This is a genomic window from Aliidongia sp., assembly GCF_035943795.1.
GTDB lineage: Bacteria > Pseudomonadota > Alphaproteobacteria > ATCC43930 > CGMCC-115725 > Aliidongia.
Map to the genome: position 1 here is coordinate 1 of NZ_DASZBY010000008.1, position 54468 is coordinate 54468.

A 54468-nucleotide genomic window follows, 5' to 3' on the forward strand; every position below is an offset into this window, starting at 1 on the left:
ACCGACGCTACGACGCGCTCGCGAAGATCACTCGAATAGGGACAAGCCATGACTGCTGGCCTCCGTCTCCAGCAGTCATGTTGAATCAGATTTTCGAGCCGGGGGGAATCCCGATTCAGCTAAGAACGAACGCGCTCTAGAGGATCGCCCATGGCGGTTTGGGGCCGAAAGAGGCAACGAGGAAGTCGATCATGACCCTGACTTTCGCCGGTGGCGCTCGGTCGGGCGAGTAGACGATGTGAATTCCCCCGAGATCGGCCGTGGGAAAATCGAGCGAGACGGGTTCGAGATCCCCCCGGCGAATGGTATCCGCGACGATGAACTCGGGCTCGTAGAGAACACCCAGTCCAGCGACGGCAGCAGCCACGAGGGCATCGCCGTTATTGGCGCGCATGCTGCCCTTCACCGGCACCCGGTTGTCCCGATTGCGTCCAAATGACCATTCGTCGGGGTGTGCGATGTCGGAGATCGAAAATCCCATGCAATTGTGGTTGCTCAACTCCACCGTCCGCCTGGGCCGTCCGCACTGGTCCCAATAACGCGGGGCCGCGCAGACGACCATCTCGCTGTCGGCAAGCTTGCGCGACACGAGGCGGCTGTCCCTGAGCCGGCCGACCCGGATCGTCAAATCCCATCCCTCGTCCATCAGATCGACGATGCGATCATTGAGGCCGAGATCCACAGTGACGTTCGGATGCATTTTGGCGAAGGCCGGGATGAGCGGTGCCAGATAGCGAACGCCGAAAGACAGAGGCGCATTGAGCCGAAGAAGGCCCGTTGCTTCGACACGTTGGGAGGCGATCATCGCCTCGGCTTCGTCCAATTCTGGAAGGAGCCGTGCCAACGCCTCGAGATATTGCTGACCGGGGCCGGTCAGATTGAGCTTGCGGGTGCTCCGCTGGAACAGCCGCACGCCGAGACGCCCTTCCAGGGCATCCAGGTGTTTCGTCGCCATGCCAGGAGACAGGCCGAGTTGCCGAGCGGCTGCAGAAAGGCTCCCTGCCTGCGCGGCGCGAGAGAAAACCTGCATTCCGGTGATGCGATCAAGCACGGCGATTTCCAACTGGCAGTAGGAACTGAATTCAGTTCTAGCCAGATTATCGACTCGTGAGGCAAGCCTTAAATAGTGAGCGGCTCCTCTTTGCACTGGCCGGACGCCGAAGATCGCCAAACTCTCCGCCCAACGCGCGACGACGCTACGCGCCGTGCAGCTTTCCCTCGGCGTGGTTCAAGGAAAACATCGATGCAGATCAAACCGGCCATCTTGATAATGGGCTATTTCCTGGCCGTCAGTCCGGCCATCGCCGTCGAGCCCGTGCGTATCGGCGTGACCACTATCCTGAGCGGCTCCAATGCGGCTTTTGGGCAGAGCGAGCAATATGGTATCGCACTCGCCCTCGAACGGATCAACGAGGCCGGTGGCGTGCTCGGCCGGCCGGTCGAGGCGTTCTATGGCGACAATGCCGCCGATCCTGCGGCCGGTGTCGCCGCAGTCAAGCGGCTGATCGAACAGCAGCACGTGTCGGTGCTGCTGGGCGCGCTCGCGACGCCTGTCACCCGCGCGATCATGCCGATCGCGAACGAGGCGAAGGTGCCGCTCGTCATCGATATTTCGGCGGGTCAGGAATTTGTCGATGCATCTGGTGTCGGCGGTAACGACTATTCGTTCAAGACGAGCCCCTCCGACGGCGATGTCGCCGGCGGCATGATGGGGTGGTTGAAGAAGCAGGGAGTCGCCAGCGTAGCAATCCTCGCCGATGACAATGATTTCAACCGCGCTAACGCAACGGCCATGGAGAAGGCGGCCTCCGTTGTCGGAATCAAGATTCTCGCCAATGAGCTCGCCGCCAAAGGGACAGCGGATTTCGCGCCGACTGTCCTGCGCTTCAAGGCATTGCAGCCCGATCGGGTCGTTATCCTCCTCAGTACCTCGACCGCCATGTTCTTTCGCGCCTATGAACAAGATGGAGGGGGCATTCCGCTGGCTGGTCGAATTGATTTCGCTGCGGCGGTCGGCGCCGTCTCTCCACAATTCGTCTCATCTGGCGGTCTCGATAAAGCTTTGAGCATATCCGTATTCATGCCCGCCGATGACACGCCCGACGTTCAAGATTTCGTTCAAGCGTATAGCTCTCACTATGGTCTGGTGCCGACACAACGGTCTCTCTTCGCCTATGAGGCGACCCGTCTGGTTGTCGACGCGACCCGCCGTGCGAATTCGGACAAGCCCGCGGATATTCAGCGAGCGCTTAAATCTTCTCAAATGCCGACACGGCTAGGGGGAACCTACGCGATGGATGCTCACAATCACTCACATACCCCAATGCAGATCGTCGGCTTGCGCGGCGGCAAAGTCGTCGTGATCGGCAAGGTAGGCACCTGACAAGACGCCCCCAATCACCCGTCCTTCACGAAGATCATTTAGTTCGAGGTCATCACCACGCCGGTTGCCGGATTGAGCACCAGCGGCCTGGTGTTGGGCGCATCGACGAAATCGAACAGACCGCCGAGCGAACCTGCGATACGGTCGAACGAGGCCTGGCCGGCCGGCGGGGCGGTCGGGCCGTCGATATAGTCCAGGCCGAAGTTGGTCTCGATGAAGCGCAGGACCGAGGTCTGGTCCGTGAGCGCGCTGTCGACATAGTTGCGCTTGGCAAAAGGCGAGATCACCAGCAGCGGCAGGCGCGGGCCATAGCCGCAGCGGTCGTTGTAGGCCGTGGCGGCGAGCGGGCCGGCGCATTGATGATCGTAGGCGGGATCGAGCGACTCGTTCACGACCGGCGCCAGCGCATGGTCGTACCAGCCGTCCGAATCGTCGTAGGTGATGAAGATCGCCATGTCCTTCCAGAACGGGCTCGCCTGCAACTCGTTGATGGTCCAGACCAGGAATTCCTGTTCCGACAGCGGATCCGACTTTTGCGGATGGCCCGTCTGGGTCGAAGGTGCCTTGATGAAGACGACCGACGGCAACGTGCCGCCGTTCAGCGCGGCGGTCAGCGAGCCCAGGCCGTACTGATGGTTCGCCTGGTCGCCGCTGGTGCCGATCGCCGCGATCGAGCTGGGCGGCAGATGATGCGGGTTGGCGGTCGACGCGTAATATTGGAACGGGTCGTAGTGGTTGTTGTAGGCGCTGGGGCACGTCCCGCCCTTGGTCGTGGGCGCGGTCGGGAAATCGCCGTAGAACCAACCCCAAGTCACGTTCTGCTGATTGAGCAGATCGCCGACGTTCTTGCTGGTCATGGTCACCGTAGGCTCGTTCTTGGACGGGCAATCCTCCAGTGCGCTGCTGACGTTGGCGATGACCGAGCCGTTCTGGACGAAGCCGGTGACCGGCTTCGGATCGTTGGCTGGGTTGCCGGTGACGTTGACGTGGGTCTGGCCCGACAGCAGGTTCAGATGGCCCATCACCGTGGTGCCGAATTCGGTGCCGTAGAAATTGTCGCTCATCGCGTAGTGCTGCGCATAGTTCCACAGCGCGGTCACCGTGTTGCCGTCGTAGTACGCCATCGCCAGATTGGCATCGCACGGCTTCTGGGTCGCGGTGTTCGTAGCGGTCGGCTGCGCGCTGGTCGCCTGCGGGTACTGATCCTGCAGCCCCTTGTCGGCGGCGAGTTGCTCGGCATCGTACGCATTGTCGTTGTCGCAGGTGACGGCATCGGCCGGGCTCAGGCGATAGGCCTGCGCCGAATTCGGATTGTGGGTCAGCAGTGTCGTGTTGGAACCGGCGGGTCCCAGGCCGTTGACCGACGGCGTGTTCGGCAGGGCCGTGAATTGCGGCGTGCCGGCCGGATCGCTCGGCGTATTCAGCGCCTGCGGGTATGTCGCGAAATAGTGATCGAAGGAGACGTTCTCCTGAAAGATCACGACCACGTGCTTGATTGGCGTGGCCTGCGCCTTCGCCTCTCCGGAGGCTGCGAGGCCCGACAGGATCAGGACGGATGCCGTCCAGAGCAGCGTCACCCGATTTTTCGCGAAAAACAACATTCTGCCCGCCCCTTGCCCTGTCCCATGGCTTCAGATCGGGCAGGGTAAAGGCCGGCAATGACGGCCAGATGACCGATTTCTTATGGGTTGCGTTTCCTTGTGGCCGACGCGCTGCCATCCAGGACCGGTTCAGCGGCACGCGCCACCGCGCCGGCCGTACGGATCTAGTGGTCCTCCGCCCGCAAGATCTCCGATCGGCCAAAGAATCGGACGGGAGGCTCTTCGTCAAAGGGAAGGCGATGCCAGCGTGATCACCAGGCAATTGCCGCCAGCCCGCGGCCGATAGATCGCGGTGACGCTCAGGCCCAGGACCATCTTGATGCCGGCCTGCCCCTCGGGCCGCTGGTCGGGCGTCTCCATGGCCTCGGCCGGTTTCCACAGCGTCGGATCGAACGGCGCCGCGTCGTCTTCGTAGGTGAGCGTCAGGACCGGCGCCATCTCCAGGCGCAGCCGGACGGGGTAATCGCACTCCCGCCCGTAGCCATATTTGATCGTGTTCGAGAACAGCTCCTCGACGATGATCCGAAGGCGCCCGATCTGGTCAGGGCCGAGGTTCCACGCGAGACCGGAATGTTCTATCGTCTCCAGCGCGGCAACCATGCCGCTCGTCGTGGCGGGGAAACTCACTTCAAGATCGGTCGGCATCGCCACCCTCTCTCCCTTGGGAACGTTCCAATGCGCAGTATGACATCCGGACGCGTCATCGCCCTCCTCCTGGTCATGATGCCCTTCGCCGCCTGGGCTGACGATCCGATCGGACAGATCAAGACCGAAACCGGCGCCGTGACGGTGGAGCGTGGCGGCAAGGCCCAGGCGATCGCGATCGGCGATCACGTCTTCCAGGCCGACACGATCGTGACGGCGCCAGACGGGACCGTCGGCATCACCTTCGCCGATAACAGCATGATGTCGCTGGGCCCGGATAGCCGCTTGGCGCTCGACCAGTTCCGCTTCGACACGACGACCGAGGATGGCGTGTTCAACTCGTCGCTCCAGAAGGGCACGCTCGCCGTCAAATCCGGTCAGATCGTGCATCAGACGCCCGAGGCGATGCATATCCGGACGCCGGCCGCCCTGCTGGGCGTGCGCGGCACCGAGTTCGTGGTTCGTGCCGACGGGAATAGCTGATGATCCTGTTCCTTCGTCGCCTGGCGCCGGCGCTGGGCTTCACGTTGCTGGCCGCCTGCGCCAGCAACGATCTGGTCGTTGTCCTGCCCGCGGCCGACGGCCATATCGGCGGCGTCGTGGTGCAGCATGGCGACAGCAAGATCCTGCTCGACAAGGCCTATGCCGCAGCGGGCGACGATGCCAAGCCCGTGACGGTCGATCCCAAGGAAATCGACCAGATCTTCGGCAAGACCCTGGCCGCGCGCCCGATCCCACCGAAGGATTACACGCTCTATTTCATGGCCGACAGCAACGAACTGGTGCCCGACTCGCGCGCCGCGTTCGAGGATGTCTTCGCCGAGATCGCGCGGCGCAAGGCATCGGAAATCGTGGTCACCGGCCATACCGACACGATGGGTGCGCCCGATTATAACGACAAGCTGTCGCTGGCCCGGGCCAAATCGGTTTCCAAGCTGTTCGTCGACCGGGGCCTGAAGCCGGACTCGGTGATCGCGGTCGGGCGTGGGCAGCGCGAGCTGCTGGTTCCGACCAAGGATCAGGTCGCCGAGCCGCGCAACCGGCGCGTCGAAATCACGGTGCGCTAGAGCCAGTCCACCGGATCGTCAGGATGGTCAGGTCGTCCGACGCCTCGGCACCATCGACGAAGGTGGCGACCGCCGCCTGAAGCTGTTCGATCACGGTCTTGGCGCTGGCGTGCGGCACGATTCCGGCCAGCAGCGCCTCAACCCGGTTCCGGCCCATGAGTGCGCCCTGCCCGGTCATCGCCTCGGTCACGCCGTCGGTCATCAGGCACAGGAGATCGCCGGGCTGCAGCTGGCAGGTCTCGGTCGCATAAGGAAAATCCTCGAGCACGCAGAGCGGCGGCCCGCCCTCCGCCTCGATCGTTTGCGGGGCCGTCCCCGCGCGGACCAGCAGCGGCGCGTCGTGTCCGGCGTTGCAAAAGCGCAACTCGCCGGTCGCGACGTTCAGGATGCCGGCGAACAGGGTGATGAACAGCATCTCGGGATTGTCACGCGAGATCTCGGCGTTGGCCCGGTTGACGATGGCGCCGATATCGGTCTCGCCGCGCAATGCGCAGCTTTTGCACAGCGACTTGCCGAGCGCCATGAACAGGCTGGCCGGCACGCCCTTGCCGCTGACGTCGCCGACCGCGAGGAACAGGTGGTCTTCGTCGATCTTGAAGAAGTCGTAGAGGTCGCCGCCGATCTCCCGGGCCGGGACCATCAGCGCGTCCAGGTCGAACCGGCGATCGTCGACCACGCTGGCGGCGGTCGGCAGGATGCCCATCTGGATCCGGCGGCCGGCCGCCAGTTCGCCATCGGCCTTCGCCGCGGCCAGCCGGCGCACCTCCAGCTCGTGGCGTAGCCGGCGGCGCTGGGCATCGGCCTCGGCCAGGCTACCGCCCAACAATGCCGCCAGGACGAGAACCTGGCCGATCATCGGGGTCGCCACGTCGAGCAGCAGCAACGCCTGGTGCCAGAGTCCGAAGCCGAGGATGGCGAGAAGCGCCATGGGCAGGATTGCCGCCAGGGCCTGCCAGCGCTGCCGTATGGCCGGCAGTGCCACGATCAGGAACAGGCCCAGGACGACGGTCAGCAGCGGTTCCGCCGCCGCAGCCCAGGGCGTGCGGCGCGCAAAGGCTCCGTCGATGATGTTCTCCAGCAGCTGGGCATGGATCTCGGTGCCGGGCATGGGGCCAAGCGGCGTCATGCGCTGGTCGGTCAGCCCCAGACCGGTGACGCCGATCAGGACCAGCCGCTGGTCGAACGTATCGGCCGGGACCCGGCCGGACAGGACGTCCGCGGCCGAGACGAAGCGCCGCGCGTCATGGGGGGAGAAATCGATCCAGACGCTGCCGTCCGGCTCGGTCGGGATGGTCACCGGTCCGACGGTTGCTTCCAGGACCGCGTGATCGCCCAGGCGCAGATCGATCCAAGGCGCTTGGGCGGCGAGCCGCAGCATCTCCAGGCCGAGCGACGGCGCCAGGCGGCCGGAGATCACGGAAATCAACGGCAGATGACGGAATGCGCCGTCCGAATCCGCATCGACCGACAGCACGCCATGGCCGGCGGCTGCGCGATCGAGCTCGGGAATGCTCCGCAGGGCCTCGGGAAAGCTCGGCAGGATCGTCGACGGATCGAAGTCTTTGCCGAGCAGACGGATCGGCGCGAGCTTTCCGCTGTCCTTCTGGCCACCGCCGCGATCGACCCCGCCCAGCCCGACCATGACCGGCCCGGCGGCGAGTGCGGTCTGCAGCAAGGCGTCGTGGCTCGGCAACTCCCGTAGGGCCGCATCGATGGCGGGCGGCAATGGACCGGCCTGCTGGATCCACTGCTCGGGCGACTGCTTGTCGGGCTCGGGCCAGATCAGATCGATGCCGAGGGCGGCCGGATGACCGGCCAGGATCTTCGTGATCAGGTTGGCGTCGATCTGGCGGGGCCATGGCCATTGTCCGACGGTCGCCAGGCTGGCGTCGTCGATCGCGACGATGACGACCGGAGTCGAGTCCAGGCGCCGCGGCATGGCGCGTTGATAGAGATCGAACAGCGCACGGCGCGGTCCGTCGAAGGTCGATCCGGCAAAGACTTGCAGGACGAGGAACAGCAACAGGACCAGGCCCGCGGCATGACGGCCCCAGCCCCGGATCAGCCCGCCGAAGGATCGGGCGATTGCGCCCACACCGGCGGTCAGAGGTCGATCACCAGGCCGTCGTAGGCCGCGTCGATCTGCACGGGCTCGCCCGACCGGGTGATTTCCTCGAAGCGGATGGTCTCAGCCAAGATGCTGTCGATCCGCTCGTCGTCGTAGACCGGCTCGTGATGGAACAGGCACAGCCGCTTGGCGCCGGCCATCTGGCACAGTTCCACGCCCAGCACGTTGCTGGAATGGCCCCAGTCTTCCTTCATCGTGATGGAATCGGCGAGGGAGTACATCGCGTCGAACACGACGAGATCGGCGGCCTGGAAGAAGGCGGCCGTGCTCTCCATTTCGGCCATGTCTTCCGGCTTGTGCTCGGCGTCGGTCGAATAGACGAAAATCCTGCCGCCCTGTTCGATGCGATAGCCGTAGGAATCATTGCCGTGCAACTGCAGCCGTCCGGTCACGGTGGCGCCGCAGATCTCGTACGGCCTGCCGGGCTCGAGTGCCACGAATTCGATACTCGATGGCAGCGCGCTGAACTCGACCGGGAAACACGGCTCGTGGCTCTGCGCTCGAATGGCCTGCTCGAGCTTCGGATGGCAGCTATAGAGGCGGATGCGATTGCCCGGGATGAAGGCCGGGATGAAGAACGGGAACCCCATGATATGGTCCCAATGCACGTGGGACATCAGCACGTGATAGGTCTGCGGCTTGCCCGGACCATGCTTCGCCAGCATGGACAAGGCGAATTCCCGGGCGCCCGAGCCGAGGTCGCACAGCAGATAATCCGGACCGCCCAGGTCGACCTGGACGCAGGACGAGTTGCCGCCATAGGTCCCGGCCTCGGCGAAGCTCAGTTCCTCGGCACAGAACGCCTCGGCCTTTTCTGCGGTGTCGAGCCCGCGGCCGGCGCCCTTGACCAGGGCGTTGACCAGCTTGCGGCGCACCGCCCGGCCGGTGAGCGGGGTCGGCAGCGAGCCGCGAGTGCCCCAGAAGGTGACTTGCATCGGCGGCCTCGATTCAATGGGCGTCGAATTCCGGGAGCGCGTCCGGGACCAGCTTCTCGATCGCCTCGCGGACCTTGCCGAACAGCGGGAAAACCAGGTTGAACCGGCTGATCGTGAAGATCTCGAGCACCAGCGGCTGTAACCCCGCGATGGCGAACGCCTTGCCCTGCCCCTTGCCGGCCTTGAACACGATCATGAGCGAGCGCAACCCGGCGCTGCTGATGTAATCGACCCCGGCAAGGTCGATGACGAGCGCGGACTTGGCCGTGGCCAGCGCCGCGGACAGCGCATCCTTGAAGGCTTCGGCGTTGGACAGGTCGATCCGGCCCGCCGCCGTCATCAGCACGGCATCGCCAAGGTTCGTTACGCTGCACTTCATCGACCGGCCGCTCCCACGACGTACGACTGACCATCCTTGCGACCAACCCTATCGCAATTTTCGCGGAATAGGGATTCCCCTCTGGAACGGCCGTGACCTGCTGCGCGCCCCCGATCGAGTCCCAGAGGACGTTCTCAAGTTCAGAATCTATTAATGAAGTTTTTCGAGCGCAACTTAACCGTTATTTCACGGATCTTCACTTATATTGCATTTAATGTTATTTTTCATGCGAAAGCAGCGCGCCATGAAGTTTGGACAAATACTCGCTCTTGCTGGCACATTCCTAGCCTTCATTGGCAGCGCCAATGCTGATCCCATCAATTTCTCGACGACCGGTTACTCGATTACCGGTATCGGCGCGGAATTTCAGACGGACTACGACAGCTTCACCGTCACCGGACTGTCGGGAATCGTCAATACCAACGCCGCCACGCCGGTCGAGATCGGGACCTATTCATTCACGGTCGGCCCGAATTGCTATGCTTGTACTCAGGCGCCATCGGGTTTCACGAGCAGCTTCACCGCGACGATCGGCACCCAGACAAAGAGCATCCTGCTGCCCTGGTCCTGGTCCAGCACCGGGCCGGTCGACTCACTGGTCGTCGGCAGCGCCGCTCCGGTGAATTTCAATCTCGGCACCGAGACCCTGGCCGTGACCGGCTTGAGCCTCGGCGATCTCAGTTCGGCCGGCGGCACGGTCTCCGGGAACATCTTCGCGAACTTCGACTTCCGGCCCCTCACCGCTGCCTTTGCCGCCAACAACGTCGCGGAGCCGGTTTCGATCGCCGTGTTCGGCGTCGGCCTGGTGGGATTTGGCGTGATGGCGATCCGCCGTCGACGCAAGTCCGCCACGCCCGTCTGATCGCAGGGCGCCGATGCCGGTCGATACGGTCGCCATCATCGATGGATTGAAGCTGCCGCTCGAACGGGCCTCCGAGGCGAAGTTCGGCGAGGTGGCGCTCCTGCTCGAGGAAATCCGCGACCTGCCCGGAATCCAGCAAGTGCTGGATCACGTCCGCCCGCGCCTGGTCAAGGCGCGACCGCGACGCAAGCCGAACCTGCAAAGGCTGTTCTACCTTCCGCTCGAAGACCTGATGGTCGATGGACAGGCCTCTCCCGGCAACGGCTTGTTACCCCGCCATCTGCCCGCGGCGCTTTGGCGCCATGTCGTCCAGTCCGCCAATAACGAGACGCGCAGGCAGCTCGAAACGACGCTGCGGCGGGTCAAGGCCGACGACCGTGCCGGACAGCGGGCCGTCGCCCGAAGGCTCTGGCCGTGGGTTGCCGGCGTGCTGACCGAACTCGCGGCCGGCCCGGCCAAGGCCGCACGCGCCCTCGGTCCCGATGCCGCCCTCCACGCCGAACTGATCGAGATCGCCACGCTGTGCCAGGTCGCCGATGCGATCGAAATCCTGAAGGAGGAGTTGCCGGCCCGGCCGATCTCTCCCCTGGGCGACGAGCAGATGGGGCTGGTCCGGCGCGTCATCGCCCGCCACGCGGCCGGCGATCCGGAGCGGACCTACGTACTGGTGCTTGCGGTGATGGTGCGGATGGCGAAGCCCATCGATTTTCTCAAGAGCTTCATGGGCCTGACCCTGGGCCTGCCGGCGTCCGACCGGGCACAGGTCTTCGATCGCCTCGCGCGCCTGATCGTGAGCGACGTGGGTTGCGCGGCGCGTCGGTTGGAAACCGTGCACCGTGGCGATCCGATCGCCGTGGCCGACGGGGCTCGCGCCCTGGTCGCCGGCTTTACCGCGATCGAAAAAACACTCAGGAACGACCCGGGAATGCGCCGGCAGATCGGCGACGCGCGCAAGATCGCCAAAGCCGCAGTGACGCAATTGCTGGACGATGTGCAGGGCAAGGTGGCGGCGGCGGTCGAGATCGGCGCCGAAGCACCGTACGAGATCCTGGTCGAGACCGAGAACGGCATCCTCGCCCTGCGCAAATGCCAGAGTTTCGCGGCACAGATCGGGCTCGACAGGGCGGTCGCCAGTCTGCTCGGCAGGATCGTGGCGGAGGTTCGCCGTAAGGTCGACACGCTGTTCGAAACGATTGCCGGACGTGCCGGCAGGATGCGCGACCGCGGCACCGCGATGCTGGAACTCTATTGGGCCGTACGCATGACGGAATTGGCCAGCAACCCGGACGATGCCGACAAGCTGCGACGCGAAGGCCTCGGTCTGATCGGTTGACTTTGTGTCGGAGCGGTTCGGTACCATCTATAGTGGGACCGCGACACCCATCCTCGTCCAAGGCGTCTTCCCATGACCATCGCAAGTTTCTTCGACTCCGTCGGCACGCGGTATGCCGACTGGCGACGGGAACGCTCGTTCTTCGGCAAGGCCGGCTGGGTCGCGGCCGGCGTCCTGGTGATCTTCGCACCGTTCCTGATCGTCTATCTGGCGGAATACCAGATCGCCGACGACCCCGACCTCAAGCCCAATCCCGCGTTCGAGGTCCAGGGCGGCAGCCGGGCGGTCGCCATGGCGGCGACCCTGATGGATGCGGAGATCCACGACGGCACCTGGGCGCCGAGCCGCCTCTGGTACCATCCGCTCGCCTACAGTTCGAACATGAAGAACTTCCAGATGGGCGAGCAATATGCCGTCTCGCGCTTCGCCGGCGAGATGGCGGATCTGCTGGGCCGCGACCGTGGTGCGGGCGACACCGACCCGGACCTGCGCAAGGCCAAGGGCGCCTTGAGCTTCGATCCGGCGATCTGGTCGCTGGTCACCTCGAACGGCTCAGTGCCGCAGTACGAGCACGGCGTCGAATTCCTGAATTCCTACAATCGCCGCCTGGGCGCGGGGCAAGCCCGCTTCGACAAGATCCCGGCGAACCTGTCGCTGTTCCTCGACCGCATCAACAAGGACCTGCAGAGCCAGAGCGCCATCATCGGCCTGACGGTACTGGAGCCGACCGACTATACGCCGGCCCAGATGCAGCACATGACCGACGCCGAACGCTCCATGGTCAGCACGAACGGCGGCTACTTCGACAGCCGCGCCTCGCAAGTGTTCTACGCGACCAAGGGCCGCCTCTACGCCTATTACGTGATCCTCGACGCCATCGGCACGGATTTCCACGACGTGATCGAGGCGAAGCGGGTCGGCGACCAGTGGCAGGACATGATCGGGACGCTCAGGGTCGCCGCGACCTACAAGAAATATTGGCCGGCGAATGGCGAGCGGGGCGACAGCATGGTGCCGAACGACCTCGTCTGGCAGGGCTATCTGCTGGGCCGCGCCGACGCGCTCTTGAGCGTGCTGACCGACACGATCAGCAAATAGCGCGTCAGACGAGTTCCGGCAGCAGGTGGCAGCGCCACAGCGTGTCTTCGAAGTCCCGACGAAAGAAGCCGAAATGGCCAATGCGCCGGGCACCGACCTCGGCGGGCGCCAGGCGTTTCATGCGGCGCGGCGCGCCCGAATAGCTGCCGTGAAGCGCTTCGGTGTTGCGCGCCGACATGAATTCGTCATCGGTGAAGGAGAGCGAGACGATCGGCAGCGCCAGTGCTGCGTAGGCTTGGCGTGCGTCCGGCCCCTCGGCACCCGCCGCATAGTCCGGATCCAGGCACCAACGGCGCCATTGCCACATGACGCCGGCCGGCAAGTCGCCGACCTTGCGCAGGCGCCGGCCGGGGAAATAGCCGCAGATCGTCGTCGCCACCGGCGCCGCGACGTACCAGAGCCACCATGCCATTCGCCGGAGCCGAGGCGCGTTCTCGCGCCAGTAGCCGCTGCCGGTCGCGATCGTCACCATCTTGGCGACACGGTCATTGCCCGGAACGAAGGGCAGGATCTGGCCGCCCAGGCTATGGCCGATCCAATAGAGCGGCCGACCGTCGATCTGCTCGTCCATCGCCGCGATGGCGGCGGCACAATCATGCCGGGCCCAGGCGAGAATGTCGGTGTCCAGGTCTCGAAGTCCGCCGCGGCGCGACAGGCCGATGCCGCGATAATCGAATGTCGCGACCAGGAAGCCTTGGGCGGCGAGCCAGCCGGCGAACGCGGCGTAGAAGGTCTGGGACACGCCCATCGCGGCCGCGATCAGCACGCCGGCCTTGATCCGGCCCGGCGGCGCGAACAGCCGCATCTGAATGGCCTGCCCGTCTCCGACGGCGATCTGCCGCTGCGTGAATTCCATGACGTCCTCCCCGGCCGATGCTAGCGCATCATCCCGCTCACAGGGATGACTAGGATGCGGCGACGCGCTTCAGGTCCGGTTGATCGTACGAGGTCCAGTCGCGACGCTCGTCGAACAGCAGGGTCGCGGTTTCCAGATTGACCGGACGGGAGAAATAATACCCCTGGCCGATATCGCAGCCGAGCGACTGCAGAATCTTCGCCTGCTCCGCCGTCTCGACGCCCTCCGCCACCAGTTCGAGGCCGAGGTCCTGGCCCAGTTCGATGATGGTCTGGACCAGCCGCAGCGCATCCGGATTGTCGACGATCTCGATCACGAACGACCGGTCGATCTTCAGCACGTCGAACGGAAAGCGATGCAGGTAGCTGAGCGACGAGAAGCCGGTGCCGAAATCGTCGAGCGACAATTCGACGCCGCGGCCTTTGAAATCGCGCAGCAATTGGACCATGCCGGCCGGATCGTCGAGCAGGACGCCTTCGGTGACCTCGAGCTTCAGTAGATGGGCCGCGGCCGGATCGCGGTCGAGATAATGCAGGATCTCGCGGGCGTTGGTCGGATCGGCGATCTGTCTCGGCGACAGGTTGACGGCGACCGTGAAGCGCTGGTCCAGCGTCCGGTTCGAGACCCAGTTCTTCGCCTGGTTCGCCGCCGCGTCGAGCACATATTTGCCGAGGTCGAGGATCGCCCGGCTCTCCTCGGCGATCGGAATGAACCGGCCCGGTGGAATTTGGCCGAGTTGAGGATGCATCCACCGCGCGAGCGCCTCGAACCCGCTCAGCCGGCCGCTCTTCAGATCGATCAGCGGCTGATAATGCAGTTGGATGTCGCGATTGCGAATCGCGTCCGGCAAGTCCGACTCGATCAGCAGCCTGCTGCGGCTTTCCTCGCGCAGGGTCGCATCGAAGAATTTGATACGGCCGCCGCCGGCTCGCTTCGCCTGTTCATGGGCCGCACGGGCCGAGGTCAGCAGGTCCTGGGCGGCACTGCCCTCGGGCTCGCTCGTCGCAAAGCCGACGCTGACGTCGATCGTTATGGTCCGCTCTTCGATCGACAACACCATGGGAAAGGCGGCGGCCAGACGATCGGTCAGCCGGGCCGCGCGAGCGGGATCGGTCGCGTCGAGCAGCATGGCGAACTCGTCGGCGCCGATGCGTGCGCAATTCTCGTCGGGGCCGACCAGGGTCCGAAGGAAATGGGCGATTTCGATCAGCACCCTGTCGGCGATGCGCGAACCATACGCGTTGTTGACGCGACGGAAGCGATCGATGTTGACCACGACGACCGCGTGAGGCGCCGTTGTCGGCAGGCCATCCAGAAGCTGCAGGAAGTAGTTCCGGTTGTTGACGCCGGTCAGCGGATCTTCATAGGCGGTCGCCTCGAGCTTTCGCTCGTAATTCTTCTGCAGCGTGATGTCGCTCCAGATCAGGAAGGCATTGCCATCGACCGTTTCTTCCCGGCTGATCTTGAGCCACCGCCCATCCGCCAGCTGCAATTCGCCCGGCACGCAAAGCCGGGCCGCCCGGGCGGCGTCGCCGCCGGCGACGGTATCGACGAACCGGTCACCGTCCTTCACCCCGTGCCCGGCGTGCCCCAGCAATTCCTCGACCCGGCTGTTGCAGACCAGGATGATGCCTTCCCGGTCGAGCAGCATCATGGCTTCGGTCGAGGATTCCAACGCCTCGACGAGACGGCCTTCGGCGAAGCGCCGCTGCGTTTTCTCCTTCGCCACCATCTGGCTGATGCGCTGTTGCATCACGGTCATCGAGCCGAGCAGCGCGCCGGCCTCGTCGGTGCCGCCTGGCGGAATGGCGGCGTCGAGTTCGCCGGAAGCGATGCGATCGGCCACGGCCGCAGCCGACGACAGCGGGCGCACGATCCGCCGGGATAGGAAGAACGCCAATACCAGCGAAACCAGAATCGCCGCGATCGTCAGGGCGCCGCTCGTGCGGTTTGCCCGACCGGTCACCGCCGTCGTCTGCTGCCGGTTGGCGAAGCCATCGGCCGCCATCTTCTCGATCAATCGATCGAAGCCGGCGCGCAATTCGTTCGACAGGCGCAGGGCATCCCCGCCGTTGCGGTCGCCCGAAGTGTTCTTCTGGCTGAGCCACGCCTGGGCCAGGGTCCGCACGTGACGAACTTCGGCCGCCGCCTCGGGCGAGGATGCCCGGGCTTCGGCCACATCCAGGTCCTCGAAAAAGCTCTCCTCGGGATCATCGGCGTCGGGCGCGCTCACCTTGCCGTCGAGCATCGGATTGCCCATCTGCTCGAACATCGTGTTCGCCGCCCGGGCATAGTTGATCGCCATCAGCGGGCGATCGTAGGTCTCGATGCCGAGTTGGCCGACCTCGCGAATCTCGATCGTGCCCCACACGCCCAGCGCCCCGGTGATGGCGCTCATCCCGAGGAAGGCCAGAAGCATCCTGCTCCGGATCGATCGAGACAGGCCAAACCGATACAAGAGCTTTTCCCCTGTTCTTTCGATGGGCGAAGAGCGGGCGGGTGACGTCATTGGACGGTGACGTGGAGCTTCATCTTCGGGTGGATATGGCAAAAGACGTCGAAACTTCCAGATGTCGTGAACCTGATATCGACGCTGGTGCCCGGGTCGGTTTCCGCGGATTCGAACTTGAAGCCGGCATTGTCGACGAAAACCTGATGGGTGAACTGGTCGTCGTTCGCGATGTGAAGCGTATCGCCTTTGTGAATTTCGATTTCGCTTGGATTGAACGTGCGCTTTTTCTGCGAGATGACCAAGGTTTCCGCCGCAAAGGCGTCGAACGCCAGCAGGACGATGGCGCAGCTTACGCCCAGCAGGACCTTGGTACGCGTGCTCACGGCTTCACCATCTGGCGTTCCATCGGGGCGAGAATGGCCAGGAACTTCGCCTGGGTACTCCAGGGCAGGCTCCGCCGATCCATCGCCGCCTCGAGATCCTCGACCAGGGCGTTGAAATCGGCCTCGTGCAGGTTGAGCCCCGCGTGCGTGTCGTGCATCGAGCGCCGCTTGTACTCGCAGCCGCCGCCGGTCAGCATGCAGAATTGCTCGTAGATCAGTCCTTTCAGCCGAGGAATGTTGACATCCTCGAAGATCATCTTGATGCGGTCGTCGGCGAGCGCGTTGTCGATCATGTCGCCGGCGAGGGCCGTCACGCCGGCCTGACCGCCCATGTCGTCATAGAGGGTCGTTTCGGCGAGACCGGGGCGTGCGACGGCAAGGAGCGCCAGTCCCGCGAGAACGGGAGCGAAGCGGGTGATCGACGTTGGCATCTTTCCTCTGCCCATCGTTAGAAGCCCAGCTGCAGGGAGGCGTAGACGCCGTCCTGGTCTTTCCGGGTCGCAATGCTTCCAAGATCGACGTAGGCCAGGGTCAGCGACGCATGCTTGTCGAGAAAATAGGCCGCGAACAGGTCGTAGGCGTTCTGTTCGGCAAAGCCGAGATTGTTCGGCTTGGTCCGATAGTCTGCGCCGATCGCAAAACGCTTCGAGATCAGATAGGCGGCCGAGCCTTCGAACTCCGGCTGGTAGCTGTCATCCTTGGCGCTGCCGAAGCCCAGGATGCCGAACTGGTTGGCCTTGGTCATGCGCAACGTGCCGGAGACCAGTACGCTTTCCGACAGCAGCAGCTTGGTCGCCGCCGCATAGAAGTCGACGCCATCGGTATCCTTGGCGCCGACCGCCTTCAGGATGTCGCCCCGATCGTTCGACTTGTACTGCAGGCCGATCGCCGTCTGCGGCAACCAGGACTGGTCGTATACGAGCTGGCCGAACAGGCGAAGCTTCGCGCCGACGACGTTCTCGTCGAAAGTGAAGCCCTTGCCGAGCCCGAGCGCCGCGCCGGTCGCGCGCGTATCGAACGACTGGTGGGCATACGACAGCTCCACCCGGTCATAGAGCCCGACGGCCACGCCGGCCGAATTCAGGTTGAAGCTGCGCAGCCCGACGAAGGTTTCATGCGCGGTGATGCCGATGCCGTCGGCCGTGCCGTAGCCGCCGATGACGGCCCAGGTCGCTAAACCGCCGCCGCCCGCTCCCTCGACCTGGCTGACGCCGCCGGTCGCCAGCAGCTTGCCCTCGTCGAACAGCGGACGTACGCGTTCCGGCTCGTCGGCGGAAGGATCCGCGGCGTCCTGGGTGGCGGCCATCGCCGGAATCACCAGCATGGATAGCGCGAAACAAGATAGGATGTGTCGAACGTGCATGGGCACCATTCATGGCGCCCAGGGATCAAAATAGAGTTAACGTCCGTGCGCACACGACATTGTTGCGGCGGAAATCTTTAACAATCAGCCCGGTCCCGTGCCATCGTGCGGTAGCCGAATATCCCCATGATCGAAGCGGGACGAAAACCCAGCCGGTCCCCGTTCCTCTCCGAAAGGATTTAAGGCCGATGGCCTCGAAGTTCCGCCTTGGCACCATCGCCTATACGAGCGATGGCCGCCGCTATTTCGTCGACGAGGTCGACAACGGCATCGTTTATTGTTCATCCCAGAGCGGTGCGGAGACAGAGTTTCCCGAGGGTCAGCTCTTTACCGAAGCCGAATGGAAGCTGCGTTCCGACAGCAAGCGAACAGATCTCTATCCCCGTCTCAAGCAGTCGGCTCCCTATACCAATGCGCCGCGGGTCGATCGGTCGGCGGCCGAGCAGATGCTGCTCAAGGTCGGTCGCCTGGCGCCCGGCATCCTCGATTTCGTGGCCCATGGCGTTGCCGCACGCATTCTGATCGAGCATGGCGACAAGGAACTCGCGGCCGGCCTGTCGATCGTCAAATGCCGGGGCGTGTTCGACTCGGTCGAGCCGGCGGTGCGGGCCGGCATCCTGGCGGAAACGCTGGGTGTGGCACCGGACGTTCTCGTCGGTGCGGCTCGGCTCGGCGACAATCTGATGCGCGCCATGCTGGAAAAGGGCCTCGCCGCCCACGGCGATGCGTTCGAGGCCTTTCAAAGCCGCCCACGTCAATAGATGGACAATTTCTCGGAACCCGATGGGCTCTTACGGGTTGGGTTGAAGATTTCGAAGCGCACTAGCGCGTCCCAACCTGGAGAGAACGAATGAATAAGATTCTTTTGGCCGGCGCCGCTCTCGTCATGAGTTCCGGCATGGCCCTGGCTCAAGACTATAACAGCTCGACCAGCACGACGACCACGACGCAGGCCCCTGTCGTCGTCGCCCCGCCGCCGGTGAGCACGACCACGCGGACCGAGCATTCGGTGTCCGACCAGAACGGCGTCATGACCGAAGAGACCAAGCGCGCCAAGGTCACGACCCCGTCGGTCGTGGCGCCGTCGGTCACCCAGACGACCCATACGGAAAAGACCACGACGTCGGGCAGCGACGACTGATCTTCGACGCAAGATCGCCTAGCCGATCAGCCGGCGCGGTCCCGAACGGGGCCGCGCCGGCTTGCTGTCCGGGGTCAGCGCTTCTCGAACAGGAACCGCGCACGCAAGGTGCCGGGGATGGCACGCAGCGCGTCCAGCACCTCGCCGGTGTCGAAATCGCCTTCCGCGTCGATCACCGAATAGCCGATTTCACCCTGGGTCTGCAGATATTGACCCGTGATGTTGGCGTTTCTCGTCGAGAATACCTCGACCGTGCGGGCCAGCAGGCCCGGTACGTTCTGGTGGATGTGCAGGTAACGCGTGCCGGCCGGGCGGATCGGCAACTGGGCCTGGGGAAAGTTGACGGCACCCAGGCTGGACCCGACGTCGCTGTAGTCGGCCAGCTTGCGCGCGACCTCGACGCCGATCCGCTCCTGCGCTTCGGCCGTGCTGCCGCCGATATGCGGGGTCAGGATCACGTTCGACAGCCCGCGCAACGGCGAGACGAATTCTTCCTCGACACCGGCCGGCTCGACCGGAAACACGTCGAACGCACCCCCCAGCAGATGCCCGCTCCGGAACGCCGCCGCGGCGGCGTCCAGATCGACGACCGTGCCGCGCGAAGCATTGATCAGGAACGCGCCCTTGCGCATGGCCTGGATCTCGGCCGCGCCGATCATGCCCGCCGTCTCCGAAGTCTCGGGCACGTGGAGCGAAATCGCATCGGAATCGGCCAGCAGCGCCTTGAGGCTCTTGGCCGCTCGGGCATTGCCGAGCGGCAGCTTGTCGGTGTGATCATGGTACAGCACGCGCATGCCGAAGGATTCGGCGACAATGCCCAGCTGCGCGCCGATGTTGCCGTAACCGACGATGCCGAGCGTCTTGCCGCGGACTTCCCAGCTATTGGCCGCGGACTTGATCCACTGGCCGCGATGGGCCGCGTCGCTCTTGGGCAGAATGCCGCGCATCAGCATGACGATCTCGCCCATCACCAGCTCGGCGACGCTGCGGGTGTTGGAAAAGGGTGCGTTGAACACGGGAATGCCGCGCCGGCGCGCGGCGGCCAGGTCGACCTGGTTGGTGCCGATGCAGAAACAGCCGAGCGTCACCAGCCGATCCGCCGCGTCCAGCACCCGGTCGGTGATCTGGGTGCGCGAGCGGATACCCAGCAGATGGACGCCCTGGACCCTTTGGATCAGGTCCTCTTCGTCAAGCGCCTTCGGCAGCCGTTCCACATTGGTGTAACCGCTCGAGGCCAGCGCCTGCACGGCCGAATCGTGCACTCCCTCCAGCAGCAGCACGCGGATCTTGTCCTTGGCGAGCGACAGTTTGGTCATGGAACGTCCCGAATCGAGGAAAGGCCTGGAGGCTGGTGCACCGTGGGCAGCGAGTATCCATCCTCGCAGCGGCAACTCAAATGAAACCGACGCAGGGCTCCGCTGCACTGCAGGATGGGTTGGCGCTTGTGCGCGCCCGGCCACCGGGGGCAAGCTCCAGGCAAATCCGCGCGCCCGAGCGCTGCACGAAGGACCGCCTCCCCAATGCCGTTCCCAGACGACCGTCCGGCCTCCCCACCCCTCGCCCTCGATGGCACCGACAAGAAATCCGATGCCGCCACGCCGGATGCGGCCAAGTCGGATACGGCCAAGTCCGACAAGGAGCCGGTCGCCCCGCCCAAGCGCTTCGTCACGCAGCACGAGGGCATCTTCCACGGCACCAGGCTCAGCTACGGCGTGACATCCGGCGAGACCCAGGTCGTCGACGTCGATGGCAAGCCGCGCGCCAGCCTGTTCACGTTCGCCTACATCCGCGACGGCGCCACCGACCCGGCGAAACGTCCCGTCACCTTCCTGTTCAACGGCGGGCCGGGCTCGGCATCGCTCTGGCTGCATATGGGGGCGTTCGGGCCGCGGCGGATCGTCGTGCCGGGCGACGGCACCGGCGCCGGCGCCGGCCCCTACGAGGTCGTGGACAATCCGCTCTGCCCGCTCGACCAGACCGATCTGGTATTCATCGACCCGGTCGGCACCGGCTACAGCAAGGTGCTGGGCGAGACGAAGGTCGAGGAGGCCTGGGGCCTCGACGGCGATGCCGGCATCATCGCCGATTTCATCAAGAGATGGCTGACCCTGAACAAGCGCTGGGCCTCGCCGCGCTATCTCTGTGGCGAAAGCTACGGCACGACGCGCGCGGTGGCGGTCGCGGGCAAGCTGCAGGGCGGCCTGTCCGGTGTCGCATTCAACGGCTTGGCGCTGATCTCGGTCATCCTGGATTTCCATACCGCGCGCTTCGAGAAGGGCAATACCCTGCCCGACGTCAGCTATCTGCCGACCTACGCCGCGACCGCCCATCACTACGGCCTGGTCGCCCCGGTGCCGAAGGACCGCGCGAGCTTCCTCGACGAAGTCCGAACCTTCGCCATCGAGGAATATGCGCCGGCGCTCCTGGCCGGCAGCCGGCTGGATCCGGCCCGGCGCAAACGGGTGCTGCGCAAGCTTTCCCGCTATTCCGGCCTCGGCGAGGCCTGGCTCGACCGATCGAACCTGCGCATCGATCCGGCACGCTTCCGCAAGGAACTGCTGCGCGATCGCGGGATCGTGCTCGGCCGGTTCGACACGCGCTACCAGGGACGCGACTATGACCAGGTCGGCGAATGGCCGGACAACGACCCGTCCGCCTATGCGATCGACAGCGCTTATGTCTCGGCGATGAACGACTACCTCGGCCGGACGCTGGCGGTGGAGATGGACCGGCCCTATGTCGTGTTCAATCGCACGGCGCTGACCAAATGGGATTGGCACGGCCCCAGGAACGAGAACCAGACGAGTTGGCCCGGCTACGTCAACGTCGCGCCGGAGCTGGGCCGCATCCAGCGCGAAAACGCCGGGGTCCGCATCCTGATGGCCAACGGTCTCTATGACCTGGCGACGCCGTTCTTCGCGGTCGAGAACACCGTCGCCGGCAACGGCATCGATGCCGGCCGCGTGACGATGCGCTACTACGATGCCGGTCACATGATGTATGTGCACGAGCCGTCATTCGACGCGCTCATGACCGATTTCCGCGCCCTGGTCGCGGGCACCTGATCGTTTTCCTTGAGGGAGCGGAGCCGTGCCCGTGACGCGGGCGAGGGTCCCGGCAATGGTCAGCGCCAAGCCGCATCCCCAAATGCTATAGGACCGGCCGTTTAGACGAGGACGAAGCTCATGAATCCGACCGACATCGCCCGCGTGCAGGACTATCTGCGGCGCACCTTCGACAACAAGCGCATCTGCATCGATCCTCCCGCCAAGCGTAACGCTCCGGTCGAAGTGCGCATCGGCGACGAGTTCCTCGGCGTGCTGCATCGCGACGAGGATGACGGCGAGGTCTCGTGGGCACTGCACATGACGATCCTGGAAGAGGATCTGCCGCCGGCACCGGTCGCCCCGCCGCGGCGCTGATCGCCTCTACACCAGCACGCGTTCCGGCGGCAGCAGGACAGTCACTACCGTTCCCCGTCCCGGTGCGCTGTCAATGGTGAGCGCGCCGCCGTGCAGCTCGATCAGGCGTTGGGCGAGCGGCAATCCCAGGCCGGTGCCTTCGTAGCGACGGGACAGCGCGTTGTCGACCTGCCGGAACGGCTGCAGCGCCACGGCGACCTCTTCCGCGCTCATGCCGATCCCGGTGTCGGCGATGCTGAGCGCGGTGCCGCCTGCCGCCGAGCGCGCGGCCGAAATGACGATCGTGCCGCCCGGCTCGGTGAACTTGGTTGCGTTGGATAGCAGATTGAGCAGCACCTGGCGCATGCGCACGGGATCGAGGTTCATGGCCGGCAGGCTTTCGGGAACCTCGACACTCAACGTCAGCTCGCCGGTGGCGACTTTCTCGCGCACGAACGGCAGGCAATCCTCGACCAGTGCCTCGATCGTCGACGAGCGCTCGTCGAGTTCCATCTGGCCCGCCTCGATCTTGGCAACGTCGAGCAACGCGTTGATGATCGCCAGCAGGTGCTGGCCGCTGTTGTGCATGTCGCGGGCATAGTCGACGTAGCGCGCCTGTCCCAGCGGGCCGAACAGCTCCGACTGCATGATCTCGGAAAAGCCGATGATGGCATTGAGCGGCGTCCGCAGCTCATGACTCATGTTGGCGAGGAACTCAGTCTTGGCGCGGCTCGCCTGCTGCGCCTGCTCCATGGTCCGCGACAATTCCTCCTCGCGGCTCTTCAACAGGGTGACGTCGACCAGCACGCCATCCCAAAGGATCGAGCCGTCCAACTGCAGAGTCGGCACGAAGCCGCCGCGCAACCAGGCGATGGCCCCGCTTTCGGCATGGACGACCCGGAACGAGCACCGCCAAGGCTCCGCCGTTTTGCTGGCCTCGAGCGAGGTCAGGGTCACACCGGGCCGGTCGGCGGCATGGATCCTGCGGAACAGCTGCAAGGGATCGCCGATCACGGCCTCGGGCGACAAGCCGTAGAGATCGCGGACATGGTCGCTGATGAACGGCACCATGATGGTGCCGTCATCGTGGGTCCGCAATTGCAGCACCAGGCCGGGGATATTGCTGCAGAGATGGCGCAGCTGCGCCTCCCGGCATGCCAGGGCGTCGTTCAATTCCTGCAATTGCGCTTCGCGATGCTTCAGATCGGTGATGTCGACGCGGATGCTGGCGCAACCGCCCTCGGCCGTCCGGCGCTCCTCGACCAGCAACCAACGGCCGTCGGCCCGCAATTGCTCGTGCGACGCCTTCGGCGAGCGATGTTTTGTCAGGCGGTCCGCCCGCCATTCCTCCCAGGTCGACGTGTTGCTGAACAGGCCGGCATCCCAGATGCCGCGCCAGAGTTCGAGCAAGGGCGTGCCTGGGACCAGCAGATGCTCCGCTCCCTGCACCATCGCCCGATAGGCCTCGTTGCAGATGACGAAGCGGTCGTCGGCGTCGAACAACAGGAAACCGCCCGGAATGGTCTCGATCGCATCGCGCAGCCGCGCCTCGCTCCGGATCGCCTTGCGTTCGGAGGCTTCGGCCTTGCGCAGCGCCGCCGCCAGCCGGGCCTCGCGTTCGATCTCGCGAAAATACCAGACCCACCCGCAGACGCCTTCGGGCGAGCCGTCCAAGCTGCGGCCGCCGATTTGCAAGGTGCGGCCATCGGTCAGGCGGACGTGACGCGCCTCCAGCTCGCCTGGGCTGCTGCAATATCGTTCCGGGTCGCGCAGCGAGGCCACGATGCCGGACGGGTCGACGACTCTGTTGCCGAAGCCCGCAAGCAGCGACAGGAAAGCGTCTTCGCCGGCCTCTTGGTCCGACAGGTGCCACATGTCGAGGAACCGGCGATTGCGCGACAGGATCCGTCGATCCGCGCCGACGACCAGAACACCGCCAGAGGATGCATCCTCATAGGCCTTCAGGATCAGCGCCGGGAGCGCCGTCTCCGAGACATCGTCAGCCGAGCGCTGAGTTGATTCGCGTCCAAGATGCATATTGGGTTCCAGCGGGTCGCGGATCGTGACAGTTGAGCGACAGGGTAGAGCCCCGCTATGAAGCCAATCTTAAGGACGGATCGGAAAGGCCGCGTTCAGCCGGTCTTCGCATCCGTTTCGGCTTGCTTCAGCTTACGGCGAACCTCCGCCTCCAACTGCCGCAACTGGCGATCGAAGCTCTCGATCCGCTCGAAACGCGCGCGCCGCTGCTTGGCGCTGCCCCGGCCCCAGAGCCGGCGAATGCTGAAATCGCCGGCGACGAACAGCAGGATCGTGCCCGAACCCAGCATGACGAGGGCCGCGATCCAGCCCCGGCTGCCGTCGAGCGCCATGACGCCGCCCCAGAACCCGATAGTGACCAGGGTGGACGACGCGACGAGCAGCAGCCGGCGCACGCTGACGTCCTTGCGGATCTCCGCCTTGCGCTGCTCGATCTCGGTGAACGAATTGATGAACTCCGCCTTGGCCATGGCTTGCCAGGTCCGGAACGACACGCCGCGCACGGTGCGGCCATCCCGGATGAATTGCTCGAGCTTGCGGATGAGATAGTCGGCCCGGTCTTGTGGCGTCGGATCGCTCATCTTCGAAGCCTAGCGGATTTATGGCTAACGAAAGGTTTCGATCGCTCCGTCGCCTATCTGTTGCTCAAGGCGATCAGCGCCGCATGCGTTATCGCCAGTTGGCTTTCCAGGCCGCGGATGACGGTGACCATCTCTGCGAATTCCTTCTCGCGCAGCATGTCGAGCTTCTGGTGCAGCAGCTCGATCTCCAGCTCCGATTTGATGTTGATGTCATAGTCGTGCTGGGCCGATTCCCGGTCGATCGTGCCTTGGCGATTCTGGCTCATCATGATCACCGGCGCCGTATAGGCGGCCTGGAAAGACAGAACCAGGTTGAGCAGGATGAAGGGGTACGGATCCCATTGCTCGACATAGGCCGTCACGTTCAGGAACATCCAGATCACCAGGATCACGCTCTGGATGATGATGAATTTCCAAGATCCGACCGTGGCCGCCACCCCGTCCGAAACCCGTTGGCCGAGCGTCAATCCGTCGCTTGGCGCGGCCGCCCGATGCCGCCGACGCGCCTCCCTCAGGCGCAGCAGCATGCGCATTTCTTCGACCTGCAGGGGATGGATCAACTGATCGAGCATCTCGTTCTCTCCGACGTTTGCATTCTCGCCGGAAGCTTAGCGAAATCGGCGAGCGACACACGTAATCGTTTCATGGCGGGCGGTGATTGACCGCGCGGCCGGTCGGACCGAGAATGGCGCCCATGGGAACGATATTCGTCGCGCGCAGCGCGAGCCTCAGCGACTGGGCCTCAGACGTCGGCCTGTCCAAGCATGTCTTCAAACTTGGCGTCACCGAGGACGACCCGAAGGGTCTAGTCGCGACCGGCTGGGCCGGCTTTCCGACCTGGGTCCTGCTGAAGCAGGCTCCAGCCAGCGAACTGACTGAAGACGCCGCGATCGAAAAACTGGCGGCCAAAGTCAAGATGGTCGATCCGACGCTCTATCCCAAGATCAAGGGCGTGCGCGGCATCTTCAAGGTGACACAGGCGCAGGTCGAGAACCACATCGTCGTCGCCCGGGCGCTGGAAGGCTCGACCGAGTTGCTGGCGCCGAAGCTGAAGCCGATCGACTACGCCGCCTTCATGATCCACAACGCCCTGCGCTGAGGTCGCGCGCGAACAGCTTGAGCGGCGGCTTGTCGGGTGCGGTCCGGACCATTCGCTCGAACGCGAGGCCGAGCCGCTCGAGCAGCCGGATCGAGCGAGCATTGTCCGGGTCCACGATCGCGAGGACGCGGGTCAGGCCGAGGTCGCCGGCGGCATGGGAGAGCGTTGCCTGTGCCGCTTCCATCGCATAACCCTGCCCGCGATAGACCGGGGAAAAGGCGAAGCCGATGTCGACATGATCGAGCGTGTCCCGTTTGATCAGGCCACAGAGTCCGATCGGTGTGCCGCCGTCCTTCAGCTCGACCAGCCACAGCCCGAATCCCAACCGCTGGTACATGGCGATCGGGCCGTCCAGAATGTAGGACCGCGCATCGTCGAACGTCCGCACATTCCGGTCGCCGATGAAGCGCAGCCAGGACGGGTCGTTGACCAGCGCATGAATGAAGGGGGCGTCCTCGACGACGAGTTCGCGCAGGATGAGTCGGTCGGTTTCGAAAGGTGGCATCAACACTCTTCTTGGGATTCTCAAGCCATTACCGCCCGTATTTGTGGCCGACCAGCCAGTTGGCCCCGGCGGTCAGCAGCAGGGTGATCAGGATCAGGACGAAGCCGAGGCTGGCGCCGAACGGCCAGTTGGCGCGTTGCAGCACTTGATCGGCGACGACCGGCGCCATCATTTGGAAGCTGGGACCGCCCAGCAGGACCGGGGTCGCATAGGCGTTCATCGACAGGATGAAGGACAGGACGCCGGCCGCCAGCAGGCCGGGCAAGGCCAGCGGCAGGGTGACCAGGCGCCAGGTCTCGAACGGTGTGGCGCCGAGGCTGAGCGCCGCCTCCTCCGCCCGGCGATCGATGCCCTCGATCACGCTGGACAGAGTGAGCACGACATAGGACAGGTTGACCGACACGATGCCGATGATGACGGCGGTCGGGGTGAACATGATGTCGAGCGGCGCATCGATCAGGCCCAGCGCACCCAACAGCCCGTTGATGAGCCCCTGGCGGCTGAAAGCCACCATCCAGCCGGCGGCCCGCACAGCATTGCCTGCGAACAGCGGCAGTACGACGGCCAGCAGCAGCAGGCCCTTATGTCGGCTTTGGGTCCGCGCCAGGAACTGCGCCACCGGCCAGCCGACGATCAGGGTCAAGATCGTCACGCTGATCGACACGGTGAGGGTCAGGCCCAGCACATGGCGGTAGTACGGGTCGGTCGCGAGCGTCACGTAATTATCGGCCGTGAACGCCTCGACCATGAATTTTCCCGGCACGAAGCTGTTGAAGCTGTAGCGCAGCATCAGCAGCATCGGCAGGGCCAGGAAGACGAGCACGAGCAGGCTCGCGGGGGCCATCGCCCCCACGCGCCGCCATGCCGTCGCGCGGGCTGCGAGCGAGCTCAGGCCTTGAACTCCTTGTCCCACCAATCCTTGAGGGCGCCGTCGTTCTTGGCGAGATAGTCCTGGTCCTGGTTGATGTAGGTGACGTCCGCCGGGAAATCGATGCGGGCCTTGAGGTCGGCGGGAATGTCGACGTTGTTGACCGTCGGATTATAGCCCATGCCGCGGGCGAACTGGACCTGGGCCGATGGCTCCAGCAGCCCGTTCAGCCAGGCATAGGCGCCGTCCTTGTTGCGCGCGTTCTTGGCCATCACCTGGTCGGAGACGTAGAGCACGATGCCTTCCTTGGGGTTGGCCATCTCGATCGGAATGCCGGCGTTCTGCCACATGACCCCACGAGCCTTCCACATGATGCACATCCAGACCTCTTCGGTCTTGAGTGCCGACGCCATCGCCTCGTTGGTCGGGTAGATCTTGACGCCGGCCTTCTTCAGCTCCAGCAGCTTCGCCTTGCCAGGCTCGTAGTTCGACATGGTACCGCCGGAGATCATCGCGGCCGACTCGATGGTCGTCTGGTACTGGATGTCGATCACGCCGACCTTGCCGGCATAGGCCGGGTTCCACAGGTCGGCGTAGCTGGTGGGCTTGTCCTTCACGAACTTCGGGTTATAGAGGATGACCCGGCCGGTATAGATGTGCGGCACGGAATAGGGCGTGCGCAGCTTGTCGATCACATGGCTGAAATTCGGCATCTTCTTCAGGTCGAGCTCGGCCAGCGTATCGTTCTTCCACATTTCGTAGCTGCCGGAATGGGTCAGCGCCACCACGTCCATCGAGCCGCGCGGCAGCGGATGCTCGGCCAGCAGCTTGGTCTTGCGCGCAGTATCGAGGCCGCTGTCGAACACGATCTGATAGCCGATCGGCGCCATGATCGGCTGGGCGATATATTGATCCATCAGGTTCTGGTAGTCGCCGCCCCAGGTGCCGACGACGACCGGTCCGCCGGCCGCCTGGGCCTTGCCGACGAGGGCCGGTCCCAGCCCCGCGAGGGTTGCCCCCGCCCCCATGCCTTGGACGAAACGACGCCGTGTGATGCTTGCCGCCATGTTCAGCACTCCCGTTGGTTCTTGGGCTCAGGCCCCCGCCACACCCTCCGCACCGAGGCCGACGACGGCCTCCGGCGGAATTCCGACCCCGATTTCCCGACCCGGCTCGACCCCATCGAGCCAGCCGCCGCTCGCCTGTTCGACCACCAGCCGATCGCCGCCGGCCAGTTCGAGCGCCACCTCGGCGATCGGTCCCAGATAGGTCACCAGCGCCACACGGGCCGGCACCATGGCCGCGCCGGCCGTCGGCGCCAGGGTGATCGACTCCGGCCGGATCAGCACGGTCGCGGCCCGGTCGAGCGGCCGCGCTGCCGCCAGGGTCCAGCCGTTGCGGGTGGTGAAACTGTGGCCGGTGCCGGTGCCTTCCAGGAAATTGCCGCGGCCGATGAAGCTCGCGACGAAGCGGCTCGCGGGCTCGCGATAGAGCTGCTGGGGCGAGCCGATCTGTTCGACCCGGCCGGCATGCATCACCACCAGCCGGTCGCCCAGGCTCATCGCCTCGTCCTGGTCGTGGGTCACCAGAATGGTCGTGATGCCCAGCAGGCGCTGCAGTGCCTTCAGTTCCTGCCGCACTTCCAGGCGCAGTTTGGCGTCGAGCGCCGACAGCGGCTCGTCGAGCAGCAGGATGTCCGGCTCGATCACCAGGGCGCGCGCGATCGCGACGCGCTGCTGTTGCCCGCCGGACAGCTGTTTCGACGACCGGTCGGCAAACCCGTCGAGCCGGACCAGGCCCAGGGCGCGGGCGACCCGGGTCCTGATCTCCGCCTCCGGACGCTTGCGGCGCCGCAGGCCGAACGCGACGTTCTCGAACACCGAGAGGTGCGGAAACAGCGCGTAATTCTGGAAGACGACGCCGATGTTGCGCCGGTGCGGCGGATCGCGCGTGATGTCGCGGCCACTCAGCGAGACGCTGCCCTGGCTCGCCTCGACGAAGCCCGCGATCATGCGCAGCGTCGTGGTCTTGCCGCAGCCGGATGGGCCGAGCAGCACCAGGAACTCGCCCTGGGCCACGGTCAGCGACAGGGCGTCGACCGCGGCATGGTCGCCGTAGAGCTTGGTCAGTCGATCGAGGACGAGAGCGGTCATCGCCTCAGATCACCCGCGCCAGGCCGACGATCCGGTCGGTCGCGACCAGCCCGGCCCCGATCAACAGCACCTGCAGGGTCGAGACCGCGGCGATGGTCGGATCGGCTTTCCATTCGAGGTACTGCAGGATCGCGATCGGCAAGGTCGTTTCTCCAGGGGCTACCAGGAACAATGAGATTTCGAGATTGCCGAAGCTGACTACGAAGGCGAACAGCGCCGCCGCGATCAAGCCGGGCCAGATCAGCGGCAAGGTGACCCGCAGGATGACCACCCAGGCGCGCGCGCCGAGGCTGGCCGCCGCCTCCTCGATCGCCGGATCGAGCCCGACCAGGTTGGCGGTCAGCAGCCGGATGCACCACGGGATGGTCAGCAGCACGTGGGCGCCGACCAGTCCCGGCGCGGAACCGGACAAGGGCACGTCGGTCGCGATTTCGATCTGGATGAAGAAGATGTAGAGCGCGGCCCCGATCACGATCGCCGGCACGATGAGCGGCGCCATCAGGAAATTCAGCAGCGCCTCGCGGCCGGGAAACCGTCCCCGCACCAGCACCAGGCTCGCCGGCAGGCTGACCGCGAGTCCGACGGCGGTCGCGAGCACGGCGACCTCCAGGCTGAGGCCGAAACCGTCGACGAATTCCCGCTTGGCGACGAGAGACGTGTACCAGCGCAGCGAATAGCCATCGGGCGGCAGCGACAGGATCTCGTTCGAAAAGAAGCTGAGCCACAGCACGAGCAGGATCGGCAGCAGCAGAAAGCCGAACCCGGCCCAGACGGCGGCGCCATAGGCAAGCCGTCCGAGCCGTTCGTGAAGCTGCGTGCCCCGGACCATGAGCGATCGGCCTTAGGCGGCGAGCCGGTTCTTGTAGAACCGTCCGCCCTTCATGATCGCCGACAGATGGGCGCCCTGGTCCTGGAACAGGCCCAGGTCTTTGGTCGGGTCGCCATCGACCACCAGCAGATCGGCATAGGCACCCGGCACCAACTCGCCCAATTCGCCCTCGCGCTGCAGCAGCTTCGCATTCACGATCGTCGCCGACTGGATGATCTCGAACGCCGGCATCACTTCGCTGCGGATCAGAAACTCGCGCGACTGGTCGTCCTGCAACTGGCCCAGCAGGTCGCTGCCGTAGCAGATCGGCACGCCGGTCTTGCGACACATGTCGAGCGAGCGCAGGCCCGCCTCCAGCACCACGTCGTTCTTTGCGAGGCTATAGTCGGTCAGGCCGAAATCCCGTCCGCGCCGCTTCATGGCGTCATAGGCTACGAGAGTCGGCACCAGAAAGGCGCCCTTCTCCTTCATCAGGTCGACCGCTTCCTGGTCCATCAGGTTGCCGTGTTCGATCGAACGTACGCCCTGGCCGACCGCGCGCTTCACCGCTTCGGCCGAATAGGCGTGGGCGCAGACGTAGGAGCCCCAATGCTGCGCTTCCTCGACGGCCGCCGCGATTTCGTCCAGGCGGAACTGCAGGCTGTCGAGCGGGTCGGCCTGGGAGGCGACACCGCCGGACACCATGATCTTGATCTGGTTGGCGCCCTTGCGCAGTTCGTCGCGCACCGCCTTGATCATGTCCGGCACGCCGTCGACGATACGGGTCGTGTAGCTGAGGCCCGAACAGCAGGCGCATTCGATCTCGGTCTGGGTCCGCTGGCGGAAATCGCCGTGGCCGCCGGTCTGGCTGATCGCCATGCCCGAGATGAACAGGCGCGGGCCATCGACCAGCCCGGTGTCGGACGCAACCTGCATGCCCCAGTCGCCGCCGGCCGTGTCGCGGACCGAGGTGAAGCCGCGCATCAGCATGTCGCGCATCAACACGCCCGCCTTGGCCGCGAGCAGGGTCAGCGGCACGCCAGCCAGATGCTGGATGTTCACTTCCGACAGGAAGATATGGATATGGGCGTCGATCAGGCCCGGCATCAGCACCTTGCCATCCAGGTCGACCCGCTGGGCCGAGGCCGATTTGATCGGCGTGTCGCTGACCTCCTTGATCCGGTCGCCTTCGACCAGCAATTCGATCCCGTCCTTGATCACGCCCGAGCGCACGTCGAGAAACCGACCGCCGGTGAACAGAAAACTACCCATGCCCCAAGCCCCTCGCCCATCGTGAATTCGGTCAGCCCCGTCCGTCACCCCGGACGATGCTGCCGCAGGAACGCCAGCAGATCCTCGCCGGCACTGTGCACGTGCCGACGCAGCAGATCGCCCGCTTCCTGGGCATTGCCGAGCCGGCATAGCTTCATCAATTGAGCATGTTCGGTCCGCGCCCGCTCGACGCCGCTGGTCAGCACCAGCTGCAGCCGCGTGTAGCGATCGGTGTTCCCAAGCAAACTTTGGACCAGACTGAGCGAGCGGCTGCGTCCGGACGGCCGATACAGCGTCAGGTGGAATGTGGAGTTCATCTCGCCCCAGGCATGGACGTCGGGACCGTTCAGCGCATGCTCGTAACTGAGCAGGATACGATCGGCGGCGGCCAGGTCGGCCTCGGTCATCCTCGGAATGGCGCGCGCCAGCAGATCTGGTTCCAGCAGCGCGCGCAGATCGAACAGCTCCGCGATCTCGTCCAGCGACAGGGACGAAACGACGGCGCCGCGGTGAGCATGCAGCGTCACCAGCCCCTCGGCCTCCAGCTGCCGGAACGCCTCGCGAATCGGAATGCGGCTGATGCCCAGTTCGGCGGCCAGCGCGTCCTGGCGCAGATTCTCGCCCTCGGCATAGTCGCCGGCCAGGATGCGTTCGCGGATCGCGTCGGCCGCGGCCTCGGTCACCGTCTGGCGCTTCAGGAGCCCGCCTCGCTCGCGCGGTACCGTCGCCGTCACTGCCACGCCCGTCGCCTCCGGTCATCGGTGATCCTGAGCAGGACCATAACAGGTCGATCGTCATTTTGTAAGATTGGATAAAATATGCCAATTGCAGGATTGGATAAAATATGCGATACGCAGTCATCCTTTCCATTCAACCATCACGGCGGGCGACAGATCATGGTGAAGCAGGTTACTTGGGCGGGCGTATTCCCGGCGGTCACCACGCAGTTCCACGCGGACGACAGCATCGATTTCCCGGCGACCCAGAAGGTCGTGCGTGCGCTGATCGACGATGGCGTCGACGGCCTGATCGCCTGCGGATCGGTCGGTGAGAATTCGGCCCTGAGCGCCGGCGAGAAGCGGGAAGTCGTCGCCGCCATCAAGGAAGCGGCGGGAGGCCGGGTACCGGTCATCACCGGCGTCGCCGAGAATTCCACGCGCCTCGCCGAGGTCTATGCCCGCGATGTCGAGAATCTCGGCGCCGACGGGCTGATGCTGATGCCCCCGATGGTCTATTCGGCCAGCCCGCGCGAGATCGTGTCGTTCTTCAAGACCGTAGCGGCCGCCTCCGACCTGCCGATCATGATCTACAACAATCCGCCGGCCTACCGGAACGACGTGACCCCGGCCATGGTCCGGGAACTGAGCGACGTCGATACGATCGTCGCCATCAAGGAATCCTCGGGCGACACGCGCCGCTTCGTCGACCTGCAGAACCTCAACGGCGACCGGTTCCAGCTGTTCTGCGGCCTGGACGACGTGATCCTGGAGACCGGCACGCTGGGCGCGGTCGGCTGGATCTCCGGCCTGTCCAACGTGTTCCCTCGGGAATGCCACCAGCTGTTTACCCTGGTGCGCGCCGGCCGGGCCCAGGAAGCCATGCCGCTCTATCGTTGGCTGATGCCGCTGCTGCATCTCGATGCGCGTGCCGATCTCGTGCAATGCATCAAGCTGTGCGAGCAGATCATGGGCCGCGGTTCGGAGCGCACGCGCGCCCCGCGCCTGATGCTGGAAGGCGCCGAGCGCGCTTTCGTCGAGGGCCTGATGAAGACCGCGCTGGCGACCCGGCACCAGGTGGCGGAGGCGGCCTGATGCCGGCGTTCGGCGGCGTGCCGGAGGGTCGGCACACCTTCTCCTGCCTCGACGGCCATACCTGCGGCAACCCGGTCCGCCTGGTCACGGGCGGCGGGCCGCATCTCAGGGGCGCCACCATGAGCGAGCGGCGCCAGGATTTCCTGGCGCGCTTCGACTGGGTGCGGCGCGCCCTGATGTTCGAGCCGCGCGGCCATGACGTGATGTCCGGCTCTATCCTCTACCCGCCGACCCGGGACGATTGCGACATCGCGATCCTGTTCATCGAAGTGTCCGGCTGCCTGCCGATGTGCGGCCACGGCACCATCGGCACGGTCACCATGGCGCTCGAAAACGGCCTGGTCACGCCGGAGACCGAGGGCACGGTGCGGCTCGATGCGCCGGCCGGCCCGGTGACTGCGACCTATGTGCGCAACGGCGCCCATGTCGACAGCGTACGGATCCGCAACGTGCCGTCGTTCCTCGCGTTCTCGGACGTGACGATCGAGGTCGAGGGCCTGGGCGAGTTGGTCGTCGACGTCGCCTATGGCGGTAATTTCTACGCGATCATCGAGCCGCAGAAGAACTATGCCGGCATCGACGCGCTGGGTGCCGACGGCATCCTGGGCCTGAGCCCGAAAGTCCGGGTCGCGATCAACCAGGCGGTCGATGCGGTCCATCCGCTGGATCCGACCATTCGCGGCATCGGCCACGTGCAATGGACCGACAAGCCGCGCGATGGCCGCGCCCATGGCCGCAACGCGGTCTATTATGGCGACAAGGCGATCGACCGCTCGCCCTGCGGCACCGGCACCTCGGCGCGTATGGCCCAGCTTGCTGCCCGCGGACGGCTGTCGGTCGGTCAGGATTTCGTCCATGAAAGCATCATCGGCACCCTGTTCGAGGGCCGGGTCGAGGCCGCCGAGCGGGTCGGCACGCTGGATGCGATCGTGCCCAGCATTTCCGGCTGGGCGCGCCAGCACGGCATCAACACGATCTTCGTCGATAGCCGGGATCCCCTTGCCGGCGGCTTCCAGCTCAGCTGAAATAGCCCGATGAACCAACAGATCGCGATCGTCGGCGCCGGGATCATCGGCATGAGCGCCGCCCGTGCCCTGCAACGGGCCGGCACGGCCGTTACCGTCTACGACCCCGAGGAGCCGGGCGCGGTCTGTTCGTTCGGCAATGCCGGCAACATCGCGATCGACCATGTCCGGCCGCTTGCGCGGCTCGACGTGCTCGCGACGGTGCCGCGCATGCTGGCCGACCCGCTGGCGCCGCTCTGTCTCAAATTTGCCGGCCTGCCGCACGCCTGGCCATGGCTATGGCGCGCCGCCGTCGCCGCCCGGCCGGCCCAGGAGCGACGTGGGACGCGCGCATTGGGAGCGTTGCTGGGTGCGGCGCGCGCCGCCTGGGACGACGAGATCAAGCTGTCCGGGTTGGAAAGCCTGTTCCACACGGAAGGCGCGCTGGTCGTCTATGAAAAAGCGGGGAGTCTTGCGGCCACTGCCGCGGATGCCGCGATCCTGCGCGAGCACGGCGTCCGGGTCGACATGCTGTCGGCCGACGAAATCAACCAGCGGGTCCCGGGCCTGGCCCAACAGGCGGCCGGCGGACGCTTTTATCCCGATGCGGCCCACACGGTCGATCCCCGCGGAATCGTGACCCATCTGGCCGAACGCTTCGTGGCCGAGGGCGGCACGATCCGGCGCGAGAAGGTCACCGGCTTCCTGCTGGCCGAGGGCCGGGTCGCCGGCGTCCAGACGGCGCAGCGCGCCGAGACGGTGGACGCCGTCGTGCTCGCGACCGGCCTCGCCTCGCGTCCGCTGGCCGAGCAACTGGGCGCCCGCACGCCGATCAGCGGCGAGCGCGGCTACCATGTCGTGCTGGAGAACGGTCCGCCGCTCGACCTGTCGGTCACGTTTGCCGAGCGCGGCTTCATCGCAACGCCCATGAACATGGGCGTGCGCCTGGCCGGGACGGTCGAGCTGGGCGCCGGCACGGCACCCGACTGGCGCCGTGCCGAGGCGTTGCTGCATCACATGCGGGCACTCTACGGTCGGTCGGACCTGCGCGAGGCCAGCCGATGGACCGGCGACAGGCCGACGCTGCCCGACTATCTGCCGATGCTGGGGGCCAGCCCGCTCGCCCGCAACGCGGTCTTCGCGTTCGGCCATCAGCATATCGGCCTGACGCTCGCGGCCATCACCGGCCGCCTGGTGCGCGACCTGGTGCTGGAACGGCCGGTCGAGATCGACCTCCGGGCCTGCCGCACCGACCGCTTCGGCCGGGTCTGATGCCGCGGCGCTAGCGACGATTCAGGAACAGGCCGAACACCAGTCCGACGGCACCGGCGGCCAGGAGAGCGGCAAGCGAGCGGCTGCCGATCAGGTCCCGGGCGCTGTCCGTCGCTTCGCCATAGCGCTGCTGCACCGTGCCGCCGAACTCGCGGACCTTGCCGCGCACTTCGGTCCTGGTATCACCCGCCAGCGCTCCGACCGAGCTTTCCACGCGTCCCGCAACCCGCTTGGCTGCACCGATGACCGTATTGTCTTCCATGTCGGTTCTCCCTTGGTTGAGCCATCCCAACCGCCGAGGCGCCGGACGGTTCCGACCGTCGGCCTCACAGGAAGCTCGCGACCGCCTCCAGGTGATGAGCCTCGCAGCCCAGCTTTTCGACGATGCGGGCACGATGGCAATGATGCCAGTCGGCCTCGTAGCACAGCAGGCAGCATCGTTCCGCCGAGGCCCGGGCGGCGACCTCCTCGAGCGCCTCGCCGGCCGCTTCGGTCGCCAGTTGCTCGTCGACGATGCGCCAAAACGTCGCCTGGTCGCCGGCGTGGTGGGCGGTCCTGCCCTCCTTCGGCGTGCCGAGCGGCTTCAGGTGAACGTAGCCGATGCCGGCCGCCAGCAGCGAAGCCGCAAGGCTGCTCTTGGAAAAGCCGGCGCGGCGCGACTGCGGCCGGTCGCGCACATCGAGCACGGTCTTGACCCCCGCCCGCTGCAGCGCCCCGATCACGTCGCTCTGCGCCGCCTTCTCGTACCCGATCGTCCAGATTTCCATCGATCCCGAAACCTCGCGCAATTGACACCGGCATCCGAAAATGCGACGGGTGGGTCCTGCCACTGATCCTCGTGGGAGAGACCGGAGAGCCCCAAAAGGGCCAGCCGGCGCCGAAGGAGCAACCGCCCCGGAAACTCTCAGGCAAACGGACCGCGAGGGGAAGGCGACTCTGGAAAGCAGGTTCCGATTCATTCGGGGCCTCACCGACGAGGTAAGCCGCGGGGAAACCCGTGAGCCAATCTTTCAGGTTCCCAGGACAGAGGGGGCGCGGATCGTGTTCGCACGGTCTTTACGCGACCACCCTGTCTTCGAGCCGAGGATCCATGAGCGCCATCCCGACAGAACCATCCCTGAAGCGTGTGCCGCTCCATGGTCTCCACGCCGAACTGGGCGCGAAGTTCGTGCCCTTCGCCGGCTACGAGATGCCGGTGCAATACAAGCTGGGGGTGCTGGGCGAACACCTGCACACCCGCACCAAGGCCGGCCTGTTCGACGTGTCGCACATGGGCCAGCTGCGCCTGCGCGGCGCAAACCCCGCTGCATCGCTCGAAACGCTGGTGCCGGGCGACATCCAGGCGCTGAAGCCCTGGCGGACCCGCTACACCCTGCTGACCAACGACCAGGGCGGCGTGCTGGACGACCTGATGGTGACCAACCTCGAGGATCACCTGTTCCTGATCGTCAACGCCGCGACCAAGGACGCCGACATCGCCCACCTGACGGCGCGGCTCGCAGGCGAGGCGGCCGTCGAGCCCCTGCCCGACCGCGCGCTGCTGGCACTGCAGGGACCGGCCGCGGCGAGCGTGCTGTCGCGCTTCGCCCCTTCGATCGGCGGCATGGCGTTCATGACCGCGGCGAACATCAGCTTCGACGGCATCCCCTGCTTCGTCACCCGGTCGGGCTACACCGGCGAGGATGGCTACGAGATCTCGGTTCCCGGTGCCGAGGCGGAGCGTTTCGCGCGCCTGTTGCTGGCGCACGAGGAGGTCGCCGCGATCGGCCTCGGCGCCCGCGACTCGCTGCGGCTCGAGGCCGGCCTGTGCCTTTACGGCCATGACATCGACGAGACCACGACCGTGATCGAGGCCGATCTGGCCTGGGCCGTCGGCAAGCGTCGACGGGCCGACGGTGGTTTCCCGGGTGCCGCGATCATTCAGCGGCAGTTGGCCGAGGGTGCGCCGCGCCGCCGCGTCGGCATCCTGCCCGAAGGCAAGGCACCGGCTCGCGAGCATACCGAGATCACCGACGGCACGACCAGGATCGGTGAGATCACCTCCGGCGGCTTCGGCCCGAGTCAGGGCGGCCCGGTCGCCATGGGCTATGTCGACGCGAAACATGCCGCCATCGGCACCGCGATCACGCTGGTCGTGCGCGGCGTCGCCCGCCCGGCCCAGGTCGTGGCCCTGCCCTTCGTTCCCCATCGCTATTTCCGCGGCTGATGCCCCGATCCCAAGGAGTTCCGAGATGAGCACGATCCACTATACCAAGAGCCACGAATGGATCCGGGTCGACGGCGACACCGCGACCGTCGGCATCACCGCCCATGCCGCCGAAGCGCTGGGCGATGTCGTCTATGTCGAGGTTCCGGCCGCCGGCAAGGCGCTGTCGAAGGGCAAGGAGGCCGCCGTCGTCGAGTCGGTCAAGGCCGCAAGCGAGGTCTATGCGCCGGTCTCCGGCACGGTCACCGAGGGCAACCCGGCGCTCGCCGACGATCCGGCGCTGGTCAACAAGGACGCCATGGGCGACGGCTGGTTCTTCAAGCTGACCGTCAGCGACCAGAGCGAACTCGCCGACCTGCTCGATCAGGCCGCCTACGACGCCCTGGTCGCGGAGAGCCACTGATGCGCTATCTTCCGCTGACGGACGTCGAGCGGCAGGACATGCTCGCCACCATCGGCGTGCCCTCGGTCGACGCGCTGTTCTGCGACGTGCCGAAGGCCGCTTGGCGCGACAAGCCGTTCGACCTGCCGCCGCACCAGGGCGAGCTCCAGGTCGAGCGCGCGCTCGCCAAGCTCGCCGCGCAGAACGTGCCGGCCGGATCGGTGCCGAGCTTCCTCGGCGCCGGCGTCTATCGCCATCACGTGCCGGCGACGGTCGATCACATCATCCAGCGCGGCGAGTTCATGACCTCGTACACGCCGTACCAGCCGGAAGTGACCCAGGGCACGCTGCAGTATCTGTTCGAATTCCAGACCCAGGTAGCGCTGATCACCGGCATGGATGTCGCGAACGCGTCCATGTACGACGGCGCCAGCGCCACCGCCGAGGCGGTCATGATGGCGAACCGGGTCACCAGGCGCACCAGGGCCGTCATCTCGGGCGGCCTGCATCCGCATTACCGCGAGACCACCGCGACCCACGCCCATTTTGCCGGCTTCACCATCGAGCAGGCCGCGCCGAACCCGTCGGTGGACGAGGATCTGGCCGCGTCGATCGACGACAAGACCTCCTGCGTCGTCGTGCAGAATCCGGATTTCTTCGGACGGGTCCGTGATTACTCGGCCCTGGCCGAGGCGGCGCACGCCAAGGGCGCGCTGCTGGTCGTGGTAGTGAACGAGATCGTGTCGCTGGGCGCCATCACGCCGCCGGGTGAGATGGGTGCCGACATCGTCGCGGCGGAAGGCCAGTCGATCGGCAATCCGCTGACCTTCGGCGGTCCGCATGTCGGCCTGTTCGCGACGCGCGACAAGTACGTCCGCCAGATGCCGGGCCGCCTGGTCGGCCAGACCGTCGATGCCGACGGCAGGCGCGGCTGGGTGCTGACCCTCTCGACCCGCGAGCAGCACATCCGCCGCGAGAAGGCCACCAGCAACATCTGCACGAACGCGGGCCTCTGTGCGCTCGCCTTCACCATCCACATGTCCCTGCTGGGCGAGACCGGGTTCGTAGGCTTGGCGGCGCTCAACCACGCCCATGCCTCGCTGCTCGCCGACAAGCTGGCGGCGGTGCCGGGCGTGACATTGCTGAACGACGGCTTCTTCAACGAGTTCACGCTCGCCTTGCCGAAGCCCGCGGCCGGCGTGGTCGAGGCGTTGGTCCGCACGGGCGTCCTGGCCGGCGTGCCGGTCTCCCGGCTCTATCCCGACCGGCCCGAACTGGCAAACCTGCTGCTCGTTGCCGCGACGGAAACCAATACCGAGGCGGACATGGACGAGTTCGCCGCCAAGCTCCAAGAGGTGCTGTGATGAACGAATGGAGCAAGGCGATCAGCAATTTCACGACCGACAAGTTGGGCGTGAGCGGGACCTACAGCGGCCATCGCGGCCTGCAGATCGAGGAACCGCTGCTGTTCGAGCGCGACAGCGAAGGCCGCTGCGGCGTCGATCTGCCGGAGCTGCCCAAGGCGAAGAACCGGCTCGGTGCTCACGCCCGCAAGGGCCGGATCGGCCTGCCCGGCATCTCCGAGCCGGAGATCGTGCGCCACTTCACGCGCCTGTCGCAGAAGAACTACGCGATCGACACCGGTCTCTATCCGCTGGGTTCGTGCACCATGAAGCACAATCCGCGGCTGAACGAAAAGATGGCGCGGCTTGCGGGCTTCGCCGACATCCATCCGCTGCAGCCGGTCTCGACCGTGCAGGGCGCCTTGGCGGTGATCGACCAGCTGGCCTATTGGCTGAAGGTCCTGACCGGCATGCCGGCGGTCGCCATGAGCCCCGCGGCGGGCGCCCATGGCGAGCTGTGCGGCATGATGGCGATCCGTGCCGCCCATGACGCCAGGGGCGAGACGCGCAACAAGGTGCTGGTCGCCGAGTCGGCCCACGGCACCAACCCCGCGACCGCGGCCGCCTGCGGCTTCACGGTCGAGGCGGTGCCGGCCAACGCGCGCGGCCGGGTCGATCTGGCCGCGATGAAGGCCCAGTTGGGTCCCGACGTGGCCGCGGTCATGCTGACCAACCCGAACACCTGTGGCCTGTTCGAGACCGAGATCCGCGAGATCGCCGACGCGGTCCATGCGGCCGGCGCCTATTTCTACTGCGACGGCGCCAACTTCAACGCCATCGTCGGCCGTGTCCGCCCGGCCGATCTCGGCGTCGACGTCATGCACATCAACCTGCACAAGACCTTCTCGACCCCGCACGGCGGCGGCGGCCCGGGTGCCGGTCCGGTCGTGCTGGCGGCGGCGCTCGCCCCGTTCGCGCCGCTGCCCTGGGTCGTCCATGGCAAGAACGGCTTCGAAGTGCTTGAAAAGGCCGAGGGTGACGCCGCGCAGGCGTTCGGCCGCCTAAAGGGTTTCCATGGCCAGATGGGCATGTTCGTGCGCGCTCTCGCCTACATGATGAGCCACGGCGCCGACGGGTTGCGCCAGGTCGCCAGCGATGCCGTGCTGAACGCGAACTACATCCTGGCCAGCCTGAAAGACGACATGAGCGCGCCGTTCGAGGGGCCGTGCATGCACGAAGCCCTGTTCGACGACCGTTTCCTCAAGGACACCGGCGTCACCACGCTCGACATCGCCAAGGCGCTGATCGACGAGGGCTTCCATCCCATGACCATGTATTTCCCGCTCGTCGTGCACGGGGCCCTGCTGATCGAGCCGACCGAGACCGAGAGCAAGGCGACGCTCGACCGGTTCATCGGCGTGCTGAAGGCGCTGGCGGCCGAAGCCAAGGAGGGCAAGGTCGAGAAGTTCCGTGCGGCACCGACCCTGACGCCGCGTCGCCGCCTGGACGAGACCGGTGCGGCCCGCCAGCCGATCCTGCGCTGGACCCCGCCCAAGGAGCCCGTGCGCGACACCGCCGAATAGCCTGCGCGGCCTCGCAATACGGCCCGTCCTCCCAGTCGGAGGACGGGCCGTATTTTTTTCGCGGAGATGGTACAGTGGCGCGCTTCCCGTCACGGCAGGTATGCCCATTGCACGCGAGTGCCCGAATGCCCAGAGAGCTGCGCCAGATCATGTTCGGGCCGCCGGAAATCATGACGGCGATCATGGAATATCACCGCCGCCGATCGCTCACCCTGCCGCGCGGCACGGCCGTCCGATGCCAGATCCTGGACGAACCGACCTTGTCGGCCATCATGTTCATCCAGACCGACGGCCTGGCGATGACCGAATTATCCGTGGATGCAGAGACCTTGGCGGCGGCATTGATCCTCTACTGCATCAACCGGAAGATCCCATTGCCGGCCGAGGCCGAAAAGCGGCTGCGCAAGCTGGGTGACGACCGGGTCGCCCTGTTCATGATCAAGCCGCCGCGCTGAATGCGGGAAATCACCCGCTGCGGTAGAAAATCTTCCAGGCAGGCGGGGATGGTCCGGCTGCCGGGCGCGTAACATCCGCATCCCATGGACCACGGAGGATTCCGGCCATGATGCAGATGTTCTTGAGCGAACTGTGCGACCTCGGCGCGTTCGCCGTTGTCGCCGTCTATATTTCGTCGGTCGGTGAAAGCCGGCGCGGCAAGCGCCGCTGTGGCCGCTGAGCACCCCGCTTCGAAACCGCTCGCCCCCAAGCACCTTCCCCGCTAGACTGACGGCTTCCTTCCCCGGGGATTGGAGACCGGCATGCATGCCCAATGGCTCGGCAAGTTCGCGATCGGCTCGGCCGCCTTCGGCGCCGCGGCAGCGGCTGTGCTCGTCCTGGCAGCGGCCAGCGCCCCGACCCTCGAAGCGAAGCTTGGCATCCTCGGCGTCGAGCTGTCCTTGTCGATCGGCGACGCGCCGTCGACCGGCACACCCGCCTATCTCGAAGCCAGCATGCTGCGCAAGAACCAGGACGACCGCATGAGCGGTGTCGCCCTGCGGGTTGCCAAGTCCGGCGGCCTGCGCGCACCGGCGGCCGCACCCGCCCCCGACACGTCGGTCAATCGCGCGGCAGCGACGGCCACGCAGGCTCCAGCCGAGCCCCGCTGCGCAATCTGAGACGCTGCCGCCGTCAGGCTTCGCCTCTCAAAAGGAAGCTGCCTTCCATCATCCCGACGCAATGACCGCCGACGCGAATGGTGTCGACGACCCCACGCCGCTTTGACGCGCGGGCGACCAGCAAGCTGGGGCGCCCCATGTCGACGCCCTGGACGATGCGGTACGTCGCATCGAAGTCCGATTCGGAGCCAAGCTCCGCCAGCAATCCGCTGAGGGCCGCCGCAGCGCTGCCCGTGGCTGGGTCCTCCGGGATGCCGTCGAGCGGCGAGAACATGCGGGCGTCGAGATTCACCGTCGCGCCGTCCGCTTCCCCGTCCTTCGTATAGAGGTAGATACAGTCGGCCCCGTCGAGCGGCAGCAGATCTTCATGGGCGGACAGATCAGACTTGGCGCGGCGCAGCGCCGTGCGCGAGGCGATCTCGACCACCAAGAACGGCAGGCCGACCGACACGACCTGCGGCGGATGTCCAACCGTGCGAATGTCCGAAGGCACCAGGGACAGGCAGGCCGCAGCCTCTGCCGGCGTCACTTGCGAGCGCCGCGAAAGCCGCTCGGGCGCTGTCAGCTCGGCGCCGACGATGTGATCGCCCTCGCGCAGCAGCCGAACCGGCACCAGTCCCGCCGCCTCTTCGAAAACCAAGCGCTCCGGCAGCGTCGAGACGTCCTGGGCCTGCCGCGCCAGCACGAAAGCGGTGCCGACGTTCGGATGTCCCGCGAACGGCACTTCGGTGCGGGGCGTGAAGATCCGAACCTTCGCGGTGTGCGCCGGATCATCCGGCGGCAGCACGAACGTCGTTTCGGAATAGTTGAATTCGGACGCGACGGCCTGCATCTGCGCCGTCGAAAGACCCCCGGCATCGAGCACGACGGCCAGCGGATTGCCGCCGAACGGCCGGTCGGTGAAGACGTCGACGGTGACGTAGCGGCGGCGCATGATCGCTCAGCGCACCCAGTCGACGATATGGCCGGGCAGGTCCTCTTCCTCGATCTCCTCCTCGGAGATCACCCGGTACCGCACCGACATGCCGGCGCGGTGGACCGAATCCCGCTTGCCGCTGACCAGCGGATGCCAATCGGGCAGATCCTTGCCCTCCGCGACCAGCCGATAGGCACAGGTGGACGGCATGAAGGCCAAGGCGGCGATATTGTCGGGCGTGACCTTGACGCAGTCGGGTACCAGGAACGAGCGGTCCTTGTAACGGCTGCAGCGGCAGCTGTGGGTGTCGAGCAGATGGCACACGACGTCGGTGAACAGGATCTCGTCGGTATCCTCGTCCTGCAGCTTGATCGTGCAGCATTTGCCGCAGCCGTCGCAGAGCGACTCCCACTCCGCGGCGTTCAGGTCCGCCATCGGCTTCGCACGCCAGAAGGGTTCGCCGCTCATTCCAATCCCCGGTCTCGTCGTCGTTCGGATAAACCCGCGTTCCCATAGGCCGTTTCGACGTCCGCGCCAAGCGACGCGTGCGCGGGCTGCCATGCATCGGCTATGGTCGGCCGGACACGTGAAGCGGGACTGAAGAAGGGGCAGGGTTTGGGACGGATCTTGCGCAACGTCGGCGCGCTGCTGTTCGGCGTCAGCATCCTGCTGCTCGGCGCCGGCCTGTTCCAGACGTTCCTCAGCCTGCGCATGGCGTTCGAGCAGTTCGGCGCGCTGACGATCGGCGCGATCCTCGCCGCCTATTTCGCGGGTTTCATGGCCGGGTCGACCCTCGCCGGCAGGGTCGTGCGCCGGGTCGGCTATATTCGCGCCTTCGCGATCTTCTCGGCCCTGCTGTCTTCCTCGGTGCTGTTCCAGGCACTGATCGTCGACCCGATCGTGTGGGCAGCCCTGCGTGCCTGCGGCGGCTTCGCCATCGCCGGCCTGTTCCTCGTGACGGAGAGTTGGCTCAACCATCGGTCCGACGAGGCGACGCGCGGCCAGGTGCTGGCGCTCTATGTCATGGTCGAGCAGGTCGCGACCGGCCTCGGCCAGTATCTGATCGACCTGTTGCCGACCGGCGGCACCGGCAGTTTCATCCTGACCGCAGGCCTGTTCGTCCTGGCGCTGATCCCCGTCGCCGCGACCAATGCGGAGGCGCCGCTGCCGGCCGCCCATTCCACCCTGTCGATCGGCCGCCTGTTCCGCATCACGCCGCTGGGCGTGCTGGGCTCGCTGTTCGCCGGGTTGATCAACAGCGCCTTTTCCGGCCTGGCGCCGATCTATGCCCAGGGCATCGGGTTGTCGACCGGCTTCATTTCCATCTTCATGAGCATCACGATCCTGGGCGCCCTGATCTTCCAGCTGCCGGTCGGGCGCCTGTCGGACCGGTTCGACCGCCGCAGCGTGCTGCTGATCATCATCATCAGCCTGACCGCCGTGTCGGGCGTGCTGTCGGTCGCGGACGGCTTCGGCATCTGGGCGCTGCTGGCGTTGGCCCTGGTGTTCGGTGGGTTCAGCCAGGTGATCTATCCGGTGACCGCGGCGCATGCGAACGACTATGTCGAGGAAGCAGACCGGGTGGCCGCCGCCGGTGCCCTGCTGCTCGCCTACGGTATCGGCGCCACCATCGGGCCGCTGCTGGGCTCGGTGCTCATGGACTGGCTGGGGCCGGTCGGCCTGTTCGTCTATATCACGATCATTTCGGCGGCGTTGGCCGGGGTCGTCGCCGTGCGCATGGTCGCGCGCGACGCGCGACCGGCCCATCTGCAGACCCGCTTCCAGCTCGTCTCCAGCTCGACTCCGGCGGCGGCCGAGCTCGACCCCCGCACCCATCCCAGAAAGGCGCCTTCCCCATGACCGAGATCACCATCCGCGGCTATGATGGCGCCGATCTGGAAGCTGCCATCGATCTGTTCCTGCTCCCGAAATGCATCTGGGGCACCCTGAGGCTGCCCCACGATTCGCGCGACGCCATCCGCAAGCGGCTGGAATCGATCGATCCGAGCCGCCATCGCCTCGTGGCCGTCGCCGACGGCCGGGTCGTGGGCCTGCTGTCCCTGCATCGCGGCGAGGGGCGCCGCGCCCACGCCGGCGAGATCGCGCTACTGGTCCATGACGATTTCCACGGACGCGGCATCGGGCGGAAACTGACGGAAGCCTGCATCGATCTCGCTGAGAATTGGCTTGGCCTGACCCGGATCGAACTGGGCGTGTTCGTCGACAATGCGCCCGCCATCGCGCTCTACGGCAAATGCGGCTTCGAGATCGAAGGCACCGAACGGCGATGGGCGTTGCGCGGCGGCGTGCTGGTCGATGCCCATCGCATGGCACGCGTGAAGCCGTGACCCTTGTCGGATTGCTGGATTTCGGCGATTTTCCGGTCCCGTCATGATGCGCCGCCGCCGTTCCATCCGATGATCCTGACCCCGATCGCGCCCCAAGCGCTCGACCTGGTGCTGGCGGCGTTCGAGCGGACGCTGAGCGGCGCGCCCTTGGAAATTTCCGTGTTCCGGCGCATCGCTGCCAGCCGCGCCGCGGAAGGCGGCCCGGTCGCGGTCTGGCACGCCGATGCGGTGGCGCTGGCGGACCGTTTCGCCATGCGCCCCTTGCCCGAAGCGCCGCAACAGGCGTTCAGCTGGGACGGCGCCCGGGTCCGCACCGACAGCGAACCGGCGGTGCTGGTCCATGAGGTCGCGCACTATCAGATCGCGGCTCCATCGCGCCGGTTCCTGCCGGATTTCGGCCTGGGTGCCGGGCCGGAGACCGGGCTGGTCGAAATCGCCGATGCGGCACGCGCCGCCGATGCGGCGACGCGCGAGACCGAAGAGGCGATGGCCTCGCTGCTGGGGATCCTGTGGGAGGTCGAACTGGGCCAGCCGGCGATCCTGGCCTTCCAGGAGCAGAACTGGCTCGAGGGTGCCGGCCGGCCCGGCACTGCCGCGTTCTTTCGCGCGACGCTCGGCCGGCTTGCCGATGCCGGGCTGATCGACGGAGACGGCCGGCCGACCTATGCGGTGCGGATCGCGCCGGAACTCTGACCCGCGAGCGTCGGGAAACCGAGGTAGAGCTGCGCGTGACTGCCGCCGTGGTTCGCCATGCCCGGCTTCGTCAGGCAACCGCGCGGCGCGGCATAGCTGTGGATCGTACGCTTGGGCGCCTCGTGCCAGCCGATGTTGAAGGCGCCGAGCTTCGGAAAGAATTGCAGTCCGCTATATGGCAGCTGGTCGTGGATCCACCAGGCCATCGCCTGCCATGGCGTGCCCGCCGCCATCCGGTCGACCAGCCACGGCAGGGCGATGCAGGCGACCGCACCCATCCTGCCCTGCGCATCGCGGCGGTCCCAGATATGCCGGGAGTAGTTGCGCTCGTTCGACGCGCAATTGAAGCCCTGGGCGTTGCCATAGGCGTTCACCGCGGCGGAGCGGTAGGCCGATCGGATCGCGACGCGCCCGAACGTGGCCTGCAGCGGCTCCAGGATCTCCCCGCACAGCCGCGTCCCGGCCGCGATGGCGAGTTGCGGGTCGTCGGGCAGGTTCGCAATCCCGCACACGTCGGCGATCTCGCTGTGCAGAAAATCGCGCATGAAGAACGACGCGGACAGCCGAACCCGGCCGAACGCCTCGGCACCACGAACCGTCTTCGGTGCCCTCATGGCCTGGCGGCGGGCGCCGGCGGGGGATAGAGGATCATCTGGGTGCAGCGGAACAGGGCGACCGTCTTGCCGGTCGTCTCGCTCTTCACCTCCGCGTCCCACAATTGCGTCGTGCGGCCACCATGGACCATGCGGGCCTCGCACCGCACCCCGCCCTCGCGCGCCGTGCCGACGAAATTCGCCTTGAGCTCGATGGTGGTGAAGCTGGTGGCGCCGTCCGGCAGGCTGCCGAGACAGCCGAAGCCGCAGGCCGAGTCGGCCAGGGCCACGACCGTCGCGGCGTGCAGATAGCCGTTCGGCGCCAGGTGGTGCTGCAGAACGTCGAACCGGCCGTGCACCCATCCCGGTTTCGCATCGACCCATTCGAGCCCCAGCAGCCCAGGAAGGTAACCTTCCTGGCGGGACGTAAAGCGCGCGGCGAACTCACTCATGAGAAAGCTCCGATGGGGTGGTCAGACGTGCCCGACCAGCACCTGGCCCACGAACTTGGCGATCGCCTCGCCGATCTCGTCCGGCGAATCCTCCTGCAGGAAATGGGCGCCCTCGACGGTGACCTCCTGCTGGTTGGGCCAGGCTCGACAATATTCCCGCTGGGCCCCGATCAGGAAGCCCGCCGGATCGCCGTTGATGAACAATTTCGGGATCGGGCTGGTCGACAGCCAGCGGGCATAGGTATCCACGATCGCGACCACGTCGGCCGGCTCGCCGGCGATCGGCAATTCGCGGGACCAGGTCAGCATCGGCTGACGCGAGGGGCCGGGCGTCACGAACGGTCGGCGATAGACCTCCATCGCCTCCGCCGAAATGCCGCGCAGCGGCAGCAGATATTCGATGAACAGGTTCTTCTGCAGGATCAGGTCTTCGCCGGCCGCCGTGCGCTGGCCCTGGAAGAACGCCTTGGTCGTCTCCGGCCACTCGTCCCACGACAGGAACGGCCGGACGATGCCTTCCATATAGGCGATGGCCTTGACCCGCTCGGGGTGGCGCTGGGCCCACGAGAAGCCCAAGGCAGAACCCCAATCGTGGACGACCAGGATGACGTTCTCGGTCAGGCCCATGGCGTCGAACCAGGCATCCAGGTAACGCGCATGATCGACGAAGCGATAGGACCCGTCCGGCGCCTTGCCCGAATGGCCCATGCCGACATAGTCGGGCGCCAGGCACCGGCCGAGCGGCAGCAGATGCGGAATGATGTTCCGCCACAGGTAGGACGGTGTGGGGTTGCCATGCAGGAAGACGATCGGATCGCCCTCGCCGACATCGACATAGGCCATGGTGCTATCGAGCACCGACACGAACTTTCGGTAGGTGGCGTCTTCCGTCGAAATGAGAGGATGCGTCATTTGGAAACTCCGCTGTAGAACTCTGAGCGCCGCTCGGGACGCTGTGCCTCCTCCGATGAGTAGGAGCAGGACGGCGGGAGATGGCGGTACTTAACGATCGGACCGTCTCTCGCCGTATGCTCATTGAAATGGGCGCCGGACGCGGCTATGACAAAGCAGATATTTTGTCGGTTTCGATTTAGATAAACTAAATCTTCTCCCGCAAGCCGAGGAAGGGTTGGACGCCTCCTTGAGACTTTTGCTACTTGCCTTTGTCCTCTGTGTCCCCATCGGTTTAGGAGCGACCTGGATCGCGGGTTCGACGATGATCCGAGGGCGCCCGTCCGCGGTCACCTCGGCCGAACGACCGGCGCAGGATGTCGCCATCGAAACGCGCGATGGCCTGTTGATTGCTGGGACCTTCCGGCCCGGACGCACCGACCGATCGCCGGCTGTTCTCTTGCTGCACGGGCTCGGCGCGTCGCGGAGCGCCACCGCACCGAATGCGGCATGGCTGGCGGGCCTGGGCTACGCGACCTTGACAATCGACTTCCGGGGACATGGGCAATCGGCCATGGCGGCACGCAGCTTCGGATTGAACGAAGCGATGGACGCGCGCGCAGCCCTCGCCTGGCTGAAGCACCGGCAACATGGTGGCCATGTGGGTGTGATCGGCATATCGCTCGGCGGTGCAGCCAGCCTGATCGGAGTTGATGGACCGATCCCGGCCGACGCTCTGGTACTCCAGGCGGTCTATCCGGACATCCGGCGCGCCATCCGGAACCGCATCGCCGATCGTCTGGGAAAAGGGCCGGCATATCTTCTCGAACCGCTGCTCAGCTTCCAGGCACCGATCCGCTTCGGAGTCTCACCGTCAGGACTGTCGCCCTTGGAAGCGCTGGCGCGATACGCCGGCCCCGTGCTGGTCATCGGAGGAATGCAGGACCGCTCCACGCTGCCGGAAGAAACTCGATCGATGTTCGAAGCCGTCCAAGGCAAGCGGGAGCTATGGCTCGTCGCCGACGGTGATCACGGCGCCATCTGCGCGCTCGCGGACGTGCCATATCGCAGCCACGTTGAAGCGTTCATGCGGCAGACGATCGGACCCCCCGACTAGCGGTCCTCTATTCCTTGACCGCCCCGGTCATGCTCGAGACGTAATGCTCGACGAAGAACGAGTAGAGCACCGCGACCGGCAGGGAGCCCAGCAGCGCGCCGGCCATCAGCGGCCCCCAGTGGTAGACGTCGCCTTCGACCAGTTCGGTCACCACGCCGATCGGGATGGTCTTGTTCTCGGACGAGGAGATGAAGGTGAGCGCATAGATGAACTCGTTCCAGCTCAGGGTGAAGCCGAAGATGCCGGCCGAGATCAGGCCGGGCACGGCCAGCGGCAGGATGATCTTGACCAGGATCTGCAGCCGGGTGGCGCCGTCGATCAGCGCGCATTCCTCGAGCTCGTACGGGATCGACTTGAAATAACCCATCAGCAGCCAGGTGCAGAACGGGATGAGGAAGGTCGGATAGGTCAGCATCAGGCACAGCTTGCTGTCGAACAGGCCCAGGTTCAGCACCATGGCGGCCAGCGGCAGGAACAGGATCGACGGCGGCACCAGATAAGCCAGGAAGATGACCAGCCCCGCTGTGCGGGCGCCGCGATAGCGCAGCCGCTCGATCGAATAGGCGGCCAGCACCGAGGCGAACAGCGACAGGAACGTCGCCACGACCGAGATGATGACCGTGTTCCACATCCAGTTCGGATAGTCGGTCTCGAACAGCAGGTGGTAATAATGCTCGAACGTCGGCTTGATCACCCAGAACGGGCTGCCGTGGCTCGTATCGTAGAGCTCCGCGTTGCTTTTGATCGAAGTGATCGCCATCCAATAGAACGGGAACAGCAGCACGAATACGAAGATGGCGAGCGGCAGGTAGACCGTGACGACGCGGCGCGGCGTCGAGACCAGGTAATGCATGCCGCCGGCCTGGTCGGCGAGGGTGCGGGCCATAGGGCTCTCCTGGATCTCTTCGGGCTAGTCGCGTCCGCCCTGCTGCCACTTGCGGCGCTGCAGGCCGAAATAGCTGAACATGACGGAGGCGACCAGGAATGGGATCATCGAGGAGGCCAATGCCGCCCCCTGCCCCAATTGGCCGCCGGGGATGGCGCGCTGGAACGCGAGCGTGGCCATCAGGTGGGTCGCATTGATCGGCCCGCCGCGGGTCAGCACATAGATCAGCTGGAAATCGGTGAAGGTGAACAGCACCGAGAAGGTCATGACCACGGCAATGATCGGCGTCAGCATCGGGAGCGTGATGAAGCGGAAGCGCTGCCACCCCGTGGCGCCGTCGAGCGTCGCCGCCTCGTAGAGCGAACTCGGGATCGTCTGCAGGCCGGCCAGCAGCGAGATCGCGACGAAGGGGATGCCGCGCCAGACGTTCGCGATGATGACCGAGATCCGCGCGTTCACCGGATTGCCCAGGAAATCGATGTTGTGGTCGATCAACCCCATATGGATCAGCGCCCAGGAGATGATCGAGAACTGGCTGTCGTAGAGCCACCAGAACGCGATGGCCGACAGCACGGTCGGCACGATCCAGGGCAGCAGCACGATCGCGCGGATGAACGCCTTGAACGGCATGTGCTCGTTCAGCAGCATCGCCAGCCACAGGCCGAGCATGAATTTCGCGACGCTGGCCACGACCGTGTAGACGATCGTGTTGAACACGCTCAGCCAATAGACGTCGTCGGCAAACAAGGTGACGAAATTGTCCCAGCCGATGAATTCGCCGGGCTCGCCCAAGGTGGCGTCCGTCAGGCCCAGCCACAGGCCGAGCCCCAAGGGATAGAGCAGGAATACCAGCAGCAGGGCCGCCGCCGGCAGCATGAACAGCCAGCCCAGCAGGTCGCGACTGTCGGCCACGACCGCCGCCAGCCGCCGCCAGCCCGCCCCGCGCTGACCCAGCCCTTCCGATACCACCGTCATGTCGATCTTGCTCCGCGTGCCGGGCGGACGCGTCAAGCCGCGCCCGCCCGCTCCGCTCAGGCCTTGTAGATACGCTTCGCCTGTTCGTGCGCCTGCATCGCCGCATCCTTGATCGACACGTTGCCGGTGCAGGCCTTGGCGAACATGTCAACGATCAGGAAATCCGCCATGCACTGCGCCGAAGCGGCGCCGAGCGTGCCGGAATAGCCGTTGTCGCGCATGACCTTGACCGCATCGCGATACGGCAGGGATTTCGGATCCTGCGTCCAGAACGGGTTCTCGGAATAGGCCGCCAGCGGATGGGCGGTATAGCCGATCGAGGCAGTCTGCCAGGGGAAGTACTGCTCCTTTTCCATCATGAAGCGCAGGTAGTCCTTCGCCGCATTGGGGTACTTGGAATATTTGAAGATGATCATGTTGAAGAACAGGTTCTGCTCGGTCGGAACGCCGCTGGGGCCGACCGGGAAGTTCGAATGGTAGATGTCGTCCGCCAACGCCTTCATCGCCGGATCGGTCGAGGTCTTGGCCGCGTAATAGACCGAAATGCCGTTCGCGGTCAGGCTGATCTCGCCGGTCAGGAATGCCTTGTTGTTCGACGGATCGAGCCAGCTCAGCGTCCCGTCGATGTAGGTCGCGTAGAGCTGCTTGGCATACTCCAGCGCCTCAATCGTCTCGGGGCTGTTGAGCACGACCTGGTTCTTTTCGTTGACCATCTTGCCGCCGTGGGACCACAGGCACCAATGGGTCCAGCAATTGCCGTCGCCCGTCGCATGGCCCAGCGCGAAGCCGGCCGGCGTGCCGTTCTTCTTCAGATTCTGGCACAGCTTCAGATAGCCCGCGAGATCCTTCGGAATCTCCTCGAATCCGGCCTTCTGGACATGGCTCTTGCGATAGACCAGCGCGTTGCCGGCGCAACCCATCGGGATGCCGATCCACTTGCCGTCGCGCTTGGAATAGCGGTTGCAGACGTCGTACCAGCCGCCGTACTTGCCACCCAGGTAGTCGGCCAGATCGCTGACGTCGAGCAGCTTGTTCGGGAATTTCTGTGCGTCGTCGTTCGTCGTGATGATGATGTCCGGACCGCTACCGACATTGGCGGCGACGGCGGCCTTGGGGCGGACGTCTTCCCAATTCTCGCTGTCCACGCGGACGGCGACGCCGGTCGCGTCGGAATATTTCTTGGTATTGGCGGTCCAGACGTCTTCATCGCCTTGGACGAAGCGCTTCCAGCGCAACACCTTGAGCGAGGCCCCGGCCTCGGGCTTCAGTGCGAACGCCGTCTGGGCCTGGGCGGCCGGCCCACCCGCCAACCCGGAGGCGCCGGCGGTGAGCGCCGCCGCCGCGCCGAGCTTGATGGCATCGCGTCTCGTGATTTCCGTCATGTTCATCCTCCCTCTCTCGTTGCCGCGGCGCCGTTCTTTTGATGAGCGCCGTTCGTCAGGAAATTGGTCAATCCAAACGAGCGATCTTGGCACCCGATGCCGCATCGAACAGATGGACCGCATCCAGCCGGGGCACCAGCGCAATCGCCTCCCCCGGGCTGAAGCTATGGCGCTCGTCGAAGGTCGTGCAGATCGGCACGCCACCGATCTCGGCATAGACGAACGTGTCGGCGCCGGTCGGCTCCACCACGGAAACCACGGCGGGAACGCCGGCCGCATCAAGGGTCAGGTGCTCCGGGCGGATGCCGTAGACGACCTGCTGGCCGTCGCGCCCACCGCCGAGCGGCGGCAATGGCAACCTCACGTCCTGCGGGCCGTCGACCCAGGCTTCGCCCTGGGCCCGGCGCAGGGTGCCGGGCAGGAAATTCATCGATGGAGAACCGATGAATCCCGCGACGAACTGGTTGGCCGGGAAGTCGTAGAGCTCGAGCGGCGAGCCGATCTGCTCGACGATGCCGTCATGCATGACCACGATCCGGTCGGCCATGGTCATGGCTTCGACCTGGTCATGGGTCACGTAGATCGAGGTGGTCCGCAGCCGCTGGTGCAGCGCCTTGATCTCCGTCCGCATCTGCACGCGCAGCTTGGCGTCCAGATTGGACAGCGGCTCGTCGAACAGGAACACCTGCGGATCGCGCACGATCGCCCGGCCCATGGCGACGCGCTGGCGCTGGCCGCCGGACAATTGTCGGGGATAGCGATCGAGATAGGGCTTCAGCCCCAGAATCTCGCCCGCCTTGTCGACACGCTGGTCGATCTCGGCCTTGCTGGCGTTCCGCAGCTTCATGCTGAAAGCCATGTTGTCGTAGACCGTCATGTGCGGATAGAGCGCGTAGTTCTGGAACACCATCGCGATGTCCCGCTCCTTGGGCTGCAGCGTGTTCACCACGGTGCCGCCGATCGAGATCTCCCCGCCGCTGATCTGTTCCAGGCCCGCGATCATGCGCAGCAAGGTCGACTTGCCGCATCCCGAGGGTCCGACGAGCACGACGAACTCGCCATCCTTGATGTCGATGTCGACACCATGGATGATCTGGACCGAACCGAATTGCTTCTTGACGCCGCGGATGCCGACCGATGCCATTTTCCGTTCCGCCGACGCTAGAGAGTGGGATCGACGAGAGGAGCGGCGACGTGTCGTCGGTGACGGCACGGCAATGGCGCGAGATCCTGCATCGGCATCCTCCCCTGTGATCTGACCCGCGCAGGTCTATCGTCTGCTTTCGGGAAAAGGCGCCGTCGCGCTTGACGACCGGCCCCCTTGTCGCGTGATCCTAGGACAGCGGGACGGCGAGCGAAAGACTATTTGTCAGACATAATGTCGGAGCGTTTGGGGGGTGCGATGAATCAGATCGATTTGGCGGGACGACGGGCGATCGTGACCGGCGGCGCGCGGGGGATCGGCCTCGCCGTCGCACAGCGGCTGGCTGCTTCCGGCGCGCGGGTGGCGATTTGGGATCGGGATGCGACGACGGCTGCGGCCGAGGCCGATCGCATCGGCCAGGTCGGATTGGCCGTCGACGTCGCCGACCCGGAGGGGGTTGAGGCGGCATTCGGGCGAAGCGTGGCGCTGATCGGTCCGATCGACATCCTGGTGACCAGCGCCGGCATCACCGGCCCCAACCTGCCGGTCGAGGACTACCCGGTCGACGCCTGGCGCCAGGTGCTGGACGTCGACCTGACCGGCCCGTTCCTCTGTTCCCGCGCGGTCGTAGCCGGGATGAGGGCGCGCGACTATGGCCGCATCGTCCACATCGCCTCGATCGCGGGCAAGGAGGGCAACCCCAATGCCTCGGCCTATTCGGCCGCCAAGGCCGGCGTCATCGCGCTGACCAAGTCGCTCGGCAAGGAACTGGCGCAGACCGGCGTCCGGGTGAATTGCGTGACACCGGCCGCGGTCAGGACCGAGATCTTCGATCAGATGACCGAACAGCACATCCAGTACATGCTGTCGAAGATCCCGATGGGCCGATTCGGCCTCGCGACGGAAATCGCGGCGATGATCGCCTGGCTCGTGTCGGAGGAATGTTCGTTCTCGACCGGCGCCACCTTCGATCTGTCCGGTGGCCGCGCGGTCTATTAGCGGGGC

Annotated in this window: 59 protein-coding genes and 2 riboswitches (1 of these 61 only partly in view); of the genes, 25 read left to right on the plus strand and 34 right to left on the minus strand. The window is 65.7% G+C overall.

Going from position 1 to position 54468, the window contains the following annotated elements; genetic code table 11:
* Nucleotides 1-136 precede the first annotated feature (136 nt).
* Nucleotides 137-1051, minus strand: coding sequence for a LysR family transcriptional regulator (locus VGV37_RS01255; RefSeq protein ID WP_326877785.1), 915 nt, complete (start codon nt 1049-1051; stop codon nt 137-139).
* Between the two features lie 192 nt (nt 1052-1243).
* On the opposite strand from VGV37_RS01255, the gene VGV37_RS01260 reads away from it, so the two are divergent.
* Nucleotides 1244-2383: an ABC transporter substrate-binding protein gene (locus tag VGV37_RS01260; protein ID WP_326877786.1), complete on the plus strand. Its 1140-nt coding sequence runs from the start codon at nt 1244-1246 to the stop codon at nt 2381-2383.
* A gap of 38 nt (nt 2384-2421) precedes the next feature.
* On the opposite strand, the gene VGV37_RS01265 is transcribed toward VGV37_RS01260, so the two are convergent.
* Together VGV37_RS01265 and VGV37_RS01270 are read right to left on the minus strand one after the other, a co-directional pair.
* A complete protein-coding gene (locus VGV37_RS01265; RefSeq protein ID WP_326877787.1) occupies nt 2422-3960 on the minus strand; it encodes an alkaline phosphatase family protein in 1539 nt (512 codons plus the stop codon).
* A 249-nt stretch (nt 3961-4209) separates the two neighbouring features.
* Complete coding sequence (locus VGV37_RS01270; RefSeq protein WP_326877788.1) at nt 4210-4629, minus strand: ATP-binding protein; 420 nt, start codon at nt 4627-4629, stop codon at nt 4210-4212.
* A 30-nt stretch (nt 4630-4659) separates the two neighbouring features.
* On the opposite strand from VGV37_RS01270, the gene VGV37_RS01275 reads away from it, so the two are divergent.
* Entirely contained in the window at nt 4660-5112 is a 453-nt protein-coding gene (locus tag VGV37_RS01275) for a FecR family protein (RefSeq protein WP_326877789.1), read from the plus strand.
* Nucleotides 5112-5696, plus strand: coding sequence for an OmpA family protein (locus tag VGV37_RS01280; RefSeq protein WP_326877790.1), 585 nt, complete (start codon nt 5112-5114; stop codon nt 5694-5696). The genes VGV37_RS01275 and VGV37_RS01280 overlap by 1 nt, the downstream gene beginning before the upstream one ends.
* On the opposite strand, the gene VGV37_RS01285 is transcribed toward VGV37_RS01280, so the two are convergent.
* The 3 genes from VGV37_RS01285 to VGV37_RS01295 are packed head-to-tail and all read right to left on the minus strand — an operon-like array spanning nt 5683 to nt 9138.
* Complete coding sequence (locus tag VGV37_RS01285) at nt 5683-7791, minus strand: CHASE2 domain-containing protein (RefSeq protein WP_326877791.1); 2109 nt, start codon at nt 7789-7791, stop codon at nt 5683-5685. The two genes, VGV37_RS01280 and VGV37_RS01285, sit on opposite strands and share 14 nt — an antisense overlap.
* Nucleotides 7792-7799: 8 nt before the next feature.
* Nucleotides 7800-8759 carry an MBL fold metallo-hydrolase gene (locus VGV37_RS01290; protein WP_326877792.1) on the minus strand — a complete coding sequence of 320 codons (960 nt, stop codon included), beginning with the start codon at nt 8757-8759 and terminating at the stop codon, nt 7800-7802.
* A 13-nt stretch (nt 8760-8772) separates the two neighbouring features.
* A complete protein-coding gene (locus VGV37_RS01295) occupies nt 8773-9138 on the minus strand; it encodes an STAS domain-containing protein (protein ID WP_326877793.1) in 366 nt (121 codons plus the stop codon).
* A gap of 244 nt (nt 9139-9382) precedes the next feature.
* Between VGV37_RS01295 and VGV37_RS01300 the strand changes: the two genes are divergently transcribed.
* The 3 genes from VGV37_RS01300 (at nt 9383) to VGV37_RS01310 (ending at nt 12431) form a co-directional block, all read left to right on the plus strand.
* Nucleotides 9383-10000, plus strand: a complete 618-nt coding sequence (locus VGV37_RS01300) for a hypothetical protein (protein ID WP_326877794.1) — start codon at nt 9383-9385, stop codon at nt 9998-10000.
* Nucleotides 10001-10013: 13 nt separating this feature from the next.
* Nucleotides 10014-11333 (plus strand): hypothetical protein, encoded by a 1320-nt coding sequence (locus VGV37_RS01305; RefSeq protein ID WP_326877795.1) that lies wholly within the window; start codon nt 10014-10016, stop codon nt 11331-11333.
* A 72-nt stretch (nt 11334-11405) separates the two neighbouring features.
* Nucleotides 11406-12431, plus strand: a complete 1026-nt coding sequence (locus VGV37_RS01310; protein ID WP_326877796.1) for a DUF2333 family protein — start codon at nt 11406-11408, stop codon at nt 12429-12431.
* Between the two features lie 4 nt (nt 12432-12435).
* Here the strand turns inward: VGV37_RS01310 and VGV37_RS01315 are convergent, their stop codons facing one another.
* The 5 genes from VGV37_RS01315 to VGV37_RS01335 form a co-directional block, all read right to left on the minus strand.
* Entirely contained in the window at nt 12436-13287 is an 852-nt protein-coding gene (locus VGV37_RS01315; RefSeq protein WP_326877797.1) for an alpha/beta fold hydrolase, read from the minus strand.
* Between the two features lie 49 nt (nt 13288-13336).
* Nucleotides 13337-15706, minus strand: coding sequence for a putative bifunctional diguanylate cyclase/phosphodiesterase (locus VGV37_RS01320; RefSeq protein WP_326877798.1), 2370 nt, complete (start codon nt 15704-15706; stop codon nt 13337-13339).
* Between the two features lie 86 nt (nt 15707-15792).
* Nucleotides 15793-16122 carry a cupredoxin domain-containing protein gene (locus VGV37_RS01325; protein ID WP_326877799.1) on the minus strand — a complete coding sequence of 110 codons (330 nt, stop codon included), beginning with the start codon at nt 16120-16122 and terminating at the stop codon, nt 15793-15795.
* Nucleotides 16119-16553: a group 1 truncated hemoglobin gene (locus VGV37_RS01330; protein WP_326877800.1), complete on the minus strand. Its 435-nt coding sequence runs from the start codon at nt 16551-16553 to the stop codon at nt 16119-16121. The genes VGV37_RS01325 and VGV37_RS01330 overlap by 4 nt, the downstream gene beginning before the upstream one ends.
* 17 nt (nt 16554-16570) lie before the next feature.
* A complete protein-coding gene (locus VGV37_RS01335; RefSeq protein WP_326877801.1) occupies nt 16571-17446 on the minus strand; it encodes a DUF3034 family protein in 876 nt (291 codons plus the stop codon).
* A gap of 227 nt (nt 17447-17673) precedes the next feature.
* Here VGV37_RS01335 and VGV37_RS01340 point away from each other — a divergent pair, with 227 nt between their 5' ends.
* Nucleotides 17674-18246 (plus strand): hypothetical protein, encoded by a 573-nt coding sequence (locus VGV37_RS01340; protein ID WP_326877802.1) that lies wholly within the window; start codon nt 17674-17676, stop codon nt 18244-18246.
* A gap of 89 nt (nt 18247-18335) precedes the next feature.
* The gene (locus tag VGV37_RS01345; protein ID WP_326877803.1) at nt 18336-18626 is read left to right on the plus strand and encodes a hypothetical protein; all 291 of its coding nucleotides are present in this window, start codon (nt 18336-18338) and stop codon (nt 18624-18626) included.
* Between the two features lie 74 nt (nt 18627-18700).
* Here VGV37_RS01345 and serA read toward each other — a convergent pair whose 3' ends face one another.
* On the minus strand, nt 18701-19942 hold the full coding sequence (gene serA / locus VGV37_RS01350) for a phosphoglycerate dehydrogenase (RefSeq protein WP_326877804.1): 1242 nt from the start codon (nt 19940-19942) through the stop codon (nt 18701-18703).
* 204 nt (nt 19943-20146) lie between these two features.
* Between serA and VGV37_RS01355 the strand changes: the two genes are divergently transcribed.
* Both VGV37_RS01355 and VGV37_RS01360 read left to right on the plus strand, forming a co-directional pair.
* Nucleotides 20147-21691, plus strand: coding sequence for a S10 family peptidase (locus VGV37_RS01355; protein WP_326877805.1), 1545 nt, complete (start codon nt 20147-20149; stop codon nt 21689-21691).
* 120 nt (nt 21692-21811) lie between these two features.
* The gene (locus VGV37_RS01360) at nt 21812-22048 is read left to right on the plus strand and encodes a DUF3126 family protein (protein WP_326877806.1); all 237 of its coding nucleotides are present in this window, start codon (nt 21812-21814) and stop codon (nt 22046-22048) included.
* 6 nt (nt 22049-22054) lie between these two features.
* Here the strand turns inward: VGV37_RS01360 and VGV37_RS01365 are convergent, their stop codons facing one another.
* The 3 genes from VGV37_RS01365 to VGV37_RS01375 form a co-directional block, all read right to left on the minus strand.
* The gene (locus VGV37_RS01365) at nt 22055-24064 is read right to left on the minus strand and encodes an ATP-binding protein (protein WP_326877807.1); all 2010 of its coding nucleotides are present in this window, start codon (nt 24062-24064) and stop codon (nt 22055-22057) included.
* A 95-nt stretch (nt 24065-24159) separates the two neighbouring features.
* Nucleotides 24160-24645 carry a hypothetical protein gene (locus VGV37_RS01370; protein ID WP_326877808.1) on the minus strand — a complete coding sequence of 162 codons (486 nt, stop codon included), beginning with the start codon at nt 24643-24645 and terminating at the stop codon, nt 24160-24162.
* Nucleotides 24646-24698: 53 nt separating this feature from the next.
* Nucleotides 24699-25217 carry a DUF1003 domain-containing protein gene (locus tag VGV37_RS01375; RefSeq protein WP_326877809.1) on the minus strand — a complete coding sequence of 173 codons (519 nt, stop codon included), beginning with the start codon at nt 25215-25217 and terminating at the stop codon, nt 24699-24701.
* 122 nt (nt 25218-25339) lie between these two features.
* Here VGV37_RS01375 and VGV37_RS01380 point away from each other — a divergent pair, with 122 nt between their 5' ends.
* Entirely contained in the window at nt 25340-25744 is a 405-nt protein-coding gene (locus VGV37_RS01380) for a hypothetical protein (protein ID WP_326877810.1), read from the plus strand.
* Here VGV37_RS01380 and VGV37_RS01385 read toward each other — a convergent pair.
* The 7 genes from VGV37_RS01385 to VGV37_RS01415 are packed head-to-tail and all read right to left on the minus strand — an operon-like array spanning nt 25719 to nt 32090.
* On the minus strand, nt 25719-26249 hold the full coding sequence (locus VGV37_RS01385; protein WP_326877811.1) for a GNAT family N-acetyltransferase: 531 nt from the start codon (nt 26247-26249) through the stop codon (nt 25719-25721). The two genes, VGV37_RS01380 and VGV37_RS01385, sit on opposite strands and share 26 nt — an antisense overlap.
* 28 nt (nt 26250-26277) lie before the next feature.
* Entirely contained in the window at nt 26278-27093 is an 816-nt protein-coding gene (locus VGV37_RS01390; RefSeq protein ID WP_326877812.1) for an ABC transporter permease, read from the minus strand.
* A gap of 44 nt (nt 27094-27137) precedes the next feature.
* A complete protein-coding gene (locus VGV37_RS01395; RefSeq protein WP_326877813.1) occupies nt 27138-28184 on the minus strand; it encodes an ABC transporter substrate-binding protein in 1047 nt (348 codons plus the stop codon).
* 27 nt (nt 28185-28211) lie between these two features.
* A complete protein-coding gene (locus tag VGV37_RS01400; protein ID WP_326877814.1) occupies nt 28212-29270 on the minus strand; it encodes an ABC transporter ATP-binding protein in 1059 nt (352 codons plus the stop codon).
* Nucleotides 29271-29274: 4 nt separating this feature from the next.
* Entirely contained in the window at nt 29275-30099 is an 825-nt protein-coding gene (locus VGV37_RS01405) for an ABC transporter permease (protein WP_326877815.1), read from the minus strand.
* A gap of 12 nt (nt 30100-30111) precedes the next feature.
* Nucleotides 30112-31350 (minus strand): metal-dependent hydrolase family protein, encoded by a 1239-nt coding sequence (locus VGV37_RS01410; protein WP_326877816.1) that lies wholly within the window; start codon nt 31348-31350, stop codon nt 30112-30114.
* A gap of 44 nt (nt 31351-31394) precedes the next feature.
* Nucleotides 31395-32090, minus strand: coding sequence for a GntR family transcriptional regulator (locus tag VGV37_RS01415; protein ID WP_326877817.1), 696 nt, complete (start codon nt 32088-32090; stop codon nt 31395-31397).
* Nucleotides 32091-32246: 156 nt separating this feature from the next.
* Between VGV37_RS01415 and VGV37_RS01420 the strand changes: the two genes are divergently transcribed.
* The 3 genes from VGV37_RS01420 to VGV37_RS01430 are packed head-to-tail and all read left to right on the plus strand — an operon-like array spanning nt 32247 to nt 35437.
* Nucleotides 32247-33161 carry a dihydrodipicolinate synthase family protein gene (locus VGV37_RS01420; RefSeq protein WP_326877818.1) on the plus strand — a complete coding sequence of 305 codons (915 nt, stop codon included), beginning with the start codon at nt 32247-32249 and terminating at the stop codon, nt 33159-33161.
* A complete protein-coding gene (locus tag VGV37_RS01425; protein ID WP_326877819.1) occupies nt 33161-34186 on the plus strand; it encodes a 4-hydroxyproline epimerase in 1026 nt (341 codons plus the stop codon). The genes VGV37_RS01420 and VGV37_RS01425 overlap by 1 nt, the downstream gene beginning before the upstream one ends.
* Before the next feature lie 9 nt (nt 34187-34195).
* Nucleotides 34196-35437, plus strand: a complete 1242-nt coding sequence (locus tag VGV37_RS01430) for an NAD(P)/FAD-dependent oxidoreductase (protein WP_326877820.1) — start codon at nt 34196-34198, stop codon at nt 35435-35437.
* Between the two features lie 10 nt (nt 35438-35447).
* Here VGV37_RS01430 and VGV37_RS01435 read toward each other — a convergent pair whose 3' ends face one another.
* Together VGV37_RS01435 and VGV37_RS01440 are read right to left on the minus strand one after the other, a co-directional pair.
* Complete coding sequence (locus VGV37_RS01435; RefSeq protein WP_326877821.1) at nt 35448-35699, minus strand: CsbD family protein; 252 nt, start codon at nt 35697-35699, stop codon at nt 35448-35450.
* 64 nt (nt 35700-35763) lie between these two features.
* Nucleotides 35764-36204, minus strand: coding sequence for a DUF488 domain-containing protein (locus VGV37_RS01440; RefSeq protein ID WP_326877822.1), 441 nt, complete (start codon nt 36202-36204; stop codon nt 35764-35766).
* A gap of 62 nt (nt 36205-36266) precedes the next feature.
* Nucleotides 36267-36367: riboswitch (glycine riboswitch) on the plus strand.
* Between the two features lie 4 nt (nt 36368-36371).
* A riboswitch (glycine riboswitch) is annotated at nt 36372-36466 on the plus strand.
* Between the two features lie 61 nt (nt 36467-36527).
* Between VGV37_RS01440 and gcvT the strand changes: the two genes are divergently transcribed.
* From gcvT to VGV37_RS01470, 6 genes are all read left to right on the plus strand, one after another.
* Nucleotides 36528-37643: a glycine cleavage system aminomethyltransferase GcvT gene (gcvT, locus tag VGV37_RS01445; RefSeq protein ID WP_326877823.1), complete on the plus strand. Its 1116-nt coding sequence runs from the start codon at nt 36528-36530 to the stop codon at nt 37641-37643.
* Nucleotides 37644-37668: 25 nt separating this feature from the next.
* Nucleotides 37669-38046 (plus strand): glycine cleavage system protein GcvH, encoded by a 378-nt coding sequence (gene gcvH / locus VGV37_RS01450; RefSeq protein ID WP_326877824.1) that lies wholly within the window; start codon nt 37669-37671, stop codon nt 38044-38046.
* A complete protein-coding gene (gcvPA, locus tag VGV37_RS01455; protein WP_326877825.1) occupies nt 38046-39389 on the plus strand; it encodes an aminomethyl-transferring glycine dehydrogenase subunit GcvPA in 1344 nt (447 codons plus the stop codon). The genes gcvH and gcvPA overlap by 1 nt, the downstream gene beginning before the upstream one ends.
* A complete protein-coding gene (gcvPB, locus tag VGV37_RS01460) occupies nt 39389-40951 on the plus strand; it encodes an aminomethyl-transferring glycine dehydrogenase subunit GcvPB (RefSeq protein ID WP_326877826.1) in 1563 nt (520 codons plus the stop codon). The genes gcvPA and gcvPB overlap by 1 nt, the downstream gene beginning before the upstream one ends.
* Before the next feature lie 125 nt (nt 40952-41076).
* Entirely contained in the window at nt 41077-41406 is a 330-nt protein-coding gene (locus VGV37_RS01465) for a hypothetical protein (protein ID WP_326877827.1), read from the plus strand.
* 303 nt (nt 41407-41709) lie between these two features.
* Entirely contained in the window at nt 41710-42066 is a 357-nt protein-coding gene (locus tag VGV37_RS01470; protein WP_326877828.1) for a hypothetical protein, read from the plus strand.
* A 13-nt stretch (nt 42067-42079) separates the two neighbouring features.
* On the opposite strand, the gene VGV37_RS01475 is transcribed toward VGV37_RS01470, so the two are convergent.
* The gene (locus VGV37_RS01475) at nt 42080-43000 is read right to left on the minus strand and encodes a PhzF family phenazine biosynthesis protein (RefSeq protein WP_326877829.1); all 921 of its coding nucleotides are present in this window, start codon (nt 42998-43000) and stop codon (nt 42080-42082) included.
* A 6-nt stretch (nt 43001-43006) separates the two neighbouring features.
* Complete coding sequence (locus VGV37_RS01480; protein ID WP_326877830.1) at nt 43007-43450, minus strand: YcgN family cysteine cluster protein; 444 nt, start codon at nt 43448-43450, stop codon at nt 43007-43009.
* 147 nt (nt 43451-43597) lie between these two features.
* On the opposite strand from VGV37_RS01480, the gene VGV37_RS01485 reads away from it, so the two are divergent.
* From VGV37_RS01485 to VGV37_RS01495, 3 genes are all read left to right on the plus strand, one after another.
* Nucleotides 43598-44842: an MFS transporter gene (locus tag VGV37_RS01485; protein ID WP_326877831.1), complete on the plus strand. Its 1245-nt coding sequence runs from the start codon at nt 43598-43600 to the stop codon at nt 44840-44842.
* Nucleotides 44839-45330 (plus strand): GNAT family N-acetyltransferase, encoded by a 492-nt coding sequence (locus tag VGV37_RS01490; protein ID WP_326877832.1) that lies wholly within the window; start codon nt 44839-44841, stop codon nt 45328-45330. Before VGV37_RS01485 ends, VGV37_RS01490 begins: the two co-directional genes overlap by 4 nt.
* 69 nt (nt 45331-45399) lie before the next feature.
* Nucleotides 45400-46023: a hypothetical protein gene (locus tag VGV37_RS01495; RefSeq protein ID WP_326877833.1), complete on the plus strand. Its 624-nt coding sequence runs from the start codon at nt 45400-45402 to the stop codon at nt 46021-46023.
* Here VGV37_RS01495 and VGV37_RS01500 read toward each other — a convergent pair.
* Genes VGV37_RS01500 through VGV37_RS01510 form a run of 3 tightly spaced genes read right to left on the minus strand, consistent with a single transcriptional unit; the run spans nt 45993 to nt 47980 of the window.
* Nucleotides 45993-46637 (minus strand): hypothetical protein, encoded by a 645-nt coding sequence (locus VGV37_RS01500; RefSeq protein ID WP_326877834.1) that lies wholly within the window; start codon nt 46635-46637, stop codon nt 45993-45995. The genes VGV37_RS01495 and VGV37_RS01500 overlap by 31 nt on opposite strands.
* Nucleotides 46634-47068 (minus strand): PaaI family thioesterase, encoded by a 435-nt coding sequence (locus VGV37_RS01505; RefSeq protein WP_326877835.1) that lies wholly within the window; start codon nt 47066-47068, stop codon nt 46634-46636. The genes VGV37_RS01500 and VGV37_RS01505 overlap by 4 nt, the downstream gene beginning before the upstream one ends.
* A gap of 21 nt (nt 47069-47089) precedes the next feature.
* Nucleotides 47090-47980 (minus strand): haloalkane dehalogenase, encoded by an 891-nt coding sequence (locus tag VGV37_RS01510; RefSeq protein ID WP_326877836.1) that lies wholly within the window; start codon nt 47978-47980, stop codon nt 47090-47092.
* Nucleotides 47981-48197: 217 nt separating this feature from the next.
* On the opposite strand from VGV37_RS01510, the gene VGV37_RS01515 reads away from it, so the two are divergent.
* Nucleotides 48198-49076 (plus strand): alpha/beta hydrolase, encoded by an 879-nt coding sequence (locus tag VGV37_RS01515; RefSeq protein WP_326877837.1) that lies wholly within the window; start codon nt 48198-48200, stop codon nt 49074-49076.
* A gap of 7 nt (nt 49077-49083) precedes the next feature.
* On the opposite strand, the gene VGV37_RS01520 is transcribed toward VGV37_RS01515, so the two are convergent.
* The 4 genes from VGV37_RS01520 to VGV37_RS01535 all read right to left on the minus strand — a co-directional run bounded on the left by VGV37_RS01520 (nt 49084) and on the right by VGV37_RS01535 (nt 53463).
* Entirely contained in the window at nt 49084-49962 is an 879-nt protein-coding gene (locus VGV37_RS01520; RefSeq protein ID WP_326877838.1) for a carbohydrate ABC transporter permease, read from the minus strand.
* 24 nt (nt 49963-49986) lie between these two features.
* Nucleotides 49987-50937, minus strand: coding sequence for a sugar ABC transporter permease (locus VGV37_RS01525; protein WP_326877839.1), 951 nt, complete (start codon nt 50935-50937; stop codon nt 49987-49989).
* A gap of 56 nt (nt 50938-50993) precedes the next feature.
* Complete coding sequence (locus tag VGV37_RS01530; protein WP_326877840.1) at nt 50994-52319, minus strand: ABC transporter substrate-binding protein; 1326 nt, start codon at nt 52317-52319, stop codon at nt 50994-50996.
* Nucleotides 52320-52386: 67 nt separating this feature from the next.
* The gene (locus tag VGV37_RS01535; RefSeq protein ID WP_326877841.1) at nt 52387-53463 is read right to left on the minus strand and encodes a sn-glycerol-3-phosphate ABC transporter ATP-binding protein UgpC; all 1077 of its coding nucleotides are present in this window, start codon (nt 53461-53463) and stop codon (nt 52387-52389) included.
* Nucleotides 53464-53721: 258 nt separating this feature from the next.
* Here VGV37_RS01535 and VGV37_RS01540 point away from each other — a divergent pair, with 258 nt between their 5' ends.
* Complete coding sequence (locus tag VGV37_RS01540) at nt 53722-54462, plus strand: SDR family NAD(P)-dependent oxidoreductase (protein WP_326877842.1); 741 nt, start codon at nt 53722-53724, stop codon at nt 54460-54462.
* Here the strand turns inward: VGV37_RS01540 and VGV37_RS01545 are convergent.
* Nucleotides 54459-54468 carry the 3' portion of a bifunctional 4-hydroxy-2-oxoglutarate aldolase/2-dehydro-3-deoxy-phosphogluconate aldolase gene (locus tag VGV37_RS01545; RefSeq protein ID WP_326877843.1) on the minus strand. The gene runs 614 nt beyond the window's last position, so only the last 10 of its 624 coding nucleotides appear in the window; its start codon lies off the right edge, out of view; its stop codon occupies nt 54459-54461. The two genes, VGV37_RS01540 and VGV37_RS01545, sit on opposite strands and share 4 nt — an antisense overlap.

Bases quoted from the DNA above. Each gene is read 5' to 3' on its own strand.
- VGV37_RS01260 (WP_326877786.1), top strand. From the start codon at position 1,244: ATGCAGATCAAACCGGCCATCTTGATAATGGGCTATTTCCTGGCCGTC.
- VGV37_RS01270 (WP_326877788.1), bottom strand. From the start codon at position 4,629: ATGCCGACCGATCTTGAAGTGAGTTTCCCCGCCACGACGAGCGGCATG.
- VGV37_RS01275 (WP_326877789.1), top strand. From the start codon at position 4,660: ATGCGCAGTATGACATCCGGACGCGTCATCGCCCTCCTCCTGGTCATG.
- VGV37_RS01280 (WP_326877790.1), top strand. From the start codon at position 5,112: ATGATCCTGTTCCTTCGTCGCCTGGCGCCGGCGCTGGGCTTCACGTTG.
- VGV37_RS01290 (WP_326877792.1), bottom strand. From the start codon at position 8,759: ATGCAAGTCACCTTCTGGGGCACTCGCGGCTCGCTGCCGACCCCGCTC.
- VGV37_RS01295 (WP_326877793.1), bottom strand. From the start codon at position 9,138: ATGAAGTGCAGCGTAACGAACCTTGGCGATGCCGTGCTGATGACGGCG.
- VGV37_RS01300 (WP_326877794.1), top strand. From the start codon at position 9,383: ATGAAGTTTGGACAAATACTCGCTCTTGCTGGCACATTCCTAGCCTTC.
- VGV37_RS01305 (WP_326877795.1), top strand. From the start codon at position 10,014: ATGCCGGTCGATACGGTCGCCATCATCGATGGATTGAAGCTGCCGCTC.
- VGV37_RS01310 (WP_326877796.1), top strand. From the start codon at position 11,406: ATGACCATCGCAAGTTTCTTCGACTCCGTCGGCACGCGGTATGCCGAC.
- VGV37_RS01315 (WP_326877797.1), bottom strand. From the start codon at position 13,287: ATGGAATTCACGCAGCGGCAGATCGCCGTCGGAGACGGGCAGGCCATT.
- VGV37_RS01320 (WP_326877798.1), bottom strand. From the start codon at position 15,706: ATGCTTCTGGCCTTCCTCGGGATGAGCGCCATCACCGGGGCGCTGGGC.
- VGV37_RS01330 (WP_326877800.1), bottom strand. From the start codon at position 16,553: ATGCCAACGTCGATCACCCGCTTCGCTCCCGTTCTCGCGGGACTGGCG.
- VGV37_RS01335 (WP_326877801.1), bottom strand. From the start codon at position 17,446: ATGCTGGTGATTCCGGCGATGGCCGCCACCCAGGACGCCGCGGATCCT.
- VGV37_RS01340 (WP_326877802.1), top strand. From the start codon at position 17,674: ATGGCCTCGAAGTTCCGCCTTGGCACCATCGCCTATACGAGCGATGGC.
- VGV37_RS01345 (WP_326877803.1), top strand. From the start codon at position 18,336: ATGAATAAGATTCTTTTGGCCGGCGCCGCTCTCGTCATGAGTTCCGGC.
- serA (WP_326877804.1), bottom strand. From the start codon at position 19,942: ATGACCAAACTGTCGCTCGCCAAGGACAAGATCCGCGTGCTGCTGCTG.
- VGV37_RS01355 (WP_326877805.1), top strand. From the start codon at position 20,147: ATGCCGTTCCCAGACGACCGTCCGGCCTCCCCACCCCTCGCCCTCGAT.
- VGV37_RS01360 (WP_326877806.1), top strand. From the start codon at position 21,812: ATGAATCCGACCGACATCGCCCGCGTGCAGGACTATCTGCGGCGCACC.
- VGV37_RS01365 (WP_326877807.1), bottom strand. From the start codon at position 24,064: ATGCATCTTGGACGCGAATCAACTCAGCGCTCGGCTGACGATGTCTCG.
- VGV37_RS01370 (WP_326877808.1), bottom strand. From the start codon at position 24,645: ATGAGCGATCCGACGCCACAAGACCGGGCCGACTATCTCATCCGCAAG.
- VGV37_RS01375 (WP_326877809.1), bottom strand. From the start codon at position 25,217: ATGCTCGATCAGTTGATCCATCCCCTGCAGGTCGAAGAAATGCGCATG.
- VGV37_RS01380 (WP_326877810.1), top strand. From the start codon at position 25,340: ATGGGAACGATATTCGTCGCGCGCAGCGCGAGCCTCAGCGACTGGGCC.
- VGV37_RS01385 (WP_326877811.1), bottom strand. From the start codon at position 26,249: ATGCCACCTTTCGAAACCGACCGACTCATCCTGCGCGAACTCGTCGTC.
- VGV37_RS01390 (WP_326877812.1), bottom strand. From the start codon at position 27,093: ATGGCCCCCGCGAGCCTGCTCGTGCTCGTCTTCCTGGCCCTGCCGATG.
- VGV37_RS01395 (WP_326877813.1), bottom strand. From the start codon at position 28,184: ATGGCGGCAAGCATCACACGGCGTCGTTTCGTCCAAGGCATGGGGGCG.
- VGV37_RS01400 (WP_326877814.1), bottom strand. From the start codon at position 29,270: ATGACCGCTCTCGTCCTCGATCGACTGACCAAGCTCTACGGCGACCAT.
- VGV37_RS01405 (WP_326877815.1), bottom strand. From the start codon at position 30,099: ATGGTCCGGGGCACGCAGCTTCACGAACGGCTCGGACGGCTTGCCTAT.
- VGV37_RS01410 (WP_326877816.1), bottom strand. From the start codon at position 31,350: ATGGGTAGTTTTCTGTTCACCGGCGGTCGGTTTCTCGACGTGCGCTCG.
- VGV37_RS01420 (WP_326877818.1), top strand. From the start codon at position 32,247: ATGGTGAAGCAGGTTACTTGGGCGGGCGTATTCCCGGCGGTCACCACG.
- VGV37_RS01425 (WP_326877819.1), top strand. From the start codon at position 33,161: ATGCCGGCGTTCGGCGGCGTGCCGGAGGGTCGGCACACCTTCTCCTGC.
- VGV37_RS01430 (WP_326877820.1), top strand. From the start codon at position 34,196: ATGAACCAACAGATCGCGATCGTCGGCGCCGGGATCATCGGCATGAGC.
- VGV37_RS01435 (WP_326877821.1), bottom strand. From the start codon at position 35,699: ATGGAAGACAATACGGTCATCGGTGCAGCCAAGCGGGTTGCGGGACGC.
- VGV37_RS01440 (WP_326877822.1), bottom strand. From the start codon at position 36,204: ATGGAAATCTGGACGATCGGGTACGAGAAGGCGGCGCAGAGCGACGTG.
- gcvT (WP_326877823.1), top strand. From the start codon at position 36,528: ATGAGCGCCATCCCGACAGAACCATCCCTGAAGCGTGTGCCGCTCCAT.
- gcvH (WP_326877824.1), top strand. From the start codon at position 37,669: ATGAGCACGATCCACTATACCAAGAGCCACGAATGGATCCGGGTCGAC.
- gcvPA (WP_326877825.1), top strand. From the start codon at position 38,046: ATGCGCTATCTTCCGCTGACGGACGTCGAGCGGCAGGACATGCTCGCC.
- gcvPB (WP_326877826.1), top strand. From the start codon at position 39,389: ATGAACGAATGGAGCAAGGCGATCAGCAATTTCACGACCGACAAGTTG.
- VGV37_RS01465 (WP_326877827.1), top strand. From the start codon at position 41,077: ATGCCCAGAGAGCTGCGCCAGATCATGTTCGGGCCGCCGGAAATCATG.
- VGV37_RS01470 (WP_326877828.1), top strand. From the start codon at position 41,710: ATGCATGCCCAATGGCTCGGCAAGTTCGCGATCGGCTCGGCCGCCTTC.
- VGV37_RS01475 (WP_326877829.1), bottom strand. From the start codon at position 43,000: ATGCGCCGCCGCTACGTCACCGTCGACGTCTTCACCGACCGGCCGTTC.
- VGV37_RS01480 (WP_326877830.1), bottom strand. From the start codon at position 43,450: ATGAGCGGCGAACCCTTCTGGCGTGCGAAGCCGATGGCGGACCTGAAC.
- VGV37_RS01490 (WP_326877832.1), top strand. From the start codon at position 44,839: ATGACCGAGATCACCATCCGCGGCTATGATGGCGCCGATCTGGAAGCT.
- VGV37_RS01495 (WP_326877833.1), top strand. From the start codon at position 45,400: ATGATCCTGACCCCGATCGCGCCCCAAGCGCTCGACCTGGTGCTGGCG.
- VGV37_RS01500 (WP_326877834.1), bottom strand. From the start codon at position 46,637: ATGAGGGCACCGAAGACGGTTCGTGGTGCCGAGGCGTTCGGCCGGGTT.
- VGV37_RS01505 (WP_326877835.1), bottom strand. From the start codon at position 47,068: ATGAGTGAGTTCGCCGCGCGCTTTACGTCCCGCCAGGAAGGTTACCTT.
- VGV37_RS01510 (WP_326877836.1), bottom strand. From the start codon at position 47,980: ATGACGCATCCTCTCATTTCGACGGAAGACGCCACCTACCGAAAGTTC.
- VGV37_RS01520 (WP_326877838.1), bottom strand. From the start codon at position 49,962: ATGGCCCGCACCCTCGCCGACCAGGCCGGCGGCATGCATTACCTGGTC.
- VGV37_RS01525 (WP_326877839.1), bottom strand. From the start codon at position 50,937: ATGACGGTGGTATCGGAAGGGCTGGGTCAGCGCGGGGCGGGCTGGCGG.
- VGV37_RS01530 (WP_326877840.1), bottom strand. From the start codon at position 52,319: ATGACGGAAATCACGAGACGCGATGCCATCAAGCTCGGCGCGGCGGCG.
- VGV37_RS01535 (WP_326877841.1), bottom strand. From the start codon at position 53,463: ATGGCATCGGTCGGCATCCGCGGCGTCAAGAAGCAATTCGGTTCGGTC.
- VGV37_RS01540 (WP_326877842.1), top strand. From the start codon at position 53,722: ATGAATCAGATCGATTTGGCGGGACGACGGGCGATCGTGACCGGCGGC.